General features: G+C 70.3%; 53 protein-coding genes, 3 tRNA genes, 1 other RNA gene and 1 pseudogene (1 of these 58 running past the window's edge). 36 read left to right on the top strand and 22 right to left on the bottom strand.

Annotation, left to right across the window (positions count from 1 at the left end; genetic code table 11):
• The 3 genes and pseudogenes from LK09_RS10725 to LK09_RS10735 all read right to left on the bottom strand — a co-directional run.
• Nucleotides 1-280, bottom strand: a pseudogene (locus LK09_RS10725) (hypothetical protein); the annotation flags it as partial.
• Between the two features lie 110 nt (nt 281-390).
• Complete coding sequence (locus LK09_RS10730; protein ID WP_052226672.1) at nt 391-816, bottom strand: DUF1622 domain-containing protein; 426 nt, start codon at nt 814-816, stop codon at nt 391-393.
• Nucleotides 817-879: 63 nt separating this feature from the next.
• Nucleotides 880-1,704 carry an SGNH/GDSL hydrolase family protein gene (locus LK09_RS10735; protein ID WP_039399164.1) on the bottom strand — a complete coding sequence of 275 codons (825 nt, stop codon included), beginning with the start codon at nt 1,702-1,704 and terminating at the stop codon, nt 880-882.
• 238 nt (nt 1,705-1,942) lie between these two features.
• Here LK09_RS10735 and LK09_RS10740 point away from each other — a divergent pair, with 238 nt between their 5' ends.
• The 4 genes from LK09_RS10740 (at nt 1,943) to LK09_RS10755 (ending at nt 5,957) form a co-directional block, all read left to right on the top strand.
• Nucleotides 1,943-3,772: a DEAD/DEAH box helicase gene (locus LK09_RS10740; RefSeq protein WP_039399643.1), complete on the top strand. Its 1,830-nt coding sequence runs from the start codon at nt 1,943-1,945 to the stop codon at nt 3,770-3,772.
• 23 nt (nt 3,773-3,795) lie between these two features.
• Nucleotides 3,796-4,308 (top strand): SRPBCC family protein, encoded by a 513-nt coding sequence (locus tag LK09_RS10745; protein WP_039399165.1) that lies wholly within the window; start codon nt 3,796-3,798, stop codon nt 4,306-4,308.
• A 42-nt stretch (nt 4,309-4,350) separates the two neighbouring features.
• Nucleotides 4,351-5,460, top strand: coding sequence for a VIT1/CCC1 transporter family protein (locus LK09_RS10750; RefSeq protein WP_039399167.1), 1,110 nt, complete (start codon nt 4,351-4,353; stop codon nt 5,458-5,460).
• A 62-nt stretch (nt 5,461-5,522) separates the two neighbouring features.
• Entirely contained in the window at nt 5,523-5,957 is a 435-nt protein-coding gene (locus tag LK09_RS10755) for a DUF2871 family protein (RefSeq protein ID WP_039399169.1), read from the top strand.
• 46 nt (nt 5,958-6,003) lie between these two features.
• Here the strand turns inward: LK09_RS10755 and LK09_RS10760 are convergent.
• Nucleotides 6,004-6,088 (bottom strand) — tRNA-Leu (locus LK09_RS10760).
• Between the two features lie 165 nt (nt 6,089-6,253).
• On the opposite strand from LK09_RS10760, the gene LK09_RS10765 reads away from it, so the two are divergent.
• The 11 genes from LK09_RS10765 (at nt 6,254) to lnt (ending at nt 18,220) form a co-directional block, all read left to right on the top strand.
• Complete coding sequence (locus LK09_RS10765; protein ID WP_039399171.1) at nt 6,254-7,552, top strand: M20/M25/M40 family metallo-hydrolase; 1,299 nt, start codon at nt 6,254-6,256, stop codon at nt 7,550-7,552.
• 14 nt (nt 7,553-7,566) lie between these two features.
• Nucleotides 7,567-8,397: an undecaprenyl-diphosphate phosphatase gene (locus LK09_RS10770; protein ID WP_039399172.1), complete on the top strand. Its 831-nt coding sequence runs from the start codon at nt 7,567-7,569 to the stop codon at nt 8,395-8,397.
• 25 nt (nt 8,398-8,422) lie between these two features.
• Complete coding sequence (locus LK09_RS10775; RefSeq protein WP_269430932.1) at nt 8,423-9,106, top strand: HAD family hydrolase; 684 nt, start codon at nt 8,423-8,425, stop codon at nt 9,104-9,106.
• The gene (locus tag LK09_RS10780) at nt 9,099-10,130 is read left to right on the top strand and encodes a tRNA (adenine-N1)-methyltransferase (RefSeq protein ID WP_039399174.1); all 1,032 of its coding nucleotides are present in this window, start codon (nt 9,099-9,101) and stop codon (nt 10,128-10,130) included. Before LK09_RS10775 ends, LK09_RS10780 begins: the two co-directional genes overlap by 8 nt.
• Before the next feature lie 32 nt (nt 10,131-10,162).
• Nucleotides 10,163-11,113: an FKBP-type peptidyl-prolyl cis-trans isomerase gene (locus tag LK09_RS10785; RefSeq protein WP_039399177.1), complete on the top strand. Its 951-nt coding sequence runs from the start codon at nt 10,163-10,165 to the stop codon at nt 11,111-11,113.
• Nucleotides 11,114-11,150: 37 nt separating this feature from the next.
• A complete protein-coding gene (locus LK09_RS10790) occupies nt 11,151-12,185 on the top strand; it encodes a helix-turn-helix transcriptional regulator (RefSeq protein ID WP_039399179.1) in 1,035 nt (344 codons plus the stop codon).
• Nucleotides 12,185-13,141, top strand: coding sequence for a helix-turn-helix transcriptional regulator (locus tag LK09_RS10795; protein ID WP_197061029.1), 957 nt, complete (start codon nt 12,185-12,187; stop codon nt 13,139-13,141). The genes LK09_RS10790 and LK09_RS10795 overlap by 1 nt, the downstream gene beginning before the upstream one ends.
• Nucleotides 13,142-13,212: 71 nt before the next feature.
• Entirely contained in the window at nt 13,213-13,482 is a 270-nt protein-coding gene (gene tatA / locus LK09_RS10800) for a Sec-independent protein translocase subunit TatA (RefSeq protein WP_039399181.1), read from the top strand.
• Between the two features lie 63 nt (nt 13,483-13,545).
• Nucleotides 13,546-14,316, top strand: coding sequence for a twin-arginine translocase subunit TatC (gene tatC / locus LK09_RS10805; protein ID WP_039399183.1), 771 nt, complete (start codon nt 13,546-13,548; stop codon nt 14,314-14,316).
• Nucleotides 14,313-16,589, top strand: a complete 2,277-nt coding sequence (locus LK09_RS10810) for a DEAD/DEAH box helicase (protein ID WP_039399185.1) — start codon at nt 14,313-14,315, stop codon at nt 16,587-16,589. Before tatC ends, LK09_RS10810 begins: the two co-directional genes overlap by 4 nt.
• Nucleotides 16,586-18,220, top strand: coding sequence for an apolipoprotein N-acyltransferase (gene lnt, locus LK09_RS10815; RefSeq protein ID WP_082008199.1), 1,635 nt, complete (start codon nt 16,586-16,588; stop codon nt 18,218-18,220). Before LK09_RS10810 ends, lnt begins: the two co-directional genes overlap by 4 nt.
• Nucleotides 18,221-18,227: 7 nt before the next feature.
• Here lnt and LK09_RS10820 read toward each other — a convergent pair whose 3' ends face one another.
• The 4 genes from LK09_RS10820 to LK09_RS10835 form a co-directional block, all read right to left on the bottom strand.
• Nucleotides 18,228-18,611, bottom strand: a complete 384-nt coding sequence (locus LK09_RS10820; RefSeq protein ID WP_039399187.1) for an RNA polymerase-binding protein RbpA — start codon at nt 18,609-18,611, stop codon at nt 18,228-18,230.
• A gap of 125 nt (nt 18,612-18,736) precedes the next feature.
• Nucleotides 18,737-19,540 (bottom strand): glycerophosphodiester phosphodiesterase family protein, encoded by an 804-nt coding sequence (locus tag LK09_RS10825; RefSeq protein WP_039399189.1) that lies wholly within the window; start codon nt 19,538-19,540, stop codon nt 18,737-18,739.
• A complete protein-coding gene (locus tag LK09_RS10830; RefSeq protein WP_082008200.1) occupies nt 19,537-20,565 on the bottom strand; it encodes an SPFH domain-containing protein in 1,029 nt (342 codons plus the stop codon). The genes LK09_RS10825 and LK09_RS10830 overlap by 4 nt, the downstream gene beginning before the upstream one ends.
• Nucleotides 20,562-21,023: an NfeD family protein gene (locus LK09_RS10835; protein WP_039399191.1), complete on the bottom strand. Its 462-nt coding sequence runs from the start codon at nt 21,021-21,023 to the stop codon at nt 20,562-20,564. Before LK09_RS10835 ends, LK09_RS10830 begins: the two co-directional genes overlap by 4 nt.
• Nucleotides 21,024-21,119: 96 nt before the next feature.
• Here LK09_RS10835 and LK09_RS10840 point away from each other — a divergent pair, with 96 nt between their 5' ends.
• Genes LK09_RS10840 through LK09_RS10850 form a run of 3 tightly spaced genes read left to right on the top strand, consistent with a single transcriptional unit; the run spans nt 21,120 to nt 24,617 of the window.
• Complete coding sequence (locus LK09_RS10840; RefSeq protein WP_039399193.1) at nt 21,120-21,884, top strand: SDR family oxidoreductase; 765 nt, start codon at nt 21,120-21,122, stop codon at nt 21,882-21,884.
• A 1-nt stretch (nt 21,885) separates the two neighbouring features.
• Nucleotides 21,886-23,874: a S9 family peptidase gene (locus tag LK09_RS10845; protein WP_039399195.1), complete on the top strand. Its 1,989-nt coding sequence runs from the start codon at nt 21,886-21,888 to the stop codon at nt 23,872-23,874.
• Complete coding sequence (locus LK09_RS10850) at nt 23,871-24,617, top strand: DUF2510 domain-containing protein (protein ID WP_052226673.1); 747 nt, start codon at nt 23,871-23,873, stop codon at nt 24,615-24,617. The genes LK09_RS10845 and LK09_RS10850 overlap by 4 nt, the downstream gene beginning before the upstream one ends.
• Nucleotides 24,618-24,683: 66 nt before the next feature.
• Here LK09_RS10850 and LK09_RS10855 read toward each other — a convergent pair whose 3' ends face one another.
• On the bottom strand, nt 24,684-25,244 hold the full coding sequence (locus LK09_RS10855; protein ID WP_039399196.1) for an HdeD family acid-resistance protein: 561 nt from the start codon (nt 25,242-25,244) through the stop codon (nt 24,684-24,686).
• 168 nt (nt 25,245-25,412) lie between these two features.
• Between LK09_RS10855 and LK09_RS10860 the strand changes: the two genes are divergently transcribed.
• Nucleotides 25,413-25,958, top strand: coding sequence for a ribonuclease H family protein (locus LK09_RS10860; RefSeq protein ID WP_039399197.1), 546 nt, complete (start codon nt 25,413-25,415; stop codon nt 25,956-25,958).
• Nucleotides 25,959-25,962: 4 nt separating this feature from the next.
• Here LK09_RS10860 and def read toward each other — a convergent pair whose 3' ends face one another.
• Nucleotides 25,963-26,529, bottom strand: coding sequence for a peptide deformylase (gene def, locus LK09_RS10865; RefSeq protein ID WP_082008201.1), 567 nt, complete (start codon nt 26,527-26,529; stop codon nt 25,963-25,965).
• A gap of 43 nt (nt 26,530-26,572) precedes the next feature.
• Between def and LK09_RS10870 the strand changes: the two genes are divergently transcribed.
• The 4 genes from LK09_RS10870 (at nt 26,573) to LK09_RS10885 (ending at nt 29,947) form a co-directional block, all read left to right on the top strand.
• Nucleotides 26,573-27,565, top strand: a complete 993-nt coding sequence (locus tag LK09_RS10870) for a DMT family transporter (RefSeq protein WP_156138745.1) — start codon at nt 26,573-26,575, stop codon at nt 27,563-27,565.
• Between the two features lie 66 nt (nt 27,566-27,631).
• On the top strand, nt 27,632-28,177 hold the full coding sequence (locus tag LK09_RS10875; protein ID WP_039399201.1) for a hypothetical protein: 546 nt from the start codon (nt 27,632-27,634) through the stop codon (nt 28,175-28,177).
• Nucleotides 28,178-28,581: 404 nt separating this feature from the next.
• Nucleotides 28,582-29,073, top strand: a complete 492-nt coding sequence (locus tag LK09_RS10880) for a hypothetical protein (protein ID WP_156138747.1) — start codon at nt 28,582-28,584, stop codon at nt 29,071-29,073.
• A gap of 58 nt (nt 29,074-29,131) precedes the next feature.
• A complete protein-coding gene (locus tag LK09_RS10885) occupies nt 29,132-29,947 on the top strand; it encodes an Fpg/Nei family DNA glycosylase (RefSeq protein ID WP_039399661.1) in 816 nt (271 codons plus the stop codon).
• Here LK09_RS10885 and LK09_RS10890 read toward each other — a convergent pair.
• Complete coding sequence (locus LK09_RS10890) at nt 29,932-30,228, bottom strand: hypothetical protein (protein WP_039399203.1); 297 nt, start codon at nt 30,226-30,228, stop codon at nt 29,932-29,934. The genes LK09_RS10885 and LK09_RS10890 overlap by 16 nt on opposite strands.
• A gap of 360 nt (nt 30,229-30,588) precedes the next feature.
• On the opposite strand from LK09_RS10890, the gene LK09_RS22130 reads away from it, so the two are divergent.
• Nucleotides 30,589-30,720, top strand: a complete 132-nt coding sequence (locus LK09_RS22130) for a hypothetical protein (protein ID WP_269430933.1) — start codon at nt 30,589-30,591, stop codon at nt 30,718-30,720.
• Between the two features lie 112 nt (nt 30,721-30,832).
• Here the strand turns inward: LK09_RS22130 and LK09_RS10900 are convergent.
• Nucleotides 30,833-30,906, bottom strand: a tRNA-Ile gene (locus tag LK09_RS10900).
• A 62-nt stretch (nt 30,907-30,968) separates the two neighbouring features.
• Nucleotides 30,969-32,690 (bottom strand): amidohydrolase, encoded by a 1,722-nt coding sequence (locus LK09_RS10905; protein WP_082008202.1) that lies wholly within the window; start codon nt 32,688-32,690, stop codon nt 30,969-30,971.
• 76 nt (nt 32,691-32,766) lie between these two features.
• Between LK09_RS10905 and LK09_RS10910 the strand changes: the two genes are divergently transcribed.
• Complete coding sequence (locus tag LK09_RS10910; protein WP_197061030.1) at nt 32,767-33,366, top strand: TetR/AcrR family transcriptional regulator; 600 nt, start codon at nt 32,767-32,769, stop codon at nt 33,364-33,366.
• 159 nt (nt 33,367-33,525) lie between these two features.
• Entirely contained in the window at nt 33,526-34,029 is a 504-nt protein-coding gene (locus LK09_RS10915) for a DUF3145 domain-containing protein (protein ID WP_039399208.1), read from the top strand.
• 160 nt (nt 34,030-34,189) lie between these two features.
• On the opposite strand, the gene LK09_RS10920 is transcribed toward LK09_RS10915, so the two are convergent.
• The 6 genes from LK09_RS10920 to aceE all read right to left on the bottom strand — a co-directional run bounded on the left by LK09_RS10920 (nt 34,190) and on the right by aceE (nt 41,788).
• On the bottom strand, nt 34,190-35,428 hold the full coding sequence (locus LK09_RS10920; RefSeq protein WP_039399210.1) for a beta-ketoacyl-[acyl-carrier-protein] synthase family protein: 1,239 nt from the start codon (nt 35,426-35,428) through the stop codon (nt 34,190-34,192).
• A gap of 54 nt (nt 35,429-35,482) precedes the next feature.
• Nucleotides 35,483-35,731, bottom strand: a complete 249-nt coding sequence (locus LK09_RS10925; RefSeq protein ID WP_039399213.1) for an acyl carrier protein — start codon at nt 35,729-35,731, stop codon at nt 35,483-35,485.
• Nucleotides 35,732-35,824: 93 nt separating this feature from the next.
• On the bottom strand, nt 35,825-36,826 hold the full coding sequence (locus tag LK09_RS10930; RefSeq protein ID WP_039399215.1) for a beta-ketoacyl-ACP synthase III: 1,002 nt from the start codon (nt 36,824-36,826) through the stop codon (nt 35,825-35,827).
• The gene (locus LK09_RS10935; RefSeq protein WP_039399666.1) at nt 36,823-37,743 is read right to left on the bottom strand and encodes an ACP S-malonyltransferase; all 921 of its coding nucleotides are present in this window, start codon (nt 37,741-37,743) and stop codon (nt 36,823-36,825) included. Before LK09_RS10935 ends, LK09_RS10930 begins: the two co-directional genes overlap by 4 nt.
• Nucleotides 37,744-37,827: 84 nt before the next feature.
• On the bottom strand, nt 37,828-39,054 hold the full coding sequence (locus LK09_RS10940; protein ID WP_039399216.1) for a PucR family transcriptional regulator: 1,227 nt from the start codon (nt 39,052-39,054) through the stop codon (nt 37,828-37,830).
• 7 nt (nt 39,055-39,061) lie between these two features.
• Nucleotides 39,062-41,788: a pyruvate dehydrogenase (acetyl-transferring), homodimeric type gene (gene aceE, locus LK09_RS10945; RefSeq protein ID WP_039399218.1), complete on the bottom strand. Its 2,727-nt coding sequence runs from the start codon at nt 41,786-41,788 to the stop codon at nt 39,062-39,064.
• Between the two features lie 263 nt (nt 41,789-42,051).
• On the opposite strand from aceE, the gene LK09_RS10950 reads away from it, so the two are divergent.
• The 4 genes from LK09_RS10950 to rnpB all read left to right on the top strand — a co-directional run bounded on the left by LK09_RS10950 (nt 42,052) and on the right by rnpB (nt 45,047).
• A tRNA-Val gene (locus LK09_RS10950) sits at nt 42,052-42,124 on the top strand.
• Between the two features lie 34 nt (nt 42,125-42,158).
• Nucleotides 42,159-42,890: a zinc ribbon domain-containing protein gene (locus LK09_RS10955; RefSeq protein ID WP_039399220.1), complete on the top strand. Its 732-nt coding sequence runs from the start codon at nt 42,159-42,161 to the stop codon at nt 42,888-42,890.
• A gap of 16 nt (nt 42,891-42,906) precedes the next feature.
• Nucleotides 42,907-44,652 carry a bifunctional 3'-5' exonuclease/DNA polymerase gene (locus LK09_RS10960; RefSeq protein WP_082008203.1) on the top strand — a complete coding sequence of 582 codons (1,746 nt, stop codon included), beginning with the start codon at nt 42,907-42,909 and terminating at the stop codon, nt 44,650-44,652.
• Between the two features lie 30 nt (nt 44,653-44,682).
• Nucleotides 44,683-45,047: RNase P RNA component class A (gene rnpB / locus LK09_RS20775), an RNA gene on the top strand.
• Between the two features lie 39 nt (nt 45,048-45,086).
• On the opposite strand, the gene ppgK is transcribed toward rnpB, so the two are convergent.
• Nucleotides 45,087-45,848, bottom strand: a complete 762-nt coding sequence (gene ppgK / locus LK09_RS10965; protein WP_039399221.1) for a polyphosphate--glucose phosphotransferase — start codon at nt 45,846-45,848, stop codon at nt 45,087-45,089.
• 95 nt (nt 45,849-45,943) lie between these two features.
• On the opposite strand from ppgK, the gene LK09_RS21475 reads away from it, so the two are divergent.
• From LK09_RS21475 to LK09_RS10980, 3 genes are read left to right on the top strand one after another with little or no spacing between them, the layout of a single operon-like run.
• Nucleotides 45,944-46,120, top strand: a complete 177-nt coding sequence (locus LK09_RS21475) for a hypothetical protein (RefSeq protein WP_039399224.1) — start codon at nt 45,944-45,946, stop codon at nt 46,118-46,120.
• A 30-nt stretch (nt 46,121-46,150) separates the two neighbouring features.
• Nucleotides 46,151-47,488, top strand: a complete 1,338-nt coding sequence (gene glnA, locus LK09_RS10975; RefSeq protein ID WP_039399226.1) for a type I glutamate--ammonia ligase — start codon at nt 46,151-46,153, stop codon at nt 47,486-47,488.
• 7 nt (nt 47,489-47,495) lie between these two features.
• Nucleotides 47,496-50,489, top strand: coding sequence for a bifunctional [glutamine synthetase] adenylyltransferase/[glutamine synthetase]-adenylyl-L-tyrosine phosphorylase (locus LK09_RS10980; RefSeq protein ID WP_039399228.1), 2,994 nt, complete (start codon nt 47,496-47,498; stop codon nt 50,487-50,489).
• An 8-nt stretch (nt 50,490-50,497) separates the two neighbouring features.
• Here the strand turns inward: LK09_RS10980 and LK09_RS10985 are convergent, their stop codons facing one another.
• Together LK09_RS10985 and LK09_RS10990 are read right to left on the bottom strand one after the other, a co-directional pair.
• A complete protein-coding gene (locus tag LK09_RS10985) occupies nt 50,498-51,358 on the bottom strand; it encodes a MurR/RpiR family transcriptional regulator (RefSeq protein WP_039399230.1) in 861 nt (286 codons plus the stop codon).
• Between the two features lie 5 nt (nt 51,359-51,363).
• Nucleotides 51,364-52,182, bottom strand: a complete 819-nt coding sequence (locus LK09_RS10990) for a class II glutamine amidotransferase (RefSeq protein ID WP_052226676.1) — start codon at nt 52,180-52,182, stop codon at nt 51,364-51,366.
• Nucleotides 52,183-52,309: 127 nt separating this feature from the next.
• Between LK09_RS10990 and LK09_RS10995 the strand changes: the two genes are divergently transcribed.
• The 3 genes in view from LK09_RS10995 to LK09_RS11005 are tightly spaced (at most 37 nt apart) and all read left to right on the top strand, a layout consistent with a single transcriptional unit that may run on beyond the window.
• Entirely contained in the window at nt 52,310-53,662 is a 1,353-nt protein-coding gene (locus tag LK09_RS10995; RefSeq protein WP_039399232.1) for a type I glutamate--ammonia ligase, read from the top strand.
• Between the two features lie 37 nt (nt 53,663-53,699).
• Entirely contained in the window at nt 53,700-55,250 is a 1,551-nt protein-coding gene (locus tag LK09_RS11000) for an APC family permease (RefSeq protein ID WP_052226677.1), read from the top strand.
• A protein-coding gene (locus tag LK09_RS11005; RefSeq protein ID WP_039399234.1) for an aspartate aminotransferase family protein crosses the window boundary here: on the top strand, nt 55,247-56,510 show its 5' portion. The gene runs 65 nt beyond the window's last position; the window shows 1,264 of its 1,329 coding nt (coding positions 1-1,264); it begins with the start codon at nt 55,247-55,249; its stop codon lies off the right edge, out of view. Before LK09_RS11000 ends, LK09_RS11005 begins: the two co-directional genes overlap by 4 nt.

Below are 56,510 nucleotides of genomic sequence, written 5' to 3' on the forward strand. Positions count from 1 at the left end.
CCTCCGCCCGGCCCAGCAGCACCCCCGCGGCGTGTTCCCCGACCCGCAGCACGCACGCCAACTCCAACCGGGCCGACCGCTCCGCGACATCCCGCCCCAGCCCATGCCGTGCCGCGTCCGCGACCGCCTCCCGCCGGTACCACTCGATCCGCTGCAACCGCTCCGCGGCCCGCACACACACCAGCATGTCCGCATCCGCCACCAGATCCAGCGCATCCGGAACCGGCGCCACCCACCCGCACTCCTCCTCCGAACCCCACGAGTCAACCGGATCGTCCATACCCCCACCATAGTACACAAATACTACACTGCGCAAGGAACATTCGAACACAGCTGCGATCACGATCAAGCGCACCATGATGTGGCGCACTGAACGCCACCCGAACGCAGTCAGTCGTCCGCTGTCGCCCCCGCGGACGCCGCACCGGCGGCATCCCGATCCCGCCGGACCTGCCGCGCCATCACCTGCGCACCGCTCGTCAGCGCGGCCCGCCGCCACGGGAGGGCGCCCTCGATCTCCACCTGGATCGACCACGACAGGATCGTGCGGATCAGCACGATGAGGCCCAGCACCAGGGCGTCCTGCGGCGACGGATCGCCCAGGGTCCGGATGAGGTCGGACGCGACGAGCACCTCGAGACCGAGCAGGATCGCACCGCCGAACGTGGTCCGCACGACCTGGAAAGCCTGCTGACCGCCCTCACCGCGAAGCAGCGACCGGATGCCGAGCACCACGGCGATCACGAGCCCGATCACGAGCACGGCGACGCCGAGCGCCTCGAACGCCAGCTCGACGACCGCGAACACCTCGTCCATGTGCGTCATCGTACGAGGGATCGCGCCCGGCGGGGTGCACCGGCGCGACGGGGTCGAAAGCCGTCAGTCCTCCCGGCGCAGCACCGGCGCGGCATCCGGGCGCTTGGGAAGCACGTGGTCGCCGCTGGACTGGTGCCGCAGCCGCCGGAGCACCCACGGGACGAGGTACTCGCGCGCCCACACCAGGTCGTGGGCCCGCGCTTCGCGCCAGCCCCGCAACGGCAGCGGGTCGGGCTGCATGGGCTGCAGCTCGTTGGGCACGTTCAGCGCTCGAAGCACCATGCGGGCGACCTCGTGGTGCCCGAGCGGGTTCATGTGCAGACGGTCGTCGTCGAAGAACCGCATGTCCTGGATGGACTTCAGAGCCCACTGGTCGGCGACGATGCAGTCGTACTTGTCGGCGATGCCCCGGATGTTCTCGTTGTAGATCGCGACCTTGCCGCGGATGCCGCGGAACACCGGCGTGAAGTTCGTGTCGATGCCGGTGAACACGACGATCGTCGCGCCGTCCCGCGACAGACGCGCCACGGCATCCTCGAACAGCTGGCCCACCGTGTCCGGATCGTGACCGGGACGGATGACGTCGTTGCCTCCGGCAGACAGGGTGATGAGGTCCGGGCGCAGCTCCAGGGCCGGCTCGATCTGGTCGTCGAGGATCTGCCGGATGAGCTTTCCGCGCACCGCCAGGTTCGCGTACGCGAAGTCGTCCGAACCGGCCGCCAGGACTTCCGCGACGCGGTCCGCCCAGCCGCGCCAGCCGTTCGGGAGCCGGGGCTCGGGGTCTCCGACGCCCTCCGTGAACGAATCCCCGATGGCGACGTAGCGGTGCCACGGGTGCGGTTCGCTGTTCGACACGAACGGACTGCGCGGCGGGGGCGTTTCTGGCATGTTCTCTCCTCGGCGACCGCTGTCCAGGCTAACCGAACCCGCGAACGTCGGAGCCCCTCTTTAAGCTCCTGCCGAGGGACGGCGACCCGCGAACCTTTAGGGTGGATCGGGCGCAGAGGGGAGGATGCCGATGACAGTGGATGCCGCAGCAGAGGATGCCGGGCGGGTCGAAGCCATCTCCTCCGAACCGCACACCGGCACCGCCGTCTCCGACACCCGCTCACCTCGGCCCGGGCCGATGACCGGTCCCGCGGACGGCCGCCACGCCAGCTTCGCCGCCGAGCACCTGTCGCCGTCGTATCCGCAGCGCGCCCCGTGGGGCACCGCCCAGCGGCTGCGCGCCTGGCAGGCCGAGGCGCTCGACCTGTACTTCAGCCTCGACGGTCCCGACGGCGTCGGTGCCGGTCCGCGCGACTTCCTCGCCGCGGCGACCCCGGGCGCCGGCAAGACCACGTTCGCTCTGCGTCTGGCCAGCGAGCTGCTGCGGCGCCGCATCGTGGATCGCATCGTGGTCGTCGCACCCACCGAGCACCTGAAGACCCAGTGGGCGGACGCGGCGGCGCGGGTCGGCATCCGGATCGACCCGGAGTTCAGCAACCGGCACACGAGTCCTGCCCGCCACTACCAGGGTGTCGCCGTGACGTACGCCCAGGTCGCGGTGAAGTCGTCGGTGCACGAGCAGCTCATCCTCGAGAAGCGCACGCTCGTGATCCTCGACGAGGTGCACCACGGGGGCGACGCTCTCAGCTGGGGAGACGCGCTGCGCGATGCGTACCGCCGCGCGACCCGGCGACTCCTGCTCTCCGGCACGCCGTTCCGAAGCGACACCGCGCCCATTCCGTTCGTCGAGTACCACCCCGACGAGAAGGGCATCCGCGTTTCGCGCACCGACTACGCCTACGGGTACCGCCGCGCGCTCGAAGACGGCGTCGTGCGGCCGGTCATCTTCCTCGTCTACGCCGGGCACATGCGCTGGCGCACCAAGACGGGCGACGAGATGGAGGCGCAGCTCGGCCAGGACAACACCAAAGACATCACGTCGCAGGCGTGGCGCACCGCGCTGAACCCCGAGGGCGACTGGATCCCGGCCGTGCTGCGCTCCGCCGACCGGCGGCTGTCCGAGGTGCGCGAGCAGGTGCCCGACGCCGGCGGCCTGGTGATCGCCACCGACCAGACGGCGGCGCGCGCCTACGCGCAGATCCTGCACGACATCTGCGGCGAGCAGCCGACCGTGGTGCTCTCCGACGAGGCGGAGGCATCCGGACGCATCGAGACGTTCTCGCAGGGCACGAGCCGCTGGATGGTCGCGGTGCGCATGGTGTCCGAAGGCGTCGACGTGCCGCGGCTGGCCGTGGGCGTCTATGCCACGAGCGCGTCGACGCCGCTCTTCTTCGCGCAGGCCATCGGCCGGTTCGTGCGCGCCCGCCGTCGCGGCGAGACGGCCAGTGTGTTCCTGCCGAACGTGCCGCAGCTGCTGGCCCTCGCGAACGAGCTCGAGAGGCAGCGCGACCATGCCCTCGACCGCGAGAGCGACGGCGACGAGTGGAACGCCGAAGAAGACATGATGGATGCCGCCGAGCGCGAAGAGCGGGCATCCGACGCTCTCACCGAGGAGTTCTCCTACCAGGCGCTCGGTTCGCAGGCGCATTTCGATCGAGTGATGTTCGACGGCCGAGAGTTCGGCCAGCTCGCGGTCCCCGGTACCCCCGAGGAGGAGGAGTTCCTCGGTCTCCCCGGCCTCCTCGAGCCCGAGCACGTGCATGAGCTCCTCATGCAGCGGCAGGCGCGGCAGAGCCGGCACCGCACCGCCCGAGAGGCCCGCGAGGGGGCCCCGGCGAACGGCGAGACGATGACGGATGCCCCGCCGCAGGCGCTGCACCGGACGCTCAAGGAACAGCGGCAGCTGCTCAACAGCCTCGTCGGGCTCTATGCGCGGCAGAGCGGCGAGCCGCACGGATCGGTGCACGCCGAGCTGAGGCGGGTGTGCGGCGGCCCCGCGGTCGCCCAGGCCACCGTCACGCAGCTGCAGGCCCGCATCGAGGTGCTGCGCCGACGCGTGCACTCGTGATGCCGCGGTTCTAGGCTCGGCGCATGGACGCCGCCTACGCGTTCGAGTCCCGCTGGGACGCCCCCGCCCCACCGGAGCGGTGCTGGCCGCTGCTGGAAGGCGTGGTGCTGTCGGACCGTTCCTGGTGGCCTGGGGTCAGCGTGCCCGATCCGCCCGTGCGGATCGCACCGGGGGAGCAGCTGACCTTCCGGGTGCGCAGCCCCGCCGGCTACGTGCTGCGGATGCGGCTGCGCCTCACGGACGTCCAGCCCGGCATCCGGATCGCCGCCGAGAGCACCGGCGACCTCGAGGGGACCGGATCGATCGAGCTCACCCGCACGTCGGTCGGCGGCTCGCTCATCACCATCCGATGGACGGTGACCACCCGTCGTGCGTGGATGAACGCCACCGCCCGCGTCCTGCGTCCGGTCTTCGTCGCGGTGCACGACCGGGTCATGCGGACGGGGGAGCGGGCCCTGCTGGCGGAGCTGGCTTCGGAGGTCCGAAATGCTGGCAATCCCGGCGAATCGTCGGATCCGCCTCCGTCGGCTGGTTAGCGTGGAAGCATCCCTGATCACCGTCGCCCTCTGGAGGGTTCTTTGAGCGCGCCCGCATCCGCCTCGCCGTCTGCCGCACCGACCGCCCGCGACCGTCGCCGCTGGGCGCAGTACCTCGTCAACGAGCGGGCGGAGGCCCGCGTCTACCGGGAGCTCGCCGGTCGCCGCGACGGCGAGGAGGCCGACATCCTGCAGGCGCTCGCCGACGCGGAGGGACGCCACGAGGCGCACTGGCTGCAGCTGCTCGGAGGGGAGCCGTCCTCGCTTCCGCGGGCATCCTTCGGGACGAGCCTGCTCGGCTGGATGGCGAAGCACTTCGGATCGATCTTCGTGCTCGCGCTCGCCCAGAACGCCGAGGACCGGTCGCCGTATGAGGACGACCCGCACGCGACGCCCGCGATGGCGGCCGATGAGAAGGTGCACCGGGAGGTGGTGCGCGGCCTCGCCGCCCGCGGACGCCGACGACTGTCCGGAACCTTCCGCGCCGCCGTCTTCGGAGCGAACGACGGTCTCGTGTCGAACCTCGCACTGGTGATGGGCATCGGGGCGACCGGGGTGGCGCCGAAGTTCGTGCTGTTCTCGGGCATCGCCGGGCTCCTCGCCGGTGCACTGTCTATGGGCGCGGGGGAGTACGTCTCCGTGCGATCCCAGCGGGAACTCCTGGCCTCGACCGAGCCGAGCGACTACGCGGACGCGGCCCTCGCCCACCTCGACCTCGACGCGAACGAGCTCGCCCTGGTCTATCGCACCCGCGGGATGCCGGAGGCCGAGGCGCAGGCACGTGCCCGCCGGGCGATCGAGGCGTCGAAGCTTCCCGGCGGCCTCGGACCGGCGACCGGTCCGATCGCGACCGGTGCGGACCACCACGAGGTCGTCGGCAGCGCGTGGGGTGCTGCTCTGTCGAGCTTCTGCTTCTTCGCGTCCGGTGCGATCATCCCGGTGCTGCCCTGGATCTTCGGGATGTCGGGCCTGGCGGCGATCCTGCTGGCCCTGCTGCTGGTGGGCATCGTGCTGATGTCGACCGGTGCGATGGTGGGCCTCCTCTCCGGAGCGCCGCCGCTGCGCCGCGCGCTGCGTCAGCTCGGCATCGGGTTCGGAGCGGCGGCCGTCACCTATGTGCTCGGCCTGCTCTTCGACGTGACCCTCGGCTGACCTCGACCATCCTTCACGTAGACTGAAACCAGTTTCAGAAAACCTGAAGGTGGTTCCTTTCCATGCGTGCACATGCCCAGCGTTTCCTCTTCGTCGCGACCTGCGTCTACCTCGCCCTCGGCCTCGGCGCCGGACTCCTGTATCGGGAGCTCACCAAGAACGCCGGTCTTCCCGACGGTCAGCCACTCCAACTGGGGGTGCTCCACACGCACCTGCTCACGCTCGGCTTCCTCGCCTCGCTGCTGGTGCTCGTGCTCGACCGCGTCGTGCACCTGGGGCAGCGCGCGCTGTTCCCGGTGTTCTTCTGGGTCTACAACGCCGGCGTGCTGCTCAGCGCGGGGATGGTGGCCGTGCACGGCGTGCTCGCCCTGAACGGACCGGTCGATTCTCCGGCGGTCTCGGGAATGGCGGGCATGGGGCACATCGTCCTGTCGATCGGCCTCGTCGTGCTCATGGTCATCGTCGGCCAGAGCGTCTGGAAGCAGCCGCAGCGCTGAGCGGAAACGACGAAGGCCTCCCTTTCGGGAGGCCTTCGTTCTTCTGTGCGCGAGGGGGGACTTGAACCCCCACGCCCTTAACGGGCACTAGCACCTCAAGCTAGCGCGTCTACCTATTCCGCCACCCGCGCAGGTGGTGGTGCGGCTCGCACCGCAACGAGAGATGACACTATCACGATTCCCTGCGCACTCCGAACCGGCCGCACCCCGGGCGCGGCGCGGCGCGGGGCATCGAGGTGACGGAGTGCGACGGGCGGCGGAAGGGCGCCGCGGCATCCGCCGATAGCCTGAAGGACATGACCTATCCCACCGACCTGCCCGAGGTCGTGCGCGTCGCACGAGACCTCATCCGCTTCGACACCACGAACTGGGGCGGCGGCCGCGCCGAAGGGGAGCGGGAGGCCGCGCAGTACGTCGCGGACTACCTGCGGGCGCTGGGACTCGAGCCGGAGCTGTACGAACCGCTCGACCGGCGCACGAACGTGATGGTGCGGATTCCCGGGGCGGATCCCGAGCGTCCGGCGCTCGTGCTGCACGGCCACCTCGACGTCGTGCCCGCGATGGCGCAGGACTGGTCCGTCGACCCGTTCGCGGGCGAGATCCGCGACGGGATGCTGTGGGGTCGCGGCGCCGTCGACATGAAGAACATGGACGCGATGATCCTCACCGCGGTGGCCGACATCCTGCGCTCCGGTCGCCGGCCCGCACGCGACCTGATCGTGGTCTTCTTCGCCGACGAGGAGAACGGGGGAGTCGAGGGCTCGGCACTCGTCGTCCGCGACAAGCCGGAGTGGTTCGCCGGCGCCTCCGAGGCGATCAGCGAGGTCGGCGGGTACTCGATCACCGTCGGCGACAAGCGCGCGTACCTGCTGCAGACCGGCGAGAAGGCGCTCATCTGGCTGAAGCTCGTGGTCCGCGGCCGGGCCGGGCACGGCAGCGGCCTGCACACGGAGAACGCCGTCACCCGGCTGAGCGAGGCCGTCGCCGCCCTCGGGCGCTCCCCGTGGCCGGTGCAGCTCACCCAGACGACCGCACGCACGCTCACCGGGCTCAAGGAGCTCACCGGCACCGAGGAGACCGATCCCGACGCGCTCGCCGCGCAGGCCGGCCCCGCCGCCCGGTTCCTCCGGTCGAGCCTGCGCACCACCGCCAACCCCACCGGGCTCACCGCGGGGTACAAGCACAACGTCATCCCCGACCGTGCGGAGGCGCTCATCGACGTGCGCACCCTTCCCGGTCACGAGGACGAGACTCTCGCCGCGCTCCGGGAGATCGTCGGCGACGACATCGAGCTCGAGATCGTCGTGCAGGACATCGGTCTCGAAGCCCCCGCGGAGGGCGACCTCGTGGACGCCATGGCGGCATCCCTGCGCCGTCACGATCCGGACGCCCCGATCATCCCGTACCTCCTCGGCGGCGGCACCGACAACAAGGCTCTCTCGCAGCTCGGCATCACCGGCTACGGATTCGCGCCGCTCCGGCTCCCGGACGACCTCGACTTCACCGGAATGTTCCACGGCGTGGACGAGCGCGTCCCGTTGGATAGCCTCGTCTTCGGGCAGCGGGTACTCACCGACCTGCTGCTGACCGCTTGACCGAAAGACTCTCCATGCACTTCCTCGAGGCGATCTTCCTCGGCTTCGTCCAGGGCCTGACCGAATTCCTCCCGGTTTCGTCGAGCGCTCATCTGCGCATCGTCGGCGCTTTCCTGCCGGGCGCCGAAGACCCCGGCGCCGCGTTCACCGCGATCACCCAGCTCGGCACCGAGACCGCCGTGCTGGTGTTCTTCTGGCGCGACATCGTGCGCATCGTGGGGCACTGGTTCCGGGCGCTGTTCGGACGCATCCCGCGCAACGACCCGGACGCCCGCCTCGGCTGGATGATCATCATCGGCACCATTCCGATCGCCGTGCTGGGGCTGCTGTTCCAGAACCAGATCGAGACGACTCTGCGCTCCCTGTGGATCATCGCGGGCAGCCTCATCCTCTTCGGCGTCCTGCTCGGCATCGCCGACATGATCGGCGCGCAGCGCCGCACGATCAGCCAGCTCACCGTCGGCCACGGCATCATCTACGGTCTCGCCCAGGCCCTCGCCCTCATCCCGGGCGTCTCGCGCTCGGGCGGCACGATCACCGCCGGGCTGCTGCTCGGCTACAAGCGGGCGGATGCCGCGCGCTACGCCTTCCTCCTCGCCGTCCCCGCGGTGTTCGCGAGCGGGCTCTACGAGCTGTACAAGACGCTCAAGCATCCGACCGTCGAGGTGTTCACGATGGCCGAGACGCTGGTCGCCACGGTCGTCGCGTTCGGCGTGGGACTCGCGGTGATCGCGTTCTTCATGAAGTGGATCTCCAAGCACAGCTTCCTGCCGTTCGTGGTGTATCGCGTCGCGCTCGGCTCGACGCTGCTGATCCTGCTCTCGCTGGGCGTGATCTCGGCCTGAGACGACGCGCCGGTATGATCGTCCGGTGACATCCGCGCCCCTGCCCGCCGCCGTTCTGTGGGACATGGACGGCACGCTCGTCGACACCGAACCGCTCTGGATGGAGACCGAGACCCGGCTCGTCCGGCAGTTCGGCGGATCATGGACGCACGAAGACGCCATGCGGCTGGTCGGAAGCGGCCTGCTCGACTCGGCGCGGATCCTGCAGGATGCCGGAGTGCGGATGGCCGCCGAAGACATCGTCTCCCACCTGACCGGCGAGGTCATGGCCGCGGTCGTCCGCGACGGTGTCACGGTGCGCCCGGGCGCCCGCGAGCTGCTCGCCCAGCTGCGCGAGCGTGGTGTCAAGACCGCGCTGGTCACGATGTCGCTGCGCCGCATGGCCCTGACGATCGTCGAGAGCGTCGCGCCGGATGCCTTCGACGTCGTGATCGCGGGGGACGACGTCACCCGCCCCAAGCCCTTCCCCGACCCGTACCTCCAGGCGTGCGAGGCGCTCGGCGTCGACGTCCGCGACTGCGTCGCGATCGAGGACTCACCGACCGGGCTGCGCTCCGCGGTGGCATCGGGGGCGACCTCGCTCGGCGTGCCGCTGCACGTGTCGCTGGTCGGCGCCGGCGCGCACGCCGTGTGGCCGTCGCTCGACGCACGCACCGTCGACGACCTCGCCGCCCTGCACGAGAACCACCGAAAGGCCCACCATGACTGATCCCGCCCTGCGCCCGTCCGGCCCGTTCCGCTACGGGGACCGCGTGCAGCTGACGGGACCGAAGGGTCGCCTGAGCACCATCACCCTCACCGAGGGCGGCGAGATGCACACGCACCACGGCGTGCTCAAGCACGAAGTCCTGGTCGGGCTTCCCGACGGCTCCGTCGTCGAGAACAGCGCCGGCTCCGAGTATCTGGCGCTGCGCCCGCTGCTTCGCGACTTCGTGCTGTCGATGCCGCGCGGTGCGGCGATCGTGTACCCGAAGGATGCCGCGCAGATCATCGCGCAGGCCGACATCTTCCCGGGTGCCGTGGTCGTCGAGGCCGGGGTCGGGTCGGGGGCGCTGTCGCTCTCCCTGCTGCGCGCCGTCGGACGCGAGGGGCGCCTGCTGTCGTTCGAGCGCCGTGAGGAGTTCGCCGACGTCGCACGCGCGAACGTGACGACCTTCCTCGGAGCGACGCCGGAGAACTGGTCGATCACTCTCGGCGACCTCGCCGAGGCTCTGCCCGAGACGGTCGACGCGGGCAGCGTCGACCGGGTCGTTCTCGACATGCTCGCACCGTGGGACTGCATCGACGCCGTCGCCGAAGCGCTCACCCCCGGCGGTGTCGTCACCTGCTACGTCGCCACGGCCACCCAGCTGAGCCGCGTGGCCGAGTACCTGCGCGGTACGGGGCTGTTCACGGAGCCCGAGGCGAACGAGACGATGGTGCGGGGCTGGCACGTCGAGGGCCTCGCGGTGCGCCCGGACCACCGGATGGTCGCGCACACCGGGTTCCTCATCTCGGCTCGGCGCCTCGCCCCGGGCGCCGTGCCGCCGGACGTCCGCAAGCGTGCGGTGCGAAAGACGGCCTACGGCGACGAAGACGTCGAGCTGTGGACGCCCGGTGCCGTCGGAGACCGCCAGATCACCGACAAGAACCTCCGCAAGCGCCTGCGCGACGCCGAGCGGGCGGCGGCGGGGGTGCTGCGCGCGACGACGGCGGACGACGAGGCGGATGCCGGCGCCGCGGGCGACGACTGAGGCGCCCGTCCCCTTCCGCTTAGACTGATCCGGTGCGCAAACTTCCCGCCGTCCTCGCCGTCCTGGGCCTCGCTGCCGTGACCCTCGTGGGGTGCTCCACCGGCCCCGCATCGTCGTGCACGCCGGTGTCGGACTCCGACCCCGCGGTGACCGGCCTCATCACGGTCACGGGCGCTCAGGGCGCGCGTCCGACCGTCACGATGCACACTCCGCTGCACACCACGACGACGGCGTACCGCACCGTGCACGAGGGCGAGGGCGATCCCGGCATCACCACGTCGCAGCAGATGCTCGTGCTGGATGCCACCTTCTACGACGGCACCACCGGCAAGACGATCGCGAGCACCGGGTACACGGGCGACCTCACCCAGGTGTTCCAGCTGTCGACGATCACCAAGCAGTTCCCGGGTCTGCGCACCCCGCTGCAGTGCGCGTCGGCGGGTTCGCGCGTCGTCGCGGCGATTCCGCCGAGCGGGCTCGCCGCGGGGGTCGCCCAGTCGTTCCGCATCTCGCCGGACGACTCGGTCGTCGCGGTCGTCGATGTGCACAAGGTGTACCTCGCGGCCGCTGACGGAACGAACGTCTACAACCAGGGCTGGGGGATGCCGGCTGTCGTCCGCGCTCCCGACGGGCGTCCCGGCGTCGTCGTCCCCGACGGCGGCCAGCCGACGACGCTGACCATCGAGACGCTCAAGCGCGGCGACGGCGCCGTGGTGAAGGCCGACTCGCAGGTGCGCGTGCACCGGCTCGTGGTCAACTGGTCCGACAAGTCGGTGGCATCCAACACGTGGGACACCGCCCCGACCTCTCTGCCGGTCAGCCAGCAGGCCAAGGGGATCCGTGCCGCGCTCGAGGGGCAGACCGTCGGATCGCAGGTGATGGCGATCGTCCCGCCTTCCGCGGGCAGCGCCGGACAGACCGGCACCCAGATCTACGTGTTCGACATCCTCGGGATCGACGCCCCGGGAACCGCCGCCCAGTAACGGGCCGGACGACGCTGAGCGCCCATAGGATTGGGGCGTGCCTGCCGACACCGATGCCTCGCGCGTGCGCATCCCGCCCGAGGAGCGACTCGTCAACCTGACGGTCGCTCTGATGTCGACGCAGATCGGCCTCACGAAGGAGACCGTCTTCACCGCCGTGGCAGGCTATCGCGAAGCGGGCGAGGACGGCGTCGGCCGGGACGCCCTCGAGAAGATGTTCGAGCGCGACAAGCAGAGTCTGCGCGAACTGGGGCTGCGCATCCAGACCATCGGTGAATACGGGGACCCCGACGACCTCCGCGAGGCGCGCTACCGGATTCCGCAGGCGGAGTATGAGCTGCCCGCGGACATCGAGTTCACCGCGGCCGAGATCGCGCTGCTCAACCTCGCCGGCAACGTGTGGCAGCAGAGCTCCCTGTCCGCCGAGGCGCGCAGCGGGCTGCGGAAGATCCGCGCCCTCGGCGGCGACGTCGACGAGCAGATCATCGGGATCTCGCCGCGGATCAACCTGCACGATGCCGCGTTCGTCCCGCTCCAGCGCGCGATCGAGCAGTGCAAGGCGATCACGTTCCCGTACCTGAAACCCGGCGAGTCCGCTCCCGTGGAGCGACGCATCCGCCCCCTCGCCCTCATCGAGTACGAGGGGCGCTGGCACGTGTACGGCGAGGATGCCACGGCCGGCGCCCCCCGGACCTTCCTCCTCCCGCGGATCGTCGGCCCGATCCGGGTCACCCGGGAGAAGTTCGACCCCGCACTGCGCGACGGCGCGGGCGAGCGCGCCCTGGCCGGGCTCGAGGAGCTCGCGAAGCGCCAGCGCGCCCACCTCGAGGTGCATCCGGGCAGCGAGGCGGCCCTTCGGCTCTCGCGCCGCGTGGTCACCGACGACCCGCCCGAGCAGGGGATCCTGGTGCCGTTCGTGGACCTGCACGTGTTCGCCGACGAGCTGGCGTCGTACGGTCCGGAAGTGCGAGTGGTCGATCCGCCGCGGCTGCGCGACGAGGTCGTCCGGCGCCTGGAGGCGACGTGGGCGCTGCACGCCGCGGATCACGACGACCGGCCGGGGGTGCGCTGATGGCACTTCCCGTCATGGCGACCGAGCGCGCCGCGCTCATCCTGCAGCTCGTCCCGTACATCGTCGGCAAGGGCGAGGTCCCGCTCGACGAGGCCGCCCGCGACTTCGACGTCACGACCGACGAGATGCGCGCGATGGTCGAGAAGCTCACGGTGCTCGGCCAGCCGGGCGACAGCGGCTACTGGCAGATGGACGACGACCTGTTCCAGATCGACTGGGACCTGCTCGACGAGCACGACGTCATCGCCCTGACCAACACCGTCGCGCTGGAGCGCGCCCCGAAACTCAGCGCCCGAGAGGCGGCGGCACTGCTCGCGGGCCTGCAGCTGGCCCGGTCGGTGCCCGGCATCGGCGACACCGCTCTGTTCGACGGACTGCTGCGCAAGCTCGCGCGCGGCGCCGCCGACACTCCGGCCGACGTGATCGTCGCACCGGAGCGCGTGGACGAGGTCCGGGCGACGGTCAGCGAGGCGCTGCGTCGTGGCGTCGCCGTGTCGTTCGGCTACCATGCCCCGGATGCGCCGCCGACGCGGCGCACGGTGGACCCGGTCAAGGTGCACATCGAGGGCAGCGAGTGGTACCTGCAGGGCTGGTGCCATCTGCGTCAGGCCATGCGCACCTTCCATCTCGAGCGGGTCAGCGAGGTGGCGCTCACCGACATCCCCATCACGCACGGCACCGAGCCGCTGCCGGGACTGTTCGAGCCCGGCGAATACGATCCGATCGTCCAGCTGCGTTTCGCGGCGGGTGCCGAGCGGCTCGTCGGCGATCTGCTGGGGCGCGCGGAGTCGGTGACGGTCGACGGCGTCACCACCGCCACGGTGCGCGTGGCCGACGCGCAGAGCGTCAAGCGGCTGGCGGCGCGCCGCGGAGGCCTCGTCGAGGTGGTCGCCCCGCCGGCGGCACGGCGTGCCGCCGCGCAGTGGGCGCAGGCGGGCCTCGAGCAATACCGGTAACCTATTCGGAGCGTGGGCACTGCGGGCCGGGTTACACTTGACCGCACACCCCCTTCCAAAGGAGAAAAGTCATGGGCGGTCTGACAGGCTGGCACCTGCTGATCATCGTCGCGGTGATCCTGCTTCTGTTCGGTGCCGCGAAGCTTCCTGCTCTCGCCAAGAGCGTCGGCCAGTCGGCTCGAGTGTTCAAGGGCGAGATGAAGGCGATGAAGGACGAAGACGCCGCGTCGACGTCGACGGCGACGCCCGCGGCCTCCGACACTCCCGTCGCCGCACCCGTGGCGACCCCGGCTCCGGCTCAGCCCGAGACCAAGCCGGGCAGCTCCGACACCACAGCCTGACCTGTGGCGACGGCTGGTCCGCCGCTCGTGCAGCAGCCTGACGAGCCCCGGCACGACAAGCGCATGTCGCTTGGGCAGCACATTCTGGAGCTGCGCAAGCGACTGTTCATCGCTGCCGCCGGGCTGATCCTCGGAATGGTGATCGGCTTCCTCATCAGCGGGCCGGTCATCGATCTGCTGACGCAGCCGATCGCGGCTGTCGCGGCATCGCACAACCACGCGTACACCAAGCTGAACTTCAACACGGTCACGAGCGGTTTCGATCTGCGCATGCGGATCGCGTTCTCGATCGGCATCCTGATCTCCGCGCCGGTCTGGCTGTGGCAGATCTGGGCGTTCGTGATGCCCGGGCTCACCCGCAAGGAGATCCGGTACACCGTCGGATTCGTGGCGGCGGCCGTGCCGCTGTTCGCGGCGGGCCTGTACACGGGCTTCCTGATCGTGCCGCACATGATCGAGCTGATGGGCAACTTCGTGCCCAACGGGCAGGGCGTCTCGCAGTTCTACGACTACTCGGCGTACTACGACTTCGTCTTCAAGCTGCTGCTGGTGGTCGGCGTCTCGTTCATCACGCCGGTCTTCCTGGTCGCGCTGAATCTCGCGGGCATCATGAGCGGGCGCGCCATCCTCAAGGGCTGGCGCGTCGCGATCATCATCATCTGCGTGTTCGCGGCCGCCGCCACCCCCGCCGCCGACGTCACGTCGATGCTGCTTCTGGGCGGCATCCTGTGCGTGCTGTACTTCGCGGCCGCACTCCTGTCGATGCTGTTCGATCGTCGCAAGCGCAAGCGACAGGATGCCGAGGGTCTGCTCCCGCCGGAGCCCGTGGCGTGAGCGACCAGGGCGACACCGGCCACCCCCAGACCTCGGCGTTCGCCGCCTCTCGCCCCTTCCGACTCGATCCGTTCCAGATCGCCGCGTGCCAGGCGATCGAGCAGGGTTCCAGCGTGCTCGTGGCCGCGCCCACGGGAGCCGGAAAGACGATCGTCGGCGAGTTCGCGATCCACCTCGCGATGCAGGATGCCCGCGCCAAGGCGTTCTACACGACGCCCATGAAGGCCCTGTCGAACCAGAAGTTCCGCGAGCTGGTCGACGTGTACGGGCCCGACGCGGTGGGACTCCTCACCGGTGACACGAACATCAACGGCAATGCCCGCATCGTGGTGATGACCACCGAGGTGCTCCGGAACATGCTCTACGCGGATTCCGCGGCCCTCGGCGATCTGCGGTACGTGATCATGGACGAGGTCCACTACCTCGCCGATCGCTTCCGCGGTGCGGTGTGGGAAGAGGTCATCATCCACCTTCCGCGCGAGGTGCGCCTGGTCTCCCTCTCGGCGACCGTCTCGAACGCGGAGGAGTTCGGGGACTGGCTGGGCACCGTGCGCGGCGACACGCAGGTCGTCGTCTCCGAGATCCGTCCGGTGCCGCTGGAGCAGCACGTGCTGGTCCGCGGAGACCTCCTGCCGCTGTTCGACGACCGCGCCGGGGTCGCGGCTGCGCAGGTCAACCAGGAGCTGATGCGCATCCGCTCCTTCAAAGGCGCGAACTTCGAGAACAACCGCCGTGCGCAGGAGTTCCGCTCACACGGCGGGTACGAGGGCTCGGGCCGGCGTCCCTATCGCGGGGCGAAGCGCCCGGTGCGGTCGGCCAACGTGCAGCGGATCGAGCGCATGGACCGCCCCGACGTGGTGGCGCTCCTGGAACGCTCGAACCTGCTGCCGGCGATCTTCTTCATCTTCAGCCGCGTCGGCTGCGATGCCGCGGTGAACCAGGTGCGACGCTCCGGCATCCGGCTGACCACGCCCGACGAGCGTTCGCTGATCCGTCAGATCGTCGAGGAGCGCACGGCGACGCTCGACGACACCGACCTTGACGTGCTCGGCTACTGGGAGTGGCTCGACAACCTCCAGCGCGGGGTCGCCGCCCACCACGCCGGCCTGCTGCCGGTGTTCAAGGAGGTCGTCGAGGAGCTCTTCCAGCGCAAGCTCGTCAAGGCGGTCTTCGCGACCGAGACCCTCGCGCTCGGCATCAACATGCCCGCGCGCACGGTGGTGCTCGAGAAGCTGCAGAAGTTCAACGGCGAGGCGCGCGTCGCGATCACGCCGGGGGAGTACACCCAGCTCACCGGCCGGGCCGGTCGCCGCGGCATCGACGTCGAAGGTCACGCCGTCATCCAGTGGACCGAGGCGCTGGATCCGCAGTCGGTGGCCTCCCTCGCCTCCCGCCGCACCTACCCGCTCAACTCCAGCTTCCGTCCGACCTACAACATGGCCGTGAACCTCATCGACCAGTTCGGTCGCGGCCGCGCGCGCGAGATCCTCGAGTCGTCGTTCGCGCAGTTCCAGGCGGACCGCGCGGTCGTCGGCCTCGCCCGGCAGGTGCAGGATGCCGAGGCATCCCTGCAGGGGTATCGCGCTGCCGTCGAGAAGTCCCGCAAGGCGTCCGATCGCGAACGCTGGGCCAAGCGCACCGAGAAGCTCGAGAAGTCGACGGCGAAGCTGCGCCGGCAGATCGCGTCGCGCACCGGAACCGTCGCGCGTCTCTTCGACCGCGTGGTGGACGTGCTGACGACCCTCGACTACGTCCGCCTCGACGGCGATCGGGCGGTGCTCACCGACGCCGGACGAACGATGCGTCGCATCTACGGCGAACGCGACCTGCTGGTGGCCGAGAGCCTGCGTCAGGGGCTCTGGAAGGGCTTGGACGTGCCGACGCTCGCGGCGATCGTGTGCTCGCTCGTCTACGAGCCGCGGCGCGACGACCGCGACGGCGCGGTCCCGAAGGGGCAGTTCGCGAAGGCGATGGATGCCACCGGAAACCTGTGGGCCGAGCTCGACGACCTCGAGCGCGACAACCGGCTGCCCGGGTCCGAGCCGCCCGCGACGGGGCTCGCGCTCGCGATGCACTCCTGGGCTCGCGGCGTCTCGCTGGAGCGCGTGCTCATCCAGGCCGACATGGCCGCCGGAGACTTCGTCCGCTGGTGCAAGCAGACGATCGACCTGCTCGACCAGCTCTCGCTGGTCGCCGAACCCGAGCTGGCGCGCACCGCGCGGCAGGGGCTGGATGCCGTGCGCCGCGGCATCGTGGCCTACAGCGGGCTGTGACGACCGACTCCGCGGGCCCGGCGCTCCCGCCGACCCGTGGCGCCGACCTCCGCCCGCGCGACCCGGTCCGTCACATCCTCCCGCTCGGCATCGCCACGTTCGTGTCGGCCATCGCGGGATTCCTGCAGACGCTCGCCTTCCCGTCCCTGAGCTGGTGGCCGGTGGTCTTCCTGTCGGTCCCGCTGACGCTCCTGCCGCTGACCGGGCGCCGGTCGTGGTCGGCGTTCCTGGTCGGTTTCGTGAACGGTCTCGGGTTCTACCTCGTGAACGTCGCCTTCACGTCCCGCTACCTCGGCCCCATCCCGTGGCTGGCGCTGTCCGTCCTCGAAGCGCTGATCACCGCCGCGATGGCGATCCCGATCGCCTTGGCGTACCGATGGCTGCCGCGGGTCGCCCCCGGGCGATGGGGGCGCCTGGTCGCGCTGCCGGCGGTCGTGGCGGGCCTCTGGATCGCCCGGGAGGAGCTCATCGGCCACTGGCCGTACGGCGGCTTCCCCTGGGGACGGCTGGGCGTCACACAGGTCGACAGCCCGCTCGGTCACCTGCTCTCGTGGGTCGGGATGAGCGGGGTCGGCTTCCTCATCGTGTTCCTGTGCGCCTCGGCCATCGAGTACGCGCGCATCGGCACCTGGCGCGATCTGCGCACGGCCGCGCCGGTGGCGATCGTGGCGCTCGTGCTGCTGCTCGTCCCGCAGTTCCCCACGACGCCCGCCGGCACGATGCGCGTGGGCGCCGCGCAGGGCAACGGCCCGACCGGCTACTTCGACAAGCGCACCGACTACGCCGTGCTGGACGCCCAGGTCGCGGCGACCCGCCCGCTGCTCGGCCAGAAGATGGATCTGCTCGCGTGGCCGGAGGGCGGCGTGGAGTACGACCCGACCCAGGATGCCCCCACGGCGGCGGTCCTCGACGGCATCCAGAAGCAGGCCGGGGCACCCCTCCTCGCGAACGCGGCGGTCCGGAAGGCGGGCAACGACTACAACCTGTCGTTCCTGTGGATGGCGGGTAAGGGCATCACGCAGTCCTACGCGAAGTGGCATCCCGTGCCGTTCGGCGAATACGTGCCCGATCGATCGTTCTGGGAGCCGCTGGCGCCGAGCCTCATCGGCCTGATCGGTCGCGGGTACACGCCCGGCACGACCCCGCCCATCGTGACGGTGAAAGGCGTCGGAGTCGGCCTCGCGATCTGCTTCGACGTGATCTACGACGACGTCATCCGGACCGGAGCCCGCGACGGCGCGCGCCTGTTCGTCTTCCAGACGAACAACGCCGACTTCCGCGGCACCGACGAGAACATCCAGCAGCTGGCGTTCGCCCGCGCCCGCGCCCTGGAGACGGGCCGATCGGTGGTCAACATCTCCACCGTCGGCACGAGTCAGGTGATCGCGCCCGACGGGTCCGAACTCGACCGGATCCCCGCGGACACGGCGGGCCACATGCTCACCGACGTCCCGCTGCGCACCGGGCTCACCCCCGCGATGAGCGCGGGGGCCTGGATCGACGGCATCCTCGCGTGGGGGAGTCTCGCCGCACTCGCGCTGGCCGGCCTGATCATGCGGCGCCGTCGTCGCGCGCGCGCAGCGGACGCAACAACGCCGGCCCCCGCGGGGACCGGCGTCGACAGCGTGTGACCGGCGCTCAGGCGCTCAGTCGCTCCTTGGTGACGTCCTGACCGGCGCCACGGCGTGCACGCACGAACTGCAGGCGCTCTTCGAGGAGCTCCTCGAGCTCGGGCAGCGTGCGGCGCTCGAGCAGCATGTCCCAGTGGCTGCGCGGGGTCTTGTCGCCGGAGTGGTCGACCGTCACGGCCGTCCCATTGACGCTCAGGGTCGCCTCGCCGCCGCAGGTGCGGCATTCCCAGGTCTCCGGCGCCTCGGCGTCGGCTGCGAACATCAGCTTGGTGTCACGGCCACAGGCCGTGCACGTGTAGGTGTATTCGGCGCGCTCCATGAACACGACGCCCTCTTCGCTCTGCAAGCTCTGGGCGCCGAGTCGGATGCCGCGCAGGCTGCGGTCTGCCATTGTGTGGTCCTCTCGTCGCTGTACAGGTATAACGCGCCCAGCTGGGCGGATAATCCGAACGGGGAGGGATGCAAGAGGTTTCCCAGTCAATGCACAGTGGGACCGAGTCCCATGGCTCCTCGGACTCAGTTCCGCGTGTCGCGCAGTGCGCGCACCACGCGGGCGGCGACGTCCGCGCGATCGGTGACCAGACCGTCGACGCGGAGCCCGTGGCCGTCGAGATTCAGCAGCCGCTGCATGTCGCGGGGCGCGTTCACCGTCCACACGTGCACCTCGACGCCGACGTCGTGACACGCGGCCACGAAGCGCGGGGTGACGATGCGGATGCGCGACTGCCTCTCGGGCACCTGGACGGCATCGATCCCGCGCAGCGCGCGTGCGAGCAGGGTTCGCGACCGCGAGGCCACCGCAGCCACCGCCCGCGCGACCGTGGCCGTGCCGGCCGAGGTCGCCGGGTGCCCGCCGCGCGTATAGGCGGCGGTGAGCGCGGCATGGCGGCGTTCGTCCGAGAAGCTCGTGAGCAGCACGCGGTCCGCGTGTCGGGCGACCAGGCGTCCGGTCGGCTCGGCGGCGGCATCCGCCTTCACGTCGAGGTTGAACCGGAGCGTCGGAAAGGTGTCGAGGGCCTGCGCGAGCGTGATGAGGCCGCCGCGCTCCGCCATCAGCCGCTCGAGGTCGGCCACGGTGCAGTCGGCGACCGTCCGCGCGTCCCCGGTGATCCGCCGCAGATCGGCGTCATGCCAGAGCACGACGACGCCGTCGGCGGTGAGGTGGCAGTCGGACTCGACGTAGGCGATGCCCTCCGCGTGCGCGGCGGCCACGGCGAGGAAGCTGTTCTCCGCCACGCGGTCGGCCGCCGCTGCCGCAGTGACCAGTCCCCGGTGCGCCAGCACGCGGGGGCGGGGCGGTGCGAACCAGGGGTGGGTCACACCGGGGTCGGCCCGGTGACCGGGGGAGCGGCGGGGCCGTCGGGTGCAGTGGAGCTCTCGGCGGGGGTGTGCGTCGGGGTGCCCGGGATCACCGGACCGCGTCCGGCGCTGAACGAGCCGGCGAGGCCCTTGAGCGCGTCGGTGAACTCGCCGGGGATGATCCAGAGCTTGTTCGACGCGCCCTCGCTGATCTTCGGCAGCGTCTGCAGGTACTGGTAGGCGAGCAGTTTGTCGTCGGCGTTGCCCAGGTGGATGGCGTTGAAGACGGTCTGGATCGCCTGCCCTTCGCCGTCGGCGCGCAGCACCTGGGCCTGCTTCTCGCCCTCGGCCTGCAGGATGAGTGCCTGCTTGTCGCCCTCGGCCTGCAGGATCGCGGCCTGCCGGCGACCTTCGGCTTCGAGGATCTGCGACTGCTTGGATCCCTCTGCGGTGAGGATCGCGGCACGGCGGTCACGCTCGGCGCGCATCTGCTTCTCCATCGAGTCCTGGATGGAGTGCGGCGGGTCGATCGACTTCAGCTCGACGCGGGAGACGCGGATGCCCCACTTGCCGGTCGCTTCGTCGAGGACGACGCGCAGCTGCCCGTTGATGTTGTCGCGGCTGGTGAGCGCCTCTTCGAGGTTCAGACCGCCGACGACGTTGCGCAGGGTCGTGATGGTCAGCTGCTCGACGGCGCCGAGGTAGTTCGCGATCTCGTACGTCGCAGCTCGCGCATCGGTCACCTGGAAGTAGACGACGGTGTCGATGGACACGACGAGGTTGTCTTCGGTGATCACGGGCTGCGGCGCGAAGGTCACGACCTGCTCGCGCATGTCCAGCAGCGGCCGGAGGCGGTCGACGAACGGCACCAGCAGGTTCAGTCCGGGGGTGAGGGTCTTGTGGTACCGGCCCAGCCGCTCGACCACGCCCGCGGTCGCCTGCGGGATGATCCGGACCGCCCGGGTGATGACGATGACGACGAAGATGAAGACCGCGACGGCCAGCACCCAGCCGATCGTGGTCGGGATGATCTGGTCGGGGTTCACGACTTCTTCTCCTCGATCTTGTGCACGAAGGCGGTGGCGCCGTCGATGCGGAGCACCCGGACGTCCTCACCGGGCCCGAGCGGCGGGCTCGACGTGGCGCGCGCCGTCCAGGTCTCGCCGTTGGCGAGCTTCACCAGCCCGGAGGAATCGGTGACGGTCTCCACGACGCGCGCCGGCTGTCCGATGAGCGCGGGCACGTTCGTCTTGGCGGCGTCCTCGCCGCGGCGCAGGCGTCGCAGCAGCGGCGGACGAAGGAGGAAGATCAGCAGAGCGCTGACGACCGCGGCGATGATCACCTGCAGCCAGATGGGCGCCCCGAGGAGGTCCGCGGCGAGTCCGGCGAGGCCGCCGATCCCCAGCATCAGGAACGTGAAGTCGAGCGTGAGCATCTCGATCACGAGGAACACCGCCATCAGCACGAGCCAGGCGATCCATGCGAAATCCACGATGGTCGACATTGCAGTCCCTTTCCCTGAGGTTGAACTTAACACGCGCCGGGGCGGGCGCGGCGGTAGTGTCGAAGGGTCTCCCACTCCGAAATCTAGGAGCTCTCTGTGTCCCAGATCCTTCCCGCCGGCGCCCTCGCCGGAAAGACCGCCCTCGTGACCGGATCGTCGCGTGGAATCGGCGCCGACACCGTCCGCTACTTCGCCGAGGCGGGCGCGAACGTGGTCATCAACTACCGCAACAAGGCTCCGCGTGCGAACAAGCTGGCCGACGAGCTGCGCGGTCTCGGCGTCGAGGCGCTGGTGGTGGGTGCGGACCTCACCGACCCGGACTCGGTGAACGCGATGTTCGCCGAGGTCGAGAAGGCCTTCGGGGGTCTCGACATCCTCGTCCTGAACGCGTCCGGCGGCATGGAGTCCGGCATGGCCGAGGACTACGCCCTGCAGCTGAACCGCGACGCGCAGGTGCGGGTGCTGGATGCCGCGACCCCGCTGCTGCGCGACGGCGGCCGCGTGGTGTTCGTCACCAGCCACCAGGCGCACTTCATCCGCACGACGCCGACCATGCCCGAGTACGAGCCGGTCGCGCTTTCCAAGCGCGCCGGCGAGGACGCGCTGCGCGAGAAGATCCCGGCCCTCGCCGAGAAGGGGATCGGGTTCGTCGTGGTCTCCGGCGACATGATCGAGGGAACCATCACCGCGACGCTCCTCGAGCGCGCCAACCCCGGGGCGATCTCGCAGCGCCGCGAGGACGCCGGAAAGCTCTACAACGTGGCCGAGTTCGCCGCCGAGGTCGCCCAGGCGGCGATCGACCCGGTCCCGGCCGACAACGAACGCCTCGTCGGCGACCTCGGCTCGTTCGCCGCGGAGTGACATGCGCGCGTCCGACATCGGGATGCTGATCTCCCTCGGGCGGCCGCAGCTGTCGCCCGGGGGAGACTTCGCGATCGTCTCGAGCTCCCGCCCGGATCCGACCGCGAACCGCAACGTGGGCCAGCTGTGGCGGGTCGAGCTGCCCGGCGGGGCCCGGCGCCGGCTCACCCGGGGGACCGCTGACACGGCGCCCCGGCTGTCGCCCGATGGGTCCGCTGTCGCGTTCCTGCGCGCCGATGCGCGTCGCCGCGCACAGATCTGGGTGGTCGCCTCCGGCGGCGGCGAACCGGTCCAGGCCACCGACGCCCCGATCGGTGTGTCCGGGTTCGCCTGGTCGCCGGACGCCACGCGCCTCGCCTATGTCGCGTCCGTTCCCGAGCCGGGCCGCTACGGCACCGTGGAGGGACTGGATGCCGCGGCCGAGCCGCCGCGCCGGGTCACCGGGATCCGCTGGCACGCCAACGGCGAGGGCTACATCGTGGACCGGGTCCCGGAACTGTTCGTGGTCGACGCCCCGGACCTCGACGCGGAGCCGTTCTACGAGCCCGCGCCGGCACCCGCCGATGAGGCTCCGCCGCGCCGCCCGGTCGTGGCGGCGGTCGCCGACCGGCTCACATCGGGCAGCACCGCGCATCGCCTGCCGACGTTCAGCGCGGACGGATCCGAGATCCTCGTCGTCGCGGACGACATCGAGCCCTGGCATCCGGATCTGCGCTCCCGCCTGATCGCGATCGGCGTGGCGGACGGTGCGCAGCGGGTGGTCTTGGACCGCGACGCGGATCTGACGGTCGGCGACCTGGCCGTGGCCGAGGACGGCACGGTCGCGATCCTCGCGGCCGACGTCGGCGCGGACGGGGTCGATTTCGTCGCCGCGGGGGTGGCGCTCTATCTCCTCGACGGCGACGCGCCCCGCCGGCTCACCGATCCCGATCGGCTCGAGCTGGGCGACGACGCCCTCGACCTCGGCTTCGACGGCGAGGATCTGCTCGTGCGGCATCCCACCCGCGGGCGGGTGCACCTGCTACGGGTCACGCGCTCCGGTGCGGTCTCCCCGGTGGTCGAAGGCGATCTCGACGTCGTCGGGCACGCCGCCGCGGGCGGTGTCGTCGTCGCCACCGTGGCCACCCCGGACTCGATGGGCGAGCTCGTGCTGGCCGGTCACGGCATCCTCACCGACTTCGGCGCAGCCGCCCAGGCGGCGGGCGTCGTCCTGCCGACGGAGATCGAGGTCCCCGGACGCGACGGCTACCCGGTGCACGGCTGGGTCGCCACCCCCGACGGCGACGGCCCGTTCCCGGTGATCCTGCAGATCCACGGCGGTCCGTACGCGTCCTACGACGTGCACCTGTTCGACGAGACGCAGGTGCTCGTGGATGCCGGGTACGCGGTCGTCTACTGCAACCCGCGCGGGTCGGCGGGCTACGGGCGTGCGCACGGCCGCGCGATCCGGCAGGCGATGGGCACCGTCGACCTCACCGACGTGCTCGATTTCCTCGACGGCGCGCTCGCGTCCGATCCCCGGTTGGACCCGCGTCGCGTCGGCATCCAGGGCGGCTCCTACGGCGGGTATCTCACCGCGTGGACGATCGCCCACGACCACCGGTTCGCCGGTGCGATCGTGGAGCGGGGATTCCTCGACCCGGCCACCTTCCAGGGCACCAGCGACATCGGCACGTTCTTCGGCGACGAGTACGTCGGCACGGACCCGTCCGACATCGCGCGGCAGAGCCCGATGGCGGTCGTCTCGCAGGTGACGACGCCGACTCTCGTCATCCACTCCGAGCAGGACTACCGCTGCCCGCTCGAGCAGGCGACGCGGTACTACTCGGCCCTGAAGCGCCAGGGCACGGAGGCGGAGATGCTCATCTTCCCGGGTGAGAACCACGAGCTCAGCCGAAGTGGGCGTCCGCGGCACCGGATCGAACGTTTCGGGGCGATCCTGGACTGGTGGGAACGTCATCTCCCGATCGACAAGGAAGGCGCACAATGACCTCCATTCCCCCGGGGTGGTACCCCGATCAGAACGGTGTCACCCGGTGGTGGGACGGCACCCAGTGGACGGCCGCGACGCAGCCTCCGACCCCCGCCCAGCCCACGGCGCCGGGAGGCTACGCGCAGCAGGGGTACGCGCAGCAGGGGTATCAGCAGGGATACGCCCAGCAGGGCGCCTACGCACCCGTCAGCCAGTACCCGCAGGTCGAGCCGGGGACGCCGGGAACGACGGTGTGGGCGTGGCTGGTGGCGCTGCTGCCGATCATCGACGTCGTGCTCTCGCTCGGCTACACCCTCAGCATCCCGGCGGCGATGAGCTCGTTCGTCGCGCAGATGGGCTCCGTGGACCCGTCCACGCCCGAGGGCGCGAGCCGGCTGAGCGCGGCGATGCTCGGGACCTTCTTCAACGGCTGGTACGCCGCGCTGCTGATCGTCGGGCTGCTCGTGTACGCCGCCACGGTGGTGTTCTCGTACTTCGACCACCGCGAGCTGGTCCGGCGCGGCTACGTGAAGCCGTTCCACTGGGCGTGGGCGTTCCTCGGCAGTCTCGTCTACATCATCGGCCGCACCGTCGTGGTGCACCGTCGCGGCGGCCGCTCGCTCGGTCCGCTGTGGGCGATGATCGCCGTCTTCGTCGCCTCGATCGTGATCGGCTGGATCGGCGGTGCCGTCATCAGCGTGCAGACGGCGGAGATCATGAACCGCTTCGTCCAGCAGTACGGCGGCTCGTACGGCGGCTGAGCACTCGATGCACGCAAGCGGGGCCCGGGATCGTCGATCCCGGGCCCCGCTTCTGCGGCGTGCGACTTACAGGTCGGCCGGCTTGAACGTGAACGCGCGCACGATCTGGATGATGCCGAGCACCACCAGCGAGATGCCGAGCAGCCACCAGAGCACGATGATGCCCCACAGCGGCGAGAACAGCACGATGATGCCGGCGATGATGCTCAGGATCGCGAAGAAGATCGCCCAGCCCTTCGAGCGGGCGCTGGGAAGCGTCGTCAGCGCGACGATGCCCTCGATGATCCAGGCGATGCCGATGAAGATGCCCAGGAACACGGCGAGCCACGCGGTGGTCGCGTTCAGGTTCATCAGCGCGATGACGCCACCGACGATGAACAGCAGACCGAGCACGATGTGGCCGACGCGCGACCAGCCCTTCATCGTGCGGGCGAAGATGCCGAGTCCGCCGTAGACGACGCCGACGACGATCGCGTAGATCGCGAGGATGGCGGTGAGGACCGATGCCGTGTGGCCCGGCCACACGAGGATGAGGATGCCGACGACGAGGGCGATGACACCGCCCACGCCGAATGCCGTGCGAATGCCGTTGACGGCGCTCTTCTCCGCGGGGGATTCGGTAGTCATGATGGACCTTTCTGAGTGTTGCCTGTAAATCAGGCGCCCATCACCTTAGCGCGCCCGTGTGTTGCGCCTGTCACCGACACGCGTCTGCGGGGTTGCCTGCCGTCACGGACGCCCGATGCGTCCCGGATAGGATCGGATGCCGGACCGAGCAGGAGAGCAGAGGCGAACGTGGCGGACAGCGACCGGTACATCGTGGCGACGGATGGCGCATGCCAGGGAAACCCCGGCCCCGCCGGCTGGGCGTGGGTCGGTGAAGACGGCCAGTGGGCGGCCGGGTCGCTGGCATCCGGCACGAACAACATCGGCGAGCTGCTCGGCCTGCTCAACGCCATCCGCGACCATCGCGACATCCCTGACCTCCTCGTCCAGGCCGACTCCAAGTACGCGATCGACACGTACACCAAGTGGATGGACGGCCACGCCCGCCGCAATTGGAAGACCAGCACGGGTGCACCGACGAAAAACGTCGATCTGCTCAAGCAGCTGATCCAGGAGCGGGATGCCCGGCGGGCGCACGGGCTGCCCGACGTCGAGCTCGAGCACGTGCGCGGACACGCCGGTCATCGTCTGAACAGCTGGGCCGACGAACGCGCCGTGCGTGCCGCCGCGCACGGGAAGAAGGGCACCGAGAGCCGCTGGTCGTCGCTGGACGGGCAGGCACCGATCGACGTGAGCGTCGACCCGCCGCGGTCCGCGCAGGACCGCAAGCGGTAGAGGGTCAGGCCTCGACGTCGTCGACGCCCGGGGTCCACGACTTCCCGGCGCGTCCCCAGCCGCGCTTGCGCGCGATCTTCTGCACCGTGCGCCAGTCGCCGTCGTCGAGGCGGTCGACGTAGAGGATGCCGTCGAGGTGGTCGAACTCGTGCTGCATGATGCGCGCGCGCCAGCCGTCGACCTCGATGCGCACCGGCTCGCCGTCGAGGTCGATGCCGGTCACCAGCACCGCCTCCGAGCGCCGCAGCGGGAACCGCTCGCCGGGGAAGGAGAGGCATCCCTCCGACTCGTCGTCGGGATCCGGCTCGCCCGGGATGAGGGGCCGCTGCCAGAGCACGGGGTTGATGATGACGCCCCGCCACGGCTCGCCGTCGTCGTCCTGGTAGGTGTATGTGTAGATCCGCAGGGAGACGCCCACCTGAGGAGCCGCGAGGCCCACGCCGGGGGCGGCATCCATCGTGTCGAACATGTCGGCGACGAGCGTGCGGATCTCGTCGGTGATCTCACCCACCTCGGCGGCGGGAGCGTGCAGGACGGGGTCACCCATGATGCGGATCGGAAGTACGGCCACGTCAAGAGCCTACCGGCGCCCCCCTCTCGCGTAAGGTCGAAGAGTGGTGTTGGCGGGGGCGTTCGCGAGCGATGTGACCGATCAGGTCGTCGGTGTCTTCAAGGACCCCGCGATCCTCATCGGCATCCCTCTCGCGCTGCTCGGCGCCGTCTTCATGTCGTTCGGGGCCCAGTACCAGCACCACGGCGTCCACAAGGTCGAGGTGCTGACCGGGACGTCCGGCAGCAGCGGGCTGACCCTGCGCCACTTCCTCAACCTCGTCCGGCGTCCGTCCTGGGTGTTCGGCACCCTGATGCTCGGCGCGGCGGTCGTCTGTCAGCTCGCGGCCCTCGCCTTCGCACCGCTGATCCTGGTGCAGCCCCTCGGCGCGATCTCGCTCGTGATCACGACGCTGCTCAACGCGAAGGCCTCCGGGCACAAGCCCACCGGCAAGTCGGTGCGCGCGATCATCGCGTGCGTCGGCGGCATCTTCGTGTTCGTCACGATCGCCGCGCTCTTCGCCACCGACACCCCGGTGAGCGACCGGCAGCTGATCATCATCCTCGCGCTGCTGCTGGTGGTGCTGATCACGCTGGTGACGGTGTGGCTCCTCGTGCGCAAGAAGGCCCATCCGCTCTTCTACATCGTCGCCTCCGGCGTACTGTACGGCTTCGTCGCGACCTTCGCGAAGACGATCATCACGCGCATCCAGTCGCAGGACATCAACTGGCTCACGATCCTCTGCGCGGTGGGGCTCGTCGCGGCGTTCGCTGTCGGCGCCTACTTCGTGCAGACCGCGTACGCCGTCGGTCCGCCCGACCTCGTCATCGCGGGCCTCACGGTGATCGACCCGCTCGTCGCGGTCGTCATCGGGCTGACCGTGCTGCAGGAGGCCGCCACAGCGCCCCTGGGGGCTTTCATCGGCTTCGCAGCAGCCGGCCTGGTCGCGGTCTACGGCGTGTTCTCGCTCGCGCGCAACCACCCCGAGGTGCTCAGCAACAGCCAGGAGCTGCCGATTCCGCGCTGGCACGACGGCGACGGACCCGCCCGCGACTGAGCGCCGCCCGACCGGGCCTGTGGATAACTTTCGGGCCGATCCGCCGGAATTGTCTACCGTGGCGGGATGAGATCGCGTCTTGCCGTCGGAGTCCTCCTCGGGATGCTGGTCGTCGCCCTCGCGGGCTGCACCGGCGCGACGCCCCGGCCGAGTCCCACGCCGACTCCGCCGTTCGCGAGCGCGGACGCCGCGTACAAGGCCGCCGAGGCCACCTACCGCGCGTACGTGGCTGCAGGGAACAGGGTGAACTTGCAGGATCCCAAGACCTTTCCGCCCGTGTATCACTGGCTGCTCGATCGAGCCCTCGATCATCAGCGCAAGGAACTCAGCGCCATGGCCGCAAAGGACCTCCGCATGAGCAGTGAGGACCACGTCACATTTGTCGCTCCGATCGGCGGAGGAGACGTGAGGTGGGGAGATGTGTCGTTGGCCGTTTGTATTGACGTCAGTAAGAGTGACGTTCGCGACGCGGCCGGACGATCGCTGGTCAGGAGCACACGACCGAACAAGCAAAGTCTGACGGTTGCCTTCTCGCGTGATGCGTCGACCAGTACGGGAATGAAGATCGCGAGCATTACGGGTCGGAAGGGGAAACCGACGTGCGCAGAGTGAGTGCAGCTGCTCTTGTAATGGCGATCGGATTCGCCTTCGCGAGCGCGAACCTGCCACCTGAGGTTGGGGTTGGTGGCCTGCATACCGATGATGCAACGGATGACACGCACGCCACCGCTGTGCAAGTCTACGTAACGCGGCCTGGTTCGGAACCTCGCAAACAATCTGGCCCGGGGCGCACGGGTATCGGTACAGCCGGATCACCGGGGTTGGCCAGGTCTGCCTCGGGAGCGGGGGAGCCCGGGGTGCCGGATTCGGGGGCGGAGGCGTATGGGTTGCCGGTGCTGGGGCCGGACGACTGCGAGGAGTCGCCGTCGTCGCGTCCCACGCCGTGCGGAACGACGCCGGAGTCCCCGGCTCCGAAGCCGGATCAGAGCTCGGTGGCGGGGCCTCGGGTTCCGACGGTGACCGAGCTCGCCTCGTTCCGGCCGGCGGTTCCGTCGCTGACGGTGGAGCCGCGAAAATTCGGGATTGTAGGGCGGCCGACGAACTTCGTGGTGGCTGCGAAGGAGCAGACGGTGACCGGGCGGTTGTTCGAGCTGCCCGTCAGGGTGCGGTTCACTCCGGCGGCCTACCGGTTCGACTACGGCGACGGCACCTCGAAGACGACCACGATCGGCGGGCGGACGTGGAAGGCCGGGAACGCGCTGATGTTCACCCGCACCGGCACGTCGCACACGTACAAGCGCAAGGCGACCGTCACGGCGCGGGCGACGGTGTTCTATTCGGCGCGGGTGTCGTTCGCGGGGTATCCGGGCTGGTACGACGTGGACGGGTACGTGACCGCTCAGACCCGCGCGGCCCGGTTCCGGCTGTACGTCGCGCACACCGTGCTGGTCGAGCACACGTGCGACGAGGACCCGCACGGACCCGGATGCCCCGGCACCATCCACTGAACGCCGCTGACGAGTGGCGACCCGGGCGGATGTCGGAGCGCGGTGGCATGATCTGACCATGCCCGAGTCACCCGAGGTCCAGGCCTTCGCCGAGGCCGTCGCCCAGCGATTCGTCGGGCGCACGATCGAATCGTTCGCCGTGCGCGACTTCCGCGCCTACAAGACGAGAGCTCAGAAACCCGAGACACTCGACGGTGCCGAGGTGGTCGCGGTGACCAGACACGGCAAGTACGTCGACCTCGAGACCGACCGCGGACACCTCGTCGTCAGTTTCGGCCGCCACGGCTGGGGATCGTGGCACGAGGCCGACGCTGAGCCGACGCCCGACGCGCCCGCCGTCATGGCGACACTCGCACTCGACGACGGCACCCTTCTGGACCTCACCGACGCGGGCACGTTCCGGAGCGCGGGGCTGTGGATCGTGGCCGATCCGCACGAGGTCGCGGGCGTCGCGGCGCTCGGCCCCGATCCCGCGGATCCCGCGTTCACCCGGGCCGACGTCGACGCCGTGACGATCGGTCGGCGCAAACAGCTCAAGGCGGTGCTGCAGGAGCAGACGTCGTTCGCCGGCATCGGCAACGCGTATTCCGACGAGATCCTCTTCCGGGCGAGACTGTCGCCGACCGTGCACGCGGCGACGCTGGACGAAGCAGAGCGCGAGCGGCTGTTCGAGGCGATGACCGCCGAGATCCGCGGGGCGATCGACGTGCGGCGCGGCATCCCGATCGCCGAGCAGAAGGCGGCGAAGGTCGCGGCGATGCGGGTGCACGGGCGGGCCGGTGAGCCGTGCCCGGTCTGCGGGGGCGAGATCGTCGACTACACCTTCTCGGGCACCTCCGCCCAGTGGTGCCCGACCTGTCAGTCGGCCGGGTGATCCTTCGGCGCGATCACGATCCGGCCGTTCTGGATGCGCCCCTTGCCGCCCGCCAGCGGAGCGGGCGCCGGCGCCTCCACCGACGCCTCCCACTCCGTGCGCGCCTCTTCGGCACTCGGACGCCAGACCGAGTCGAACCCCGCGCCCACGGCCGCGAACCCGCCGCTCATGCCGCGTTCCTGACGCCGCAGGTGCGCTGAATGCAGCCGGGGCGCCGACAGCACGAAGGCCGCGGCGATCAGGACGACCGCCGCGCCGATGATCCAACCGAGCGCGTCCATGTGAAGGCGGGTGGGCGGTGAACGCACTCCGGAGTTCGACCACGGCACCCGCCCCAGTATCCCCCGAAGATGCTGTGTGCAGCGAACGCTTCCTCTCGCCCCGCGCGGCCGGGCAAGAGTCTGACCCATTCGTCGTGCGCGTGCACAAGAATCGCGGCGGACTACTCAATTTCCGCCGTCGAGCACTCAATCGGGCGGAAACGGCCTTTGCGTCGGGTGCCCGCGTGTCACCGTCGAGGGGCGGCTTCGAAGCGGAGCCGCCACACATTCACGACGAGGGGCCGGTGGACCGTGATGAGGGAACACGCCAAGAAGGTGAACCCACGCCAGAAGCGTCGACTCTTGCTCGGGCTCCGTGCCGTGAGCGTGGTCGTCCTTCTGGCCGCCACCTTCGCCTTCTGGTCGAACCAGTCCCTCCTCGGCGCCGTCCTCGGCGGGATCATGCTCCTGCATGTCCTCGGCCTGTATCTGATCGAGAAGAATTACATCTGATGGATGCAGGCTGCGGACGCAGCAAGCTGGCCTGACGCCACTGTGGCGTACCGACCGCACGCGTCGTTCGCGTGCGCCGGAGCGATCGAATGGACCTGGCGACCCATATCGGTAGGGCGGGTGGGACTTGAACCCACGATCGTCGGGTTATGAGCCCGCTGCCTTGACCAGCTTGGCCACCGCCCCGCGAGGCCCGGGGGCCCCGACGTTAGAGCCTACGGCACGCCGCGGCCCGGTCGCGCGGGCGGTCAGGAGTCGTGGTGCTCGTGCTGGTGCGGGTCCTTCGCGGTGCCGCCGGTCGCCGGGTCGTCAGCCGGGGGAGCACCGACCTCGTCGAGCACGTTGCCGCGCGAGTGCACGACCCGGCCGCCGACGATCGTGGTCTCGGCGAACTCGCCCAGCAGACCCTGCGGGTCGGCGTCGTGCGCGTGCAGGTCACCCGACCAGACGACGAGGTCCGCCAGCATCCCCTCGGCGAGGCTCCCACGGTCGTGCTCCAGGTGGAACGCCCGTGCACCGTTGAGGGTGTACGCCTCGAGCGACCGGTCGACGCCGAGGCGCTCCGCGGGCGTCCAGGCATCCGCGCCTTCGAGAGTCGCCCGCGTGGCCGCCGAGAACACGCCGATGAGGGGATCCATCTCGCCGACCTGCCAGTCACTGGAGAACGAGACGTTCGCACCCGAGTCGAGAAGGCTCTTGAACCGCCACGCGCGGTCCCAGCGCTCCTCGCCGACGTTTTCCATCCAGGTGCCGGCCACGAGATCGGGCGAGGCATGGCGCGGCTGCATGGCGGCGACGACTCCCAGCTGCGCGAAGCGGGGCAGGTCGTCGGGATGCAGACATTCCACGTGCACGATGCCGTGCCGGCGGTCGACGGTGCCGTTGACCCGCTGGGCGTTCTCGATGGCGTCCAGCGCGAGGCGGATGCCGGCATCCCCGGTCGCGTGCGTATGAGTCTGGAATCCCAGCCGGTCGAGTTCGGTGATGACCTCGACGAGCTCGCGTCCGCCGTTGCCGGGATAACTGGGTCGGCCGCGCCGCCCCGGTCGGTTCGCGTAGTCATCCAGCATGAACGCGGTGTGCGGTTCGATCACGTCGTCGGAGTACAGCTTGAGCGGACCGACCGACAGCAGCGGATCCGGCGTGAAGGAGTCCACGGTGTCGCGCAGCGTCTGCCGGAACGAGCCGTCCGCACCCACGGGGTGGAACAGCTGCGCGATGACGCGGGACGTCAGCAGACCCGCGTTGAGGGCGCGCTCGAACAGCGGCAGCTCGGCCAGCGGCACCTGCGGCTCCACCGCGGTCGTGATGCCGACGGCGGTCGCCATGCGCATGCTCGCGAGGATCTTCTTGTAGCGGCGGTCGGGGGAGTACATCGGGATGTCGCGCTGCAGCTCGGCGAGGCCCCGGACCGTCATGGCGCTGGTGTAGAAGTCGGTCACCCACCCCGTCGGCTCGCCGTCGTCGCGCCGCTCGGGTCGGCCCCAGGCCACGTCGCCACCGTCGTGGATGCCGAGCACCCGCAGCGCGGAGTCGTTCAGCCACACGGAGTGCTGGTCGTAGGTCGTGACGAAGATCGGCCGGTTCGCGGCATCCAGTCCGCGCAGGTCGTCGGCGTTCGGGCGCCGGTTGTCGACGATCGAATACACCGCGTTCTCCGCGCAGATCCACCCGAGGTCGGGGCGGGATGCCGCGAACTCGGCGATCCGGCCGCGCACCTCGTCGAGGGTGTGGGCGCCCTCGAGGCTCACGGCGTCTTCGTCGAAGCCGAGCAGGAGGTGGTTGTGCGTGTCGATGACGCCCGGCGTGATCGTGCGTCCTTCGGCGTGGACGGTGCGCGTCGCGGCCGGAGCGTCGGCGGCGTCTCCGACGTAGGCGATGCGGTCGCCGGCGATGCCGATGGCCTCGGCCCACGGCTGTGCGGGGTTGAAGGTGCGCACCCGGGCACCGGTGATGAGGGTGTCGATCATGATCGTCTCCGGAATTAATTGACTCAAGTGTCAAAGAATACTCAACAGTCCCATGATTCTCGGCTACTGTCAAGATGTGGCGAGACCGAAGCGGCAGGAGGAGAAGCGCGCAGCGCTCATCGAAGCGACGATCGCCGCGGGTGCGGCGCGCGGGCTCCGGTCGCTTTCGCTCACCGACGTCGCCGCCCACGCAGGACTCACCCGCGGCGCGGTGCTCTACTACTACGAAGACCTGGACGCGCTCCTCGTGGAGACCCACGCGGCCGGCGTCGCCCGGTTCTGCGACGAGCGGGATGCCCTCGTGGACGCCCTCGACGACCCACGCGAACAGCTGGCCGTCGCGATCGACCGGGGCCTGCCGCACGGGCCCGACGATGCGCTGATGCGTCTGCTCTACGAGTTCGACGTGCTCGCCGGATTATCGGCGCTGCACGACGAGCACGTGCAGAACATGTACGTGCGGCAGCTGGCCACCTATCGGCGGGTCTTCGCGGCCGGCCGATCGGCGGGGGTCTTCCGCTCGGGGATGGACGACGAAACGCTCGCGATGACCTTCGTCGCCCTGGAGGATGCCTACGGCCTCCACATCGTGGGCGGCAACGAGCTGATGACCGTCGACACCGCCCGGACGGCCATGCGACGGCTCGCCGACGAGCTCGGCTGCACCCCGGCTTAGCGGGTCGCGCGCCGTCGCGGCGCCCGGCGCGCCGCGAAGTGACACGCTTGTGATTCGTCACGTCGATGCGCCATAATGGGCCCCGATACAGCTGAACAGCCGGTCATGGGCATCCGATCAGGTCGTAGGGGAAGACGCACCTGAAGAAACGGAGAGACCATGGCTTCCACACAGGCGCGTGGAGTGGTGTACATCCACTCCGCGCCGCGCGCGTTGTGCCCACACCTGGAGTGGGCTGTCGGTCGTGCCCTTGGGCGGCCGGTCAGCTTCGACTGGTCCGACCAGCCCGTGCTGCAGGGATGCCGTCGCGCCGAGTTCTACTGGGAGGGATCGACCGGGACGGGCGCGGCGCTCGCCACGGCGATCCGCGGGTGGGAGCACCTGCGCTATGAGATCACCGAGGACCCGTCGCCGCGCAGCGACGGCGGGCGGTGGATGCACACCCCGGACCTCGGCATCCACTTCGCGCAGACCGACACGGCCGGAAACGTCGTCGTCGGCGAGGAGCGCATCCGGTACGCCGTCGAGGTCTCCGCCGGCGACCCGGCCGAGCTGATGCGCGAACTGGACGTCGCGCTCGGATCCGCCTGGGACGAGGAGCTCGAGCCGTTCCGCCACGCGTCGGACGACGCACCCGTCGTCTGGCTGCACAAGGTCGTGTGACCCCCGGCCGGCCGGTCCATCCGACGCGCAGAACTCAGACGGGGAGGCGCGACTACCGTGCCCTCGGTGGGGACATCCCGGGGGAGGGGAAAGCGAATCGCCGCCTGACACGACAGAAGCCCCGGCGATGACGCCGGGGCTTCTGACGATTGGAGGAAGATCACACGGAGGCGAACGCCACCACCGCGTTGTGCCCGCCGAACCCGAACGAGTTGCTGATCGCGAGCTGATCGCCGCTGCCGAGCGAGATCGGCTTGGCGTCGATCGCGAAGGGGACCTCGGGGTCCTGCTCGGTGACGTTGATCGTCGGCGGCGCCTGGCGGTCGCGGATCGCGAGGATCGCGAAGATCGCCTCGAGTGCTCCGGTCCCGCCGAGGAGGTGCCCGGTCGACGCCTTGGTGGCCGACACCGGGATCTCGTCGATGCGGCTGCCGAAGACGCTCTTGAGCGCCACGTACTCGTTGGGGTCGCCGACCGGGGTCGAGGTCGCATGGGCGTTGACGTGCGTGACGTCGTCCGGCGACGCACCGGCCATCTCGAGCGCCTGCCGAACGGCACGGGCGGCACCCAGCCCCTCGGGGTCGTTCGCCGTGATGTGGTACGAGTCCGCCGTCACGCCGCCGCCGACGACGGTGGCGTAGATGCGGGCTCCCCGGGCCTTCGCGTGCTCCTCGGTTTCGAGGATGAGGACGGCCGCTCCCTCGCCCATGACGAAGCCGTCACGGTCGACGCTGGTCGGGCGGGATGCCTCGGCGGGATCTTCGTTGCGCTTGGACAGCGCCTGCATCGAGGCGAAACCGGCGATCGTGATCGGATGGATCACCGACTCTGTGCCGCCGGCGATCACGACGTCCGCGAGTCCGTCCTGCAGGTGCTCGAGGGCGTTGACGATCGACTCGGTGCTCGACGCGCACGCGCTCGCGACGGTGCGGGCGAACGCACGGGCGTTGAAGTGCAGTGACAGGTTGCCCGCCGCGGCGTTCGGCATGAGCATCGGCACGGTCATGGGCATGACGCGCCGCGGACCCTTCTCACGGAGGGTGTCCCACGCATTCAGCAGCGTCCAGAAGCCGCCGATGCCGGTCGCGAAGTCGACGCCGAGACGGTCGGGGTCGACCTCCGGAGACCCGGCATCCTCCCAGGCCTCCATCGCCGCGACGAGTGCGAGCTGGGCGGACGGGTCGAGGCGCTTGGCGACCGGCCGGTCAAGGACCGTCTCCGGGCGCACGATCGCCTCGGCGGCGAAGGTGACCGGCAGCTGGTACTTCTCGACCCAGTCGTACTCGAGGGTGCGGGCTCCGGACGCTCCGCCCAGCAGGGCGGACCAGCTCTCGGGCGCGGTTCCCCCGATGGGGGTGGACGCGCCGATTCCGGTGACGACGATGCGGGATGCGCTCATTGAAGATCCTTGGATGTGGTTCGCCGGTGGGGGCTCACGCCCCCACCGGAAGGGTCACGCCTGGTTGGACGTGATGAAGGTGACGGCGTCGCCGACCGTCTTGAGGTTCTTGACCTCGTCGTCGGGGATGGTGACGCCGAACTTCTCCTCGGCGTTGACGACGATCGTCATCATCGAGATCGAGTCGATGTCGAGGTCGTCGGTGAACGACTTCTCGAGGGCGACCTCGTCGGCCGAGATGCCGGTCTCGTCGGTGATGAGTTCGGCCAGGCCTGCGAGGACCTCGTCGTTGGTCAGTGCCATGTCTGCTCCTTGTATGGGGGTGTACAGCGGTGTTCAGCGCCGCCGGTGGAAGGCCGGCGACACCCGGTACAGTCTAGAGTTGCGTCCGCGCCCTCACGGGAGCACGACGACCTGTGCGCCGAAGACCAGTCCGGCGCCGAATCCGATCTGCAGCGCGAGACCGCCGGAAAGCTCAGGATGCTCCTGGAGCAGCCGGTGCGCCGCGAGGGGAATGGATGCCGCCGACGTGTTGCCGGTCGTCTCGATGTCGCGTGCGATCACGACCGACTCGGGAAGCTTCAGCTGTTTGGCGAACTCGTCGATGATGCGCATGTTCGCCTGGTGCGGGATGAACGCGGCCAGGTCGTCCGGCCCGATGCCGGCGGCCTCGAGAGCCTGCCGGGCCACCTTGGCCATCTCCCAGACCGCCCAGCGGAAGACGGTGGGGCCCTCCTGGCGAAGCGTCGGCCAGGGTGCCTTGCCGTCGCGGAAGTCGACGAGCGTCTCGTTCATGCCGACGACGTCGGCCTTCGACCCGTCCGAGCCCCACACGGTGGGGGCGATGCCGGGGGTGTCGCTGGGGCCGATGACGGCCGCGCCGGCTCCGTCGCCGAGCAGGAACGAGATGCTGCGGTCGGTGGGGTCGACGATGTCGCTGAGCTTCTCGGCGCCCACCACGACCGCGTACTTTGCCGCACCCGCGCGGATGAGGGCATCGGCCTGCGTGACGGCGTAGGCGAACCCGGCGCACGCCGCGTTCACGTCGTAGGCCGCGGCCGGGGTCGCGCCGATGCGGTCGGCGACGATCGCCGAGACGGACGGGGTCTGCTTGGGGTTGCTGATCGTCGCGATGATGACCGCGTCGATGAGCGCGGGATCCACGCCTGAGCGCTGCACTGCCTCGAGCGCGGCCGCGGCGGCCAGATCGACGGCGGTGGTGTCGGCATCCGCCCGCACCCGCGTGACGATGCCCGTGCGCTGCCGGATCCACTCGTCGCTGGAGTCGATGGGGCCGACGAGATCGTCGTTGGGCACGTAGTTCTCGCCGCGTGCGGCGCCGTAGGCGTAGATGCGCGTGTGCGCGGCGCCCTGGGCCTGGTTGATGGTCGCGGTCATTCGGCGTCCCCTTCGAGCAGAGCGGCGGCAGCCGCGAGGTCATCCGGCGTCTTGACGGCCACGGCGGGCACGCCCTTGAGCACGCGCTTCGCGAGTCCGACGAGGGTTCCGGCGGGTGAGAATTCGATGAGGCCCGTGATGCCGTGGTCGGCGAACGACGCCATGCACAGATCCCAGCGCACCGGCGAGGCGACCTGCGCGACGAGGCGGTGGATCGCCTCGGGGCCGGAGGTGAGGACCGACCCGTCCGAGTTCGTCCACAGCGGCAGAGCCGGGTCCTGGACGGCGACATCGGACGTCGCGGCGCGAAGCGTCTCGACGGCGGGCGCCATGTAACGGGTGTGGAAGGCGCCGGCGACCTTGAGCGGCATCACGCGCGCCCGCTCCGGTGCGGCCGCGGCGAGCTCGCCGAGCCGGTCGAGGGCGCCTGCGGCGACGATCTGACCGCCGCCGTTGTAGTTCGCGGGGGTGAGGTCGAGGTCCGCGAGGCGCTGCAGCACAGCCTCCTCGTCGCCGCCGAGCACGGCGCTCATGCCGGTCTGCTCGAGGGCGGCGGCCTCGGCCATGGCCCGGCCGCGGATGCCGACCAGCCGCATGCCGTCGGCGGCGGAGAACACCCCGGCGGCCGTGAGCGCGGCGATCTCGCCGACCGAGTGGCCGGCGACGCCACCCGGAGCGGTGTCGGTGCGCTCGGTCAGCGCTGTGTAGGAGAGAAGGCTGGCGGCCACGATGAGCGGCTGCGCCACCTTCGTGTCGCGGATCTGATCGGCGTCCCACTCGGTGCCCGCGGCGACCAGATCGACCTCGGCCGCGTCGGAGTACGCCGCCAGGCGCTCACGCGCGCCATCGAGCTCGAGCCAGGGGGAGAGGAATCCGGGGGTCTGGGAACCCTGCCCCGGGAAGACGGCGACGATCACGTGTTCCATCCTGCCAGGACCGAGAGGGCCGAGTCGTGCATGACCTTCAGAAGAAATGGGGTTCGACTTGTATGGATGTCACAATCAGCGGGGGCGCCGCGACGAGGTCGCGCGCCTCCGGGTGGCATCCGGGCCGATCGCCCCGAGGATCAGCGCCGTCTGCAGGATGAGCGCCTCGCGCGGACCGGTGGCGTCCCACCCGATCACCTCGGAGACGCGCTTGAGCCGGTACCGCACCGTGTTCGGATGCACGAACAGCTCGCGCGCGGTCGCCTCCAGGGAACGGCCGTTGTCGAGGTACGACCACAGCGTGGTGACGAGGTCGGCGCTGTGCGCCTGCAGCGGCGTGTAGATCCGGTCCACGAGGGTCTGCTTGGCCAGCGGATCGCCGGCGAGGGCGCGTTCGGGGAGGAGATCGTCGGCGTCCACGGGCCGCGGCGCGTGGCGCCAGGCCTTCGCGACGGCGAAACCGGCCAGCGCGGCCCGGGCACTGCGACTGGCATCCACCAGCGCCGGAACCGCGGGCCCGAGCACGAGGTGTCCGCTGCCGAAGCCGGGCTCGAGGCGCGCGGCGACCTCGGAGAACGGCAGTTCGGCCTCGTCCCCGTTCCCGTTTCCGTTTCCGGAGGGGCCGTGGGTGCGTCCGACGACGAGCACGAGACGCGAGCCCTGGACGCCGATCAGCACGTCCACGCCGAGTTTGCGGGCCGTGCGCCGCAGCTGGTCGACGTCCAGCTGGGCGGGCGTCGTGCCGACGAGGACGACGACCTCTCCGTGGCCGTGCCACCCGAGGGCGGCGATGCGGCTGGGCAGTTCTTCGTCCGCCTCGCCGGTGAGGATCGAATCGACCACGAGCGCCTCGAGTCGGGCATCCCAGAGGCCCCGCGCCTCGGCGGCGCGCGCATAGACGTCCGCGGATGCGAAGGCGACTTCGCGGGAGTAGAGGAGGATCGCCTCGCGCAGGTGCTCCCCGACGCCGGCGACCCGCTCCTCGGTCACCTCCACGGTGACGCGGATCAGTTGCAGGGTCTGCTGCAGGCTGACGCTGCGCAGCAGTTCCCGGGGGGCCGCCGCGAAGATGTCGGACGCGATCCAGGGAGTGGACCCCGGATCCTCGTACCACTGGATGAACGAGGTGATGCCCGCCTGCGCGACCAGCCCCACGGCGGAGCGGCGCGCAGGCGGCATCTCGGCGTACCACGGAAGCGTGGACTCGAGCCGCTGCAGAGTGGCTGTCGCGAGATCGCCCGAGATCCGGCGCAGCCAGCCGAGCGTCTCGGTCTTGTCCATCGCTTCCGTGGTGTCGCTCATGGTCGGATCAGGACTCCCCGCCGGCGTTGCCGCTCGTGCCCGCGTTGACGTTGTGCAGGTCGTACTTGCGGATGGCGTCGGCCGCCAGCGAGCGGTCGACCTTGCCCTCCTCGGCCAGCGCCTGCAGGGTGCGGACGACGATCGACGGTCCGTCGATCTTGAAGAAGCGCCGGGCGGCGGCGCGCGTGTCGCTGAAGCCGAAGCCGTCGGCGCCCAGGGTCGCGAAGCGGTTCGGAACCCAGGGACGGATCTGGTCCTGCACCGCGTGCGCGAAGTCGCTGACCGCGACCACGGGACCTTCGGCGCCCTGCAGCTTGTCGGTGACGTACGCCGTGCGCGGCGCCTCCTCCGGGTGCAGGAAGTTGTGCTCGTCGGCCTCCAGGCCGTCGCGGCGCAGCTCGCCCCACGAGGTCACCGACCACACGTCGGCGACGACGCCCCAGTCGTCCTTCAGCAGCTTCTGGGCCTCGAGCGCCCACGGCACGCCGACGCCGGACGCCAGCAGCTGAGCGCGGTGCCCGTCGCCGGAGCCCTCCGAGATGCGGTGGATGCCGCGCACGATGCCGTCGACATCCACGCCCTCCGGCTCGGCCGGCTGCACGTACGGCTCGTTGTACACGGTGAGGTAGTACGAGACGTTCGGGTCCTGGTGGTTGCCGCCGTACATGCGCTCGATGCCCGAGCGCACGATGTGGGCGATCTCGTACCCGTAGGCCGGGTCGTAGGACACGATCGACGGGTTGGTCGACGCGATGAGCGGGGAGTGGCCGTCGGCGTGCTGCAGGCCTTCGCCGGTCAGCGTGGTGCGGCCGGCCGTGGCGCCGATGATGAAGCCGCGGGCCATCTGGTCGCCCGCCGCCCACATGGCGTCACCGGTGCGCTGGAAGCCGAACATCGAATAGAACACGTAGATCGGGATCAGCGGCTCGCCGTGCGTCGCGTAGGACGTGCCGGTGGTGGTGTACGCGGCCATGGCGCCGGCCTCGTTGATGCCGACGTGGACGATCTGACCCTGCGGGCTCTCCTTGTACGCCAGGAGCAGCTCGCGGTCGACCGACGTGTAGTTCTGACCGTTGGGGTTGTAGATCTTCGCGGTCGGGAAGTACGCGTCGATGCCGAAGGTGCGGGCTTCGTCCGGGATGATCGGCACGATGCGGTGGCCGAAGTCGGGGGCGCGGAGCAGATCCTTGAGCAGACGCACGAAGGCCATCGTGGTGGCGACCTCCTGGGTCCCCGAGCCCTTCTTGGGCAGCGCGTACGCCTTGTCCTCGGGCAGCGCGAGACCGACGTGGTGGCTGCGGCGCTCCGGAAGGAAGCCGCCGAGCGCGCGTCGCCGCTCGAGCATGTACTGGATGGCCTCGTCCTGCGGTCCCGGGTTGTAGTAGGGAGGCTGGTACGGGTTCTCCTCGAGCTGGGCGTCCGAGATCGGGATGTGCATCGAGTCGCGGAACAGCTTCAGGTCGTCCAGCGTCATCTTCTTCATCTGATGCGTGGCGTTGCGGCCGGCGAAGTGCGGGCCGAGGCCGTAGCCCTTGATGGTCTTCGCGATGATGACGGTCGGCTGACCCTTGTGCTCCTGCGCGGCCTTGAACGCGGCATACACCTTGCGGTAGTCGTGGCCGCCGCGGCGCAGGTTCCAGATCTGGTCGTCCGTGTAGTCCTTGACCAGGTCGAGGGCGCGCGGGTCCTTGCCGAAGAAGTGCTCGCGGACGAACGCGCCGTCCTCGGTCTTGTAGGTCTGGTAGTCGCCGTCGGGAGTCATGTTCATGACGTTGACGAGCGCACCGGACGAGTCGCGGGCGAGCAGGTCGTCCCACTCCCGGCCCCAGATGACCTTGATGACGTTCCAGCCGGCGCCGCGGAAGAAGCTCTCCAGCTCCTGGATGATCTTGCCGTTGCCGCGCACCGGGCCGTCGAGGCGCTGCAGGTTCGCGTTGATGACGAAGGTGAGGTTGTCCAGGCCTTCGTTGGCGGCGACCTGGAGCTGCCCGCGGCTTTCCACCTCGTCCATCTCGCCGTCGCCCAGGAAGGCCCAGACGTGCGAGTCGTTGAGGTCCTTGATCCCGCGGTTGGTGAGGTACTTGTTGGTCATCGCCTGATAGATGGCGTTGATCGGGCCGAGGCCCATCGAGACCGTCGGGAACTGCCAGTAGTCCGGCATGAGGCGCGGGTGCGGATAGGAGGGGAGCGCGTGTCCGGCGCGCGACTTCTCCTGCCGGAATCCGTCCAGGTCCTCGGCGCTGAGGCGGCCCTCCAGGAACGATCGGGCGTACATGCCGGGGGAGGCGTGGCCCTGGAAGAACACCTGGTCGCCGCCGCCCGGGTGGTCCAGGCCCCGGAAGAAGTGGTTGTAGCCGACCTCGTACAGCGAGGCCGACGACGCGTAGGTCGAGATGTGGCCGCCGACGCCGACGCCGGGGCGCTGCGCACGGTGCACCGTGAGTGCGGCGTTCCAGCGGATCCACGAGCGGTACTTGCGCTCGATCTCCTCGTCACCGGGGAACTCCGGCTCGTTCTCCGGGGCGATCGTGTTGATGTAGTCCGTGGTGGGGACCATCGGCACGCCGAGCTGGAGGTCCTTCGATTCCTTGAGGAGGCTCAGCATGACCTCGCGGCCGCGCTGGTGTCCCTTGGCTTCGACGAGCTGCTGCAGGGATTCCTGCCACTCCGCGGTTTCTTCCGGGTCGCTGTCGAGAGGGCCCTGTGAGTATGGATCCTGATCGTGAACAGTCACGTCTGACCTTTCTTAGACCTGGCAGGTCGTGCCAGAGATTCGGCTACAGATGCGCGTCCGCTTGTACAGTCGGCACAACGCACAATTGCACAGCCTAGCGACTTTGTGGACGATCGACTATCTTTTTCGCCGATTTCGCTGCAACCATACAAGCCGCCTGGGAACGCGCGTCTGATCGCCGGTCGCGCGTGCCCTGACGAGGATGGTGCGTCCGCCGGGGTCGCGTCGATCCGGCCGCCGGCTCTCTCGTAGACTGGCGGAACGGGCCTTTAGCTCAGCTGGTAGAGCACCTGGTTTACACCCAGGGGGTCGTCGGTTCGAACCCGGCAGGGCCCACGATTTGTCGAGAATCTACAGTGACGGAGTCCTCGTGAACGCGACACCGACCGACCAGCGTCGACTGCTGGACCTCGCCGAGATCGACACGCGGCGGCGGCAGGCCGACCACGCGCGGAAGAACCCGGCGCAGGCGGCTCGCGTCCAGGAACTGCTGGGGCGCCGGCAGGAGCTCAGCCGGGAGCTCGGTGCCCGCCAGGGGGTGCGCGACGACCTGCGACTGGAGCTGTCGCGCATCGAGTCCGACGTCGCCGTCGTCGACGCGCGTCGCGCCCGGGACGAGGAGCGGCTGCGCACCGTGACCAGCCCCAAGGACGCCCAGGGGCTGGAGAGCGAACTCGGTGCGCTCGCCCGCCGCAAGAGCGACCTCGAGGACGCGGAGCTGGAGGTCATGGAGCGCCTGGAGGGGGCGGAGGCATCCGTCGTCGAGCAGGAGCAGCTGATCGCCGAGGTCAACGCCGAGGGGGCGGCTCTGTCGGCGGCCGGCAAGGCGGCGGTCGCCGAGGCCACCGCCGCGTACGACGCGGCCGAGCGGGACCGGGCCGCGATCGCGGACTCCGTCCCGGCCGAGCTCATCGCCCTGTACGACCGCGCCGCCCAGCGCGGCGTGGGCGCGGCACTCCTTCGTCGCCAGACGTGCGAGGGATGCCGCATGGTGCTGTCGGGGACCGATCTGCACGCCATCACGACGGCGGCCAGGGACGCGGTCGTGACCTGCCCGGAGTGCGGATGCATCCTGGTCCGCACGGAGGAATCCGGACTGTGAACCGCGCGCCCCGCGCATGAGCGGACCGGGCGAGACCGCCTGGTTCGTCGTCGGCGACGACAACGCCGGGATCGCCGTCGTGGCGTGCGATGCGGCCGGCCGCGAGCTCGGCCGCGAGCACGTCGAACCCGCGCAGTGGCCGGACGCCGTGCGCCGTCGTGCCGCGGGCCCGGACTCCCGGGCGCGCTGGGTGTGGAGCGACACCCCGCGCTGGCACGAGCCGCTCGTCGCCGCGGGCATCGCGGTCGCGCGCAGTCATGACCTGCGCCTGTGCCACGCGATCCTGCGCGACACCGAGCTGATCAACGGGGAACCGGAACTGCGCACCCACCGGGAATGGGATGCCGCGCCCGTCGTCGAGGTCGCCGCGGTCCCCGCGGTCCCCGCCCTTTTCGACTGGGACGGAGGCATCGTGACCCCCGGCATCCCGCACGGGGTCGACGATGCGCTCGCCGAGTTCGCGCGCCAGCGGGCCGCGATCGACTCGTCCGCCGAGGCCGGCCGGCTCCGGCTGCTGTGCGCCGCGGAATCCGCCGGTGCCCTCATCGCGGTCGAGCTGCGCGCCGCGGGTCTGCCCTGGGACGTCGAGGAGCACGAGCGTCTGCTCGTCGAGCAGCTGGGAGCGCGGCCGCTCGCCGGCGGACGCCCGGAGCGGATGACGCAGCTGGCTGACGACATCCGCGACGCACTCGGCGATCCGAAGGCGAATCCCGACTCGCCGCCGCAGCTGCTGCGGTCCCTGCACCGCGTCGGCCTCGCCGTCGAGTCCACCAGTCGATGGGAGCTGCGCGAGCTCGAGCATCCGGTGATCGAACCCCTCCTGACCTACAAGAAGCTCGCCCGGCTGTACTCCGCGAACGGGTGGGCGTGGCTGGCGGAGTGGGTGCACGACCGGCGGTTCCGGCCGGTCTACGTGCCCGCCGGCGTGGTCACCGGTCGCTGGGCGTCCTCCGGCGGCGGGGCGCTGCAGATCCCGCGGATGCTGCGCCGCGCGGTCCGCGCCGACCCGGGCTGGCTGTTCGTGACGGCCGACGTCGCGCAGCTGGAGCCCCGGGTCCTGGCGGCGATGGCCGGCGACCTGGCGCTCGCCGACGCCGCGCGCGGCGGCGACCTGTACGCCGGGATCGTGGATGCCGGCGCCGTCGGCACGCGCGCGGAAGCGAAGGTCGCGCTGCTCGGGGCGATGTACGGCGCGACCACCGGTGACAGCGGGCGGCTGCTGCCGGGCCTGCGCCGCGCCTATCCGCGCGCCATGCGCCTGGTCGACGATGCGGCGCGCACGGGGGAGCGCGGTGGTGTCGTGCATACGTGGCTCGGCCGCACCGCCCCGCCGCCCGGAGGCCGCTGGCACGCCGTGCGGGCCGCGGCCGCCGAGCCCGATGCCTCCCGCGCCGACGTCGACCGCGCGCGCCGCCAGGCCGCGGACCGCGGCCGCTTCACCCGCAACTTCGTCGTGCAGGGCACGGCGGCGGAGTGGGCGCTCGCCTGGCTCGGGGATCTTCGGGCGCGGCTGGCGGCCTTCCCGCCCGTCCCCGAGTCCGAGCCGGCGGCCGAGGCATCCGGAGTCCGGTTCGCACGCGTGCCGCACCTCGCGTTCTTCCTGCACGACGAACTGATCGTGCACACCCCGGCCGCGTCTGCGCCGAAGGTCGCCGCAGCGGTGCAGGATGCCGCGGACGCCGCCGCCCGGCTGCTGTTCGGCACGTTCCCGCTCGACTTCCGGCTCGACGTGAAGATCGGGGAGACCGCGGAGAAGGAGTGACCCAAGCGCCGCCTAGAATGGGAGCGCGAATGGGTCGGCCGGACGGTCGCGTCGCACGCGGTTCGCCGCATGCGCCGAGGAACGTCCGGGCTCCACAGGGCAGGGCGGTGGGTAACACCCACCCGGAGTGATCCGCGAGACAGTGCCACAGAGAGCAGACCGCCGGCGTGAGCCGGTAAGGGTGAAAGGGCGGTGTAAGAGACCACCGGGATGCTGGTGACAGCATCCGCACGGCAAACCTCGCCCGGAGCAAGGCCAGACAGGGGATGATGACGCGGCCCGCCGAGTCCCCGGGTAGGCCGCTGGAACGGCACGGCAACGTGTCGTCGAGAGAGATGACCGTCGAAGGGGCGCACGCCCCGGAACAGAACCCGGCGTACAGGCCGGCCCATTCGCCCTCCGCCTGCCGCCGGACTCCGTCGGTCCTGGCGGGTTCAGTCCGCGGCCAGCGCGGCCGCTCCGATGATCCCCGCGTTGTTGCGGTGCACGGCCGGCACGATGGGGGTGTTCAGCGTCAGCAGCGGCAGGAAGTTCTCGCTGTGCTTGGACACGCCGCCGCCGACGACGAACAGGTCCGGGCTGAACAGGAACTCGATGTGGCTGTAGTACCACTGCAGCCGCTTCGCCCATCGCTCCCAGGTCAGCGAGTGGCGCTCCATCGCCGAGTACGCCGCGTACGCCTCGGCATCCTTGCCGTGCTTGGCACGCTGCACGTGGCCGAGCTCGGAGTTGGGGACCAGCACACCGTCGTAGATCATCGCCGACCCGATGCCGGTGCCGAGGGTCGTGAGGATCGTCAGGCCCTGCTGGTCCTTCGCCGCGCCGAACCGGACCTCGGCGATGCCGGCGACGTCCGCGTCGTTGGCGAAGTGGATGCCGCGCCCGAGTCCCTGCTCGAAGAAGTCCTCCGCCTCGAAGCCGATCCACTCGTCCGACACGTTCGCAGCCGACAGCGTGCGACCGCGCTTGATGATGGCCGGAAACGCGACGCCCAGGGGGATCTTGTCGTCGGCGACCTCGAGCATCCGCAGGACCTCCTCGACGGCGGCCAGCACGTCGTGCGGCTTCGCGCCGGGAGGGGTCGCGACCTTCGCGCGCGAGCTGATCAGGGTGCCGCTGGCCACATCGACGACCCCGGCTTTGATGCCCGTGCCCCCGATGTCGACGCCGACGGCGCGGACGGCGTTCTCAGTCATGCGCCCAGCGTATCCAAGTGGTTCGCGTGTGACGTGGCACCCGCCCGGGCTCACTAGGATCGCTGTCACGGGGCAGACGCCCAGGAGGAGGAACCATGGACGACGAGAAGTACTGGTACAACCTCAAGACCGGTGAGGTCGAGCATGGGCTGGTCACGCCCGCACCGGACCGCGCCGGCCCGTTCGACACGGCCGAAGAGGCCGCCCGGGCGCCCGAGATCATTCGTGAGCGGTCCCGCAAGTGGGCCGAGGAGGACGCCGCGGACCAGTAGATTCGTACTGGCGGCGGTGAAGGGGACCGAATGGACAAGCAGCGGGATTTCGTGCTTCGGACGATCGAGGAACGGGGCGTGAAGTTCGTGCGTCTGTGGTTCACGGACGTGGTGGGCACACTCAAGTCGGTCGCGATCGCGCCCGCGGAGGTCGAGGGGGCGTTCGCCGAGGGCCTCGGCTTCGACGGCTCCGCGATCGAGGGGCTCACGCGCACCTACGAGTCGGACCTGCTCGCCCACCCGGATCCCTCGACGTTCCAGGTCCTTCCGTGGCGCGGCGACGTGGATGCCACGGCCCGCATGTTCTGCGACATCACGACGCCCGACGGCCAGCCGGCGGTCGCTGATCCGCGCCACGTGCTGCGGCGCACGCTCGCGAAGGCGGCCGATGCGGGATTCACGTTCTATACGCATCCCGAGATCGAGTTCTACCTGCTGAAGTCGTCCACGTTCGGCCCGGACGGCCCGGAGCCGGTCGATTCGGCCGGCTACTTCGACAACGTCCCCGGCGGCACCGCCCATGACTTCCGTCGCCGTTCGGTGCGGATGCTGGAGGATCTCGGCATCTCGGTCGAGTACAGCCACCACGAGGGCGGTCCCGGCCAGAACGAGATCGACCTGCGGTATGCGGACGCCCTGGCGACCGCCGACAACATCATGACCTTCCGCACCGTCGTGAAGGAGGTGGCGATCGAGCAGGGCGTCTATGCGACTTTCATGCCGAAGCCGCTGAGCGGCCGCCCCGGAAGCGGCATGCACACGCACATGTCCCTGTTCGAGGGCGACGTGAACGCGTTCTTCGAGGAGGGGGCGCAGTACCAGCTCTCGAAGGTGGGCCGTCAGTTCATCGCGGGTCTCCTGCGCCACGCCAACGAGATCGCCGCGGTCACCAACCAGTTCGTCAACTCCTACAAGCGGCTGTGGGGCGGCGACGAAGCGCCGAGCTTCATCTGCTGGGGCCACAACAACCGCTCGGCGCTCATCCGCGTTCCCATGTACAAGCCGAACAAGGGCCAGTCCAGCCGCGTCGAGTACCGCGCCCTGGACTCGGCCGCGAACCCCTACCTGGCCTATGCGCTGCTGCTCGCAGCCGGCCTCAAGGGGATCGAGGAGGGCTACGAGCTCCCGCCGGAGGCCGAGGACAACGTGTGGTCGCTGAGCGACACCGAACGCCGGGCCCTGGGATACGCGCCCCTTCCGGCGAGCCTCGACCACGCCCTGGAGTACATGGAGGACTCGGAGCTTGTCGCCGAGACGCTGGGCGAGCAGGTCTTCAACTACGTGCTGGCCAACAAGCGGCGCGAGTGGGAGGAGTACCGCTCCCAGGTGACGCCGTTCGAGCTGAAGCGCAACCTCGAGATGCTCTGAGCGAGCCATGCCCGCCGGAGACCGTTCATCGACGCTGACCGGGCTCGCCCGGGCCGGGTTCTCGGACCTGGGGGAGGCGGAGGCGCACCTCGCCGAACTCGCCGAGTCGACCGGCATCCCCTCGGCGGAGCTCGTCGCCGGAGCGTCGTGGGCCGCAGCCCCCGATGCCGCGGTGGCGTCCCTGGTGCGGGTCGCCCGTCGCGATCCGGCGCCCGTCGCGGAGGTCCTCGCGAACGAGCACGGCGCCCGGGCCGTGTGGTCCCTCGTCGGGGCATCCGACGGGTTTGGAAGCTTCTACCTTCGCCATCCGTCCGAACTCGTCGATCTGCGCGTTCCCCGGGCGGGGCTGCCCACCGCCGAGGAACTCGTCGCCGAGCTGCGCGAGAGCGTGGGCGCGGAGAACGGATTCGCCTCGTTCGCCGGAGAAGAGGCCTGGGTCGCGCTCCGGGTGCGGTACCGCCGGATGCTCGCCCGGATCGCCGTCTTCGATCTCCTGTCGCCGGACCCCGTCGAGGTCCTGCCGGCGGTCGCCGCCGCGCTGGCGGATGCCGCGGCCGCGGCGCTGGAGGCATCCCTGTGCGTGGCGCGCACGAAACTGTCCGTGCGCGGTCCGGGCGGCCTCTTCAGCCGGGAGGAGATCGAGGCGACGCGGCTGGCGATCATCGGCATGGGAAAGGCCGGGGCGCGCGAGCTGAACTACGTCAGCGACGTCGACGTCGTGTTCGTCTGCGAGGGCGTGGACGGATCCGACCTCGGCCCGAGCCGGGTGATCGACATCGCGACGCGCCTCGCCGTCCAGACCATGCGCGGCATCAGCGGCGCCGAGATCGAGCCGCCGCTGTGGGAGGTGGACGCGAACCTGCGCCCCGAGGGCAAGCAGGGCGCCCTCGTGCGCACGCTCGACTCGTACCTCTCCTACTACGACCGCTGGGCGCACGGCTGGGAGTTCCAGGCTCTCCTGAAGGCACGGCCGATGGCGGGCGATGCCGCCCTCGGCCGCGAGTACGTCACGGCCGTGCAGCCGAAGGTGTGGACCAGCGCCGCGCGGGAGAACTTCGTCGACAACGTCCAGCGGATGCGCGAACGCGTGACCGCGAACATCCCGGCGGGGGAGCTCGGCGACCAGCTGAAGCTCGGTCCCGGGGGACTGCGGGACGTGGAGTTCACCGTCCAGCTGCTCCAGCTCGTGCACGGCCTCAGCGACGAGGGCATCCGCCAGCGCAGCACCCTCGACGCGCTGGACGCCCTCGTCACCGCCGGTTACATCGGACGCGCGGATGCCGCGACGTTCGGGCATGACTACCGGGTCATGCGCGTGCTCGAACACCGCCTCCAGCTGCGCGCTCTGCTGCGCACCCACCTCATGCCGACCGATGCCGACGCGCTGCGTGTCCTGGCGCGGGCGAGCGGACTCGCCGAGAGCGGCCCGGCGGTGCGGAGCCTCTGGGAGCAGATCAAGCGCGAGGTGCGCGACATCCACGTCCGCCTCTTCTACCGGCCGCTGCTGTCCGCCGTGGCCGCCCTCCCCGAAGCGGAGCGCAGCCTCTCGACCTCCGAGGCGCATGACCGGCTGGCCGCGATCGGGTTCACGGACCCCGCCGGCGCGCTCCGGCACATCGCCGCGCTGACGAGTGGACTCAGCCGCACCGCGACCATCCAGCGGCACCTGATGCCGGTGATGATCAGCTGGTTCTCGGAGGGCGCCGACCCCGACATGGGACTCCTCGCGTTCCGGCGCATCGCGGAGCGGCTCGGCAGCACGCCGTGGTTCCTGCGGATGCTGCGCGACTCCTCCACGGCCGCGCACAGCCTCACGCAGGTGCTGAGCTGCTCCAAGTACATCGGCGACCTCATGGAGTGGATCCCGGAGGCGGCGGGCTGGCTGGACGACCCCGAACAGCTCCGCCCGCGTGCCGGCACCGCGCTGCAGACCGAGGCCCGCGCCATCCAGGATCGCCACGCGACCGTCAAGGACGCCATGAAGTCGGTGCGTTCACTGCGCCGTCGGGAGCTCCTGCGGACGGCCATCGCGGCAGTGCTCGGGGCGATCGACATCCACCAGGTCGCGGCCGCGCTCACGACCATCACCGAGGTGACGATCCAGGCGATGCTGCGAGCGGTCCGTCGGGAGATCGTGCCGCCCGAGGACGACAGCCTCGAGTTCGCGATCATCGCGATGGGACGCTTCGGCGGCGCCGAGCTCGGGTTCGGCTCGGATGCCGACATCCTGTACGTGTACCGGCCCGGTGACGTGGATCCCGAGCGCGCGAACGACCTTTCGCGCAAGATCGTGGCGGCGCTGCGCCAGCACTCCGAGGACCACCGCGCCCCCCTCGACCTCGACGCCGACCTGCGGCCGGAAGGCCGCAACGGGCCGCTCGTGCGATCGCTGGACGCCTACCGCGAGTACTACAGCCGGTGGTCGCTGTCGTGGGAGGCACAGGCGCTGCTTCGCGCGCGCGGCGTGGCCGGCACCACGCGGCTCGTCACCGACTTCCGGGCGCTCGCCGACGAGGTGCGCTACCCGGCTGCGATCGATCTCGCCGGCATCCGCGAGATCAAACGCATCAAGGCGCGGGTGGAGAACGAGCGACTCCCGCAGGGGACCGCACCGGAGCGCCACCTGAAGCTCGGACCGGGGGCCCTCAGCGACGTCGAGTGGCTGGTGCAGCTGCTGCAGCTGGAGCACGCCCACGCGGTGTCCGCGTTCCGCACGACCTCGACCCTCGAGGCGCTGGATGCCGCCGTGGATGCCGGCTACGTCGGTCAGGCCGCGGCGGACCGACTGCGCGCCGCGTGGCTGCTCGCGAGCCGCCTCCGCTCGGCGAACACCCTGCTGTCGGGGCAGACCAGTGACGTCCTGCCGGCCGACCGGCGGCGCCTGGACGGCATCGGGCAGCTCCTCGAGTACCCGCCGCGGTCGGCGAGCCGCGTCGAGGAGGACTGGATGGGCACCACGCGCCGCGCGCGCCGCGTGTTCGAGAAGCTCTTCTACGGCTGACCGCCGAGTCAGGGCAGCAGCTCGTCCTCGCGCATCCGCTCCCACAGGGCGAGCCGGGTGAGGGCCGATTCGCCGAGCCGCTCGAGCACGAGATGGTGCAGCTGTTCGTTCAGCAGAAAGGCGGCAGCGTCGCTCTGGAACGCGTGCTCGGTCGCGGTCGGGACGTTCAGCACGACGTCGGCGTGCGGCGCGGTCGGGCACTCGAGGCTGTCCGTCACGAGGAGCACGGCGGCGCCGCGCTTCTTCGCCGACTGGGCAAGCTGGGCCGCGCTACGCTGATACCGGTGGAAGTCGTAGAGCACGAGGACGTCGCGGCGGGACATGTCGATCACCGTGCCGAGGTCGTGCCCGCCCGGATCGCTGAACATGCGCACGCCCGGCCGCAGCTGCTGCAGGGGAGTGCCCAGGTGGAAGGCGGCGAGGTAGGTGAAGCGTCCGCCGGTGAGCAGGATGCGCCGGCTCGTGTCGGCCAGCAACGCGATCGCGGCCTCGTAGGAGGCATCCGGAATCCGGCCCAGTGATGCCACGGTGCGCTCGGCCTGGGCCGCGGCATCCCGCACGATCACTTCTCGCGGCGTGCCGGCGCCCGCCGGCGCGCCGAGACGGACCAGCGGCCCGGAGGACCTCCGAGTCAGTTCGTCGCGCAACGCGCGCTGGAACTCCGTGAAGCCGCTGAAGCCGAGACCCTGCGCGAATCGGAGCACGGTCGGCGGGCTGACTCCGGCGCGCGCGGCGAGGTCGGCGATCGTCGAGAGACCGGCGCTCGGGTAGTCGTCGAGAAGGACCCGGCCGACCTGGCGTCCTGCTCGTCCCAGCGTCGGCAGGGAGGCCGCGACGATGTCGTGCAGGGAGTCGGCGCCGTCATCCATGCGGCTCAGTCTGTCACGCTCGCGCCCGCCGGGACGGCCAGCGAGACCGTCTCCGTCGCGCGGTCATCGAGCCGCACCGTGGTGACCGACTCGGCCGGGAGCGTCTCCCAGCCGTCGCCGCCCACGCCCGTCGAGCTGACCTGGACGGTGCCGTCGGGGGTGTGCTTCCAGCGGAGGGCGAAGTAGTCCTCGTTGTGGTCGTCGGGAAGGCCGCCGAGCTGTGTGATCTCGGCGATGTCGTCGTCAGGCAGGATGCTGCGTGCGCTCGCGTGGACCACCACCATCTGCTCGCGATCGAGCAGGATCGCGTTGAGGCTGGCGAGGGGGAAGGCCTCACGCAGCCGCCGGGCCACGCGGACGGTCGCCTCGGGCAGCGATGATCCGGCCGCCTGCTCTTCGAGGATCAGGGTGAAGTACATCTCGCTGTCCGTGTCGCCGGTCATCCGCGCGGCAGCATCCGGCGACAGCATCGCGCGGACCCGCTCGATGGGCTTGAGCGAGCCGTTGTGCTCGAACGACGTGTCGCCGACGCGGAACGGATGGGCGTTGCGGAGCTCGACCGGCAGCCCGAGCGTCGCCCACCGCAAGTGGAGCATCGCGGCGTGTCCGGGTGTCGCGATCGTCGCGCGGAACCCCGGATCGGCCGCCGCCGAGAGCGGCGACTTGTGCAGAGCCGGGGCATCGCCCGGTCGCGGGATGCCCGACCATCCCCATCCGTCGCCGTGCAGGCGGGCGAGCGAGAGGAAGGTCTCGATGCCGGCATCGCCGAGTTCACGCTCAGTCGTGGACGTGCCGGGAGAGACATACGCGAACAGGCGACACACGGGGGACCTCCGCTCCGAAAGCTGATGACACAAACATAACATGTTGTCTAAATGCGTGACAATGTAACGTGCATGCCGCATGATGGAATTCGCACGACGAAGTGACCCACCCGACGAAGGGACGGCCGTGGACGCAACCGCTCACGACGAAGACGACGCCTCAGACCTCGACGCACTCGCGCGCTCTCTCGCCGAGGCGGGCGTCGACCTGCTGGTCGGAACCGCTCTGGACTACGCGGGAGTGACCCGCAGCAAGGCGGTGCCGGTACGCAGGCTGCGCAGCTTCGTCACCTCGGGCATGGGCGCCTCGCCGTCGTGGGTGGTCTTCTGCGCCGACAACGGCATCGCTTTCACGAGCGGCATCGGCGTCTCCGGCGACCTTCGGCTCCGACTCGACCCGTCGCGCCTGCGGGCGATCGGGGACGCAATGGCCTGGGCGCCGACCGACTACTGCGAGCAGGACGGCACCCGGTCGGCGCTCTGTGCGCGCGGCCGGCTCGCCGAGCTCGAAGACCGAGCCGCCTCGGCGGGCCTCACCGCGCTGATGGGCGCGGAACTGGAGTTCGCACTCGTCGGTGCCGACGGTGCTCCCCTCGCCGGCCACTCGTGGGCGGCGTACGGCATGCGATCGGTGGTCGCCCGACGCGACTTCCTCACCGACCTCACCCGCACCCTCGAGGACGCGGGCGTCGGGGCCGAGCAGATCCACGCCGAATACGGCACCGACCAGTTCGAGGTCTCGCTGGCCCCTCTGCCGCCGGTCGAGATGGCGGACACCGCGATCCTGACGCGGATTCTCATCGGGCTCGTCGCGGCGCGCCACGACCTCGCCGTCTCGTTCTCGCCGCTGCCGTTCGTCGGCGGCTCCGGCAACGGAATGCACCTGCACCTGTCCCTCGCCCGAGACGGCGACAACGTCTTCGCCGGCGGCGACGGCCCGCACGGGATCACCCGCGCGGGCGGGAGCGCGATCGGCGGTGTGCTGGCCGGTCTCTCCGACCTCCTCGCCGTCTATGCCGGATCGGTCGTCTCGTCGCTTCGGCTGACTCCGGGCTCGTGGTCGGGCGCAGCCGTGTGCTGGGGGCTCGAGAACCGTGAGGCCGCGCTGCGGTTCCTTGCCGCAACCCCCGGAAACCCGCACGGAGCGAACCTCGAGCTGAAGATCGTCGATCCGAGCGCCAACCTGTACCTCGCCGCCGCCGCCTTCCTCGGCAGCGCCCTCGACGGCATCGAACGAGCCCTCCCGCTGCCGGACGAGGTGATCGGCAACCCCGCCGAGTCCGTCGAGTCCGCACGCCTTCGCCTCGACGCGGAGCCCTCGGGGGCTCTCGATCGGCTCGAGGCATCCCCCCTCGCGGCGCGGCTGTTCGGGGCCAGCATCGTCGAGGGAGCGGTCGCGGTCCGCCGCCACGAACTCGCCGCCTTCGCGGGCGCCGATGCGGAGACCATCACCGCCGCGCTCCGTCTGGCCTGGAGCTGACGCCCCGCCATCCATCCCCGCACGTGAGGAGACGTGAATGACCACCGCCAAGACACCGGAGTCTCCGGCATCCGTTCGCGACGCAGCGCCGCGTCGCAAACTCCCGCTCTGGGCCGCCCTCGCGCTGTCCCTCGCCACCGTCGGCCCCACCCTCGCGATGTCCGGCAACGGACAGGGGCTCGTCGGAATCGTCGGAAAGTCCGTTCCGCTCGTGTTCGTCATCGGCGCGATCGGGGTCGCTCTCGTCGGCTACGGGTTCATGCGTCTCACGCGGCACCTGAACCATGCGGGGTCCGCCTACGGACTGATCGGCGGAACGATCGGCCCGCGCACCGGCTTCTTCTCGGGCTTCGCCATGCTCGGCGCGTACGTCGGATTCTCGATCGGAACGCTCGCCCTCACCGCCGCGTTCGTGAACGCCCTGATCGCGGCCTTCCAGCCCGGCGTCGCGCACCCCTTCCAGCTGCCGTGGCCGCTCGTCATGATCGTCGGGGCCGCCGTCTCCTTCCTGCTCGCCGGCCGCGACGTGGCGGTCATCGCGAAGGTGCTCCTCGTCATCGAGGGAGTCGGCATCCTCGCCATGATCGTGCTCGTGATCGCGATCTTCGGACACGGCGGCGCGCCGAGCACGGGCTTCGATCTGTCCACCTTCAGCTTCACCGGCGTCAACGTGAGCCAGGTGCTCGCGGGGGTCGTGGCAGCCTTCCTGTCCTGGGCGGGCTTCGAAGCGTGCGCGTCGCTCGGCGAGGAGACGAACGACCCGAAGCGGAACATCCCGCGCGCGCTGTTCGGCACGCTCCTCATCACCGGCGTGCTGTTCGTGGTGGTCATGTTCGCGGAGACGATCGGCTTCGGAACCGACGCGAGCGGCCTCAAGGCGTTCGGGACGTCCGGCAACACGCTCGGGGATCTCGGTTCCGCCTACATCGGTCCCTGGTTCGGCGTGATCGCCGTCTTCACCGCGACCTGCGCGGCGTTCGGCTCGCACATGGCGACCGTCGCCACCGCGAGCCGCATGATCTACGCATTCGCCCGGGACGGATTCGGCCCCCGCTCGCTCGGCGTGCTGCACTCCAAAGGCGGCGGTCCACGGCGCGCGGCCTGGCTCGTGCTCGGCGTCGTCGTGGTCGCGCTGCTGGTGTGTGCGGCGACCGGATGGCCCGTCATGGGCACCGGGAACGCCGCGATCGACGCGTACTTCTACTTCGCCGTCGCCGGCACGGTCTGCCTGATGGTCGCCTACCTGATGGTGGAGATCGCGGCGGTCTACTTCGTCAACCACCGGCGATTCCGCGTCGTGCACGGCGGGCGCGGACGGATGCTCGGCACGGTGCTGCCCACCCTGGGCGCCGTGGTGATCGTGATCGTCATCTGGTTCAACGTCAAGGACTCGACCGACCCGTTCGCCGACGGGCTCGTCGGTCTGTACTGGTGCGGGGCGGGCCTCGTCATCGCGCTCGCCGCCTCCCGCATCGCCAAGCGCGTGGGGGAGTCGCTGGCCCGGGAGCTGGAGATGCCCGGCCTGGGCAAGGAGCTGGATCCGCGCCACGACGGCGACTGGGCGGCATCCCCCTCGGAGGACCGATGACGAGCGCACTCTCGTCCCGGGATGCCGCCGCGATCGCCGGCGTCGAAAAGCTCCGGTTCTTCCCCCTCGAGGTGGTCTCCGGTCACGGGGCGATTCTCGTGGCCCCGGACGGCCGGGAACTGATCGATCTGTCCGCCACCTGGACCGCCATGGGACTCGGGCACGGCCATCCCGCCGTCGTCGAGGCCGTGACGCGCGCGGTGCGGACCTCGCCGGGCGGCGGGGCCCTGTCGGCGATCCATCCGGATGCGGTCGGACTCGCGGAGGATCTGCTTGCGATCGTTCCCGGGGCGGGCGACCGGCGCGTGTATCTCGGTCACGCCGGATCCGACGCCAACGACGTCGTGATCCGCTCCTGCCGCCACGCGACGGGACGCCGCACGGTGGTGGCGTTCGAGCACGGCTACCACGGCGGCCTGGGCCACGCCATGGGCGTGTCCGGCCAGCAGATCGACGCGGGTCACGCGCCGGATCCCGACGTTGTTCTCGTGCCGTATCCGAATCCGTTCCGACCGGGACCGCTCGGAATCGCCGCCGACGTCGACAGCTCGCTCCAGGCGATCCGGAACGCCCTCGCGACGCACCGGGTGGCCTGCCTCCTCATCGAGCCGATCCTCTCCGACGGCGGCTTCGTGGTTCCGCCGAGCGGCTTCCTCCGGCAGGTCCACGACGTATGCCGGAAGTTCGGTGTGCCGCTCGTGTGCGACGAGGTGAAGATGGGGCTCGCCCGGCCGGGCACCCTGCACGCGTTCGAGCACGACCGGATCGTTCCCGATGTCGTCACCTTCGGCAAGGCGCTCGGCGGCGGCGTCCCGCTCTCAGCCGCCGTCGGACCCGCCGACATCCTCGACCGTCCGGCAGGATCGGCCCTGCTCACGATGGCCGGAAACCCCGTCTCGACGGCAGCCGGACGGGCTGTCCTGCGCACGATCGAGCAGGACGGACTCGTGGAGCGCGCCGTGTGGGCCGGGAATCGGCTGCGCGCGGGCCTCGAAGCCCTTGCGGCGGGCCGGGGAGTCGATGGCGGACGGTCCGCCGAGCGGATCGGCGACGTGCGCGGGCGCGGCCTCGCCATCGGCGTGGAGCTCGTCGCGCCGGACGGCGCGGAACCGGATCCGGTCCTCGCGCGCCGTGTCGTCTACCGCGCCTGGCAGCTGGGCGTGGTCGTCTACTATGTCGGCGGAAACGTGCTGGAGATCACGCCGCCGTTGATCATCGACGCGGCGGAGATCGATCGCGCCGTGGAGATCCTGGACCGCG

The sequence above is a fragment of the Microbacterium mangrovi genome, assembly GCF_000802305.1.
Taxonomy (GTDB): domain Bacteria; phylum Actinomycetota; class Actinomycetes; order Actinomycetales; family Microbacteriaceae; genus Microbacterium; species Microbacterium mangrovi.

Excerpts from the sequence above, each read along its gene's own strand:
- LK09_RS10730 (WP_052226672.1), bottom strand. The coding sequence starts at position 816 with ATGGACGAGGTGTTCGCGGTCGTCGAGCTGGCGTTCGAGGCGCTCGGC.
- LK09_RS10735 (WP_039399164.1), bottom strand. The coding sequence starts at position 1,704 with ATGCCAGAAACGCCCCCGCCGCGCAGTCCGTTCGTGTCGAACAGCGAA.
- LK09_RS10740 (WP_039399643.1), top strand. The coding sequence starts at position 1,943 with ATGACCGGTCCCGCGGACGGCCGCCACGCCAGCTTCGCCGCCGAGCAC.
- LK09_RS10745 (WP_039399165.1), top strand. The coding sequence starts at position 3,796 with ATGGACGCCGCCTACGCGTTCGAGTCCCGCTGGGACGCCCCCGCCCCA.
- LK09_RS10755 (WP_039399169.1), top strand. The coding sequence starts at position 5,523 with ATGCGTGCACATGCCCAGCGTTTCCTCTTCGTCGCGACCTGCGTCTAC.
- LK09_RS10765 (WP_039399171.1), top strand. The coding sequence starts at position 6,254 with ATGACCTATCCCACCGACCTGCCCGAGGTCGTGCGCGTCGCACGAGAC.
- LK09_RS10770 (WP_039399172.1), top strand. The coding sequence starts at position 7,567 with ATGCACTTCCTCGAGGCGATCTTCCTCGGCTTCGTCCAGGGCCTGACC.
- LK09_RS10780 (WP_039399174.1), top strand. The coding sequence starts at position 9,099 with ATGACTGATCCCGCCCTGCGCCCGTCCGGCCCGTTCCGCTACGGGGAC.
- LK09_RS10795 (WP_197061029.1), top strand. The coding sequence starts at position 12,185 with ATGGCACTTCCCGTCATGGCGACCGAGCGCGCCGCGCTCATCCTGCAG.
- tatA (WP_039399181.1), top strand. The coding sequence starts at position 13,213 with ATGGGCGGTCTGACAGGCTGGCACCTGCTGATCATCGTCGCGGTGATC.
- tatC (WP_039399183.1), top strand. The coding sequence starts at position 13,546 with ATGTCGCTTGGGCAGCACATTCTGGAGCTGCGCAAGCGACTGTTCATC.
- LK09_RS10820 (WP_039399187.1), bottom strand. The coding sequence starts at position 18,611 with ATGGCAGACCGCAGCCTGCGCGGCATCCGACTCGGCGCCCAGAGCTTG.
- LK09_RS10835 (WP_039399191.1), bottom strand. The coding sequence starts at position 21,023 with ATGTCGACCATCGTGGATTTCGCATGGATCGCCTGGCTCGTGCTGATG.
- LK09_RS10845 (WP_039399195.1), top strand. The coding sequence starts at position 21,886 with ATGCGCGCGTCCGACATCGGGATGCTGATCTCCCTCGGGCGGCCGCAG.
- LK09_RS10850 (WP_052226673.1), top strand. The coding sequence starts at position 23,871 with ATGACCTCCATTCCCCCGGGGTGGTACCCCGATCAGAACGGTGTCACC.
- LK09_RS10855 (WP_039399196.1), bottom strand. The coding sequence starts at position 25,244 with ATGACTACCGAATCCCCCGCGGAGAAGAGCGCCGTCAACGGCATTCGC.
- LK09_RS10875 (WP_039399201.1), top strand. The coding sequence starts at position 27,632 with ATGAGATCGCGTCTTGCCGTCGGAGTCCTCCTCGGGATGCTGGTCGTC.
- LK09_RS10885 (WP_039399661.1), top strand. The coding sequence starts at position 29,132 with ATGCCCGAGTCACCCGAGGTCCAGGCCTTCGCCGAGGCCGTCGCCCAG.
- LK09_RS10890 (WP_039399203.1), bottom strand. The coding sequence starts at position 30,228 with ATGGACGCGCTCGGTTGGATCATCGGCGCGGCGGTCGTCCTGATCGCC.
- LK09_RS10905 (WP_082008202.1), bottom strand. The coding sequence starts at position 32,690 with ATGATCGACACCCTCATCACCGGTGCCCGGGTGCGCACCTTCAACCCC.
- LK09_RS10915 (WP_039399208.1), top strand. The coding sequence starts at position 33,526 with ATGGCTTCCACACAGGCGCGTGGAGTGGTGTACATCCACTCCGCGCCG.
- LK09_RS10920 (WP_039399210.1), bottom strand. The coding sequence starts at position 35,428 with ATGAGCGCATCCCGCATCGTCGTCACCGGAATCGGCGCGTCCACCCCC.
- LK09_RS10925 (WP_039399213.1), bottom strand. The coding sequence starts at position 35,731 with ATGGCACTGACCAACGACGAGGTCCTCGCAGGCCTGGCCGAACTCATC.
- LK09_RS10930 (WP_039399215.1), bottom strand. The coding sequence starts at position 36,826 with ATGACCGCGACCATCAACCAGGCCCAGGGCGCCGCGCACACGCGCATC.
- LK09_RS10940 (WP_039399216.1), bottom strand. The coding sequence starts at position 39,054 with ATGAGCGACACCACGGAAGCGATGGACAAGACCGAGACGCTCGGCTGG.
- LK09_RS10960 (WP_082008203.1), top strand. The coding sequence starts at position 42,907 with ATGAGCGGACCGGGCGAGACCGCCTGGTTCGTCGTCGGCGACGACAAC.
- ppgK (WP_039399221.1), bottom strand. The coding sequence starts at position 45,848 with ATGACTGAGAACGCCGTCCGCGCCGTCGGCGTCGACATCGGGGGCACG.
- LK09_RS21475 (WP_039399224.1), top strand. The coding sequence starts at position 45,944 with ATGGACGACGAGAAGTACTGGTACAACCTCAAGACCGGTGAGGTCGAG.
- glnA (WP_039399226.1), top strand. The coding sequence starts at position 46,151 with ATGGACAAGCAGCGGGATTTCGTGCTTCGGACGATCGAGGAACGGGGC.
- LK09_RS10980 (WP_039399228.1), top strand. The coding sequence starts at position 47,496 with ATGCCCGCCGGAGACCGTTCATCGACGCTGACCGGGCTCGCCCGGGCC.
- LK09_RS10985 (WP_039399230.1), bottom strand. The coding sequence starts at position 51,358 with ATGGATGACGGCGCCGACTCCCTGCACGACATCGTCGCGGCCTCCCTG.
- LK09_RS11000 (WP_052226677.1), top strand. The coding sequence starts at position 53,700 with ATGACCACCGCCAAGACACCGGAGTCTCCGGCATCCGTTCGCGACGCA.